The sequence below is a fragment of the Nostoc sp. DSM 114160 genome (assembly GCF_053470305.1).
Genome location: NZ_JBPFGO010000003.1, coordinates 1,326,295 through 1,383,965, shown reverse-complemented (window position 1 = coordinate 1,383,965; position 57,671 = coordinate 1,326,295). Strand labels below are relative to the sequence as shown.

Sequence of the window (57,671 nt, the reverse complement as noted above, 5' to 3'; positions counted from 1 at the left end):
TAGGTGGCGGCTTCGGCTGCTGTTTCTAGTTCATCCAGGGCAATCAAGATATATTTAATCCCAAATTGGCTTAAATAATCGTAAGCGGCTTGACAGAGATTTGTTACTAGAGAAGAGTCTTCATAGAGAATTTCATCTGAGTAGTTTTTTTCGACTTCCAAGGCTGCGGCTAATTTGCTTTCTTCAAAACCTTTAACAATTAGGCGGTCATAGGCTTCTTTGGCAATACTGGCTTGAATAGAAGTATCAAAGGTCTTTTTAGTTAGGGGTAAAAGGGCTTTATACAAACCGTAGCCAAACCAGTTATCGATGTTGTGGTATTCGTTGGCAATTTGGCTGTAACGGATATAAAGACCAAGATATTGTTCGCGGTCTGCGTCATTATCAAATAGTTTGGCATCAGTTAAAGACCCGGCTTGGTCGCGTACTGCCCAACCAGGGGAAGTATCGTTAATTTGGCTGATGAGTTCGTAGGCGAGGCGAGATTTACCTACACCCCATTGGGCGATGATGGCAAAGACATGGGCAAAGCGTTCATCTTCTTGGTCTATAAGGTGGATAAAATGACGAAATTTAAAAAAGAAATCTCCTTGTCCAACAATGGGATGAGTTAACGGATAGGAAGAAACACCAGTAGCAGCCCAGCGATAGGTAGCAATGTTATGGTTATCTTTTGCTAATTTGTGATTATTCATAACTTATTAGTCAGCATAGCTTTTATATATCAAAAAGTTTTATTATTTTAATTTGTGGCAAAAATATGAGCTAGTCACTCTCTAATCTCAGTATTTTCATCCATAATAAAATCAATAGTTTCTCTAATTTCTGGCGCAGCATTAATAATTTTTATTTTTTTATAGGCTGCCATGCCATACTGACGAATTGGTGTAGATAATAAAGCATTCAAGAAGCTATGAGGTGCAGAAATAACTTCATCAAAATCTATACTTAAACACTTTCCTTCCGCAACTTCAGGAAGAAGTTTTTCATCTCTAATACGGATTGCTGTCATTTTATCTTCAGCATATTTCCCAAAGTAATTACGTACACTAATATAAAATTTATTCTGTTTCTCAACATCAGACGCGTTGGAAAGTTCTTGTGTTGCTGCTGCACGGAATTCCGACATCATCTTTTGCAAATTAATATCTTGTGAAATTCCTAACTTAATAGTTACATAAACTAATGTACCTGGCCATTGAGATTCTGTGATTCTTCCTGTAACATCAGTTGGCGAAATATGTACTACTCCATTGCCAGAAACAATATGCATATCAGCATGAAGTTTGCGAATGATATTACTTGAAAGGTATAATCCAACGCCAGCATTGTTCTGGGCTTGGTAGGGATTACTTTTCAGAAAAGTTCCTGAGACTTGTGGTTTTAAAGCGTGTTGGATAGCTGATACATGATCCTCAATTTCTGGATAAACCTGTCTTAAGTGTTGTTTAATGCCAACACCAAGATCGGCTACAATAAAAGAAATTTCACCTTTTTCTCGATACCAAGAAAACTGTATTATTGACGGAATTTTAGAATTATGTCCATGTTCTAAGGTATTATAAAGTAACTCAGACAAAGCATAGCGCAGTGTTTTTTCATACTCAATATCAAATCCTTTTGTATAACTTACAGCTTTTTCTAAAGCTGTTCTAAAATCAAAATTATTTCTAATTGCAAAAAGTGGCTTGGAAGGATGACTAAAAAAGTTATTTTTATCTGATACCAGTACAGAAAATAATCCAGTACCAGCCATCATTCCCCACATTTTTGATGCTCCTTGTCTCAGTAATTTATCATAATAATCGTATTTAAATGTGACATAACAGCCATTATTCTTTAATTGCCAAATATAAAGTACAACCAGTGATAAAGCTTGATAATTAGCTCTGAAGCATTTGCTGAAATCTATTACAACCTCTTGATTGTTTAATGTCCAGTCAAATAGAGTTAGAACTCTGCTAAATTCATACGCACCCTGATAGGTAAATGTTAAAGTTCTAGGTAGAGTAATAATGGATTTATGAAGATTATTCATAGTTAACAGGTTTAAAAGCTGGAAATAAAGCGTCAAATTCTGGGTGAATACTCCAGTTAATTAATTTGCGTTGCCTGTCGCCAAATAGTCCCCTTCCATGTCTGGCTTGTCCTGGTTCGGCGGCGTGTAATTCAATTGCGCCTTTTTTCAAAGCTGCACCCAGTAACTCATCCATCCATTTTTCAAAGCTATTGGCAGTTTCCAAAGTGGACGCGATCGCAGTATATTGGGCAAATGTTCGCATCACAGGTTCAACGGGAGAAAATCCTCTCATATCGGCGTGGGTGCTGGTGGCAATCTGGAGTTGGGCGCTGGGAGAGTCTGGAACTGGAGATAAAATAGCTAAGTCTGGTTGTTGTGCCAAATGTAACGGCAGTATCAGTTGCCCATTTCGCAACCAGTCGAGGCTGTCTAGCAGGTAAAGGCTAGCTTTAAGTGGGGCAAGTGAAATTAATTTATGTTCAGTTCCGATAATTATATTGTGCCCTTTCTGACTCTTTAACGCAGTAGTATTACTTTTATTTTCTGGAAAAAAAAAGGTAGAATTTGAGGTCATCCAAGTACCTAGACAAGCGTTTTCTCTACCTTCTGTCCAAGTTTCGGGGCGGGAATGTACTTTAATAGGTTGTTGCCAATGGCTGATTTGCCAATCACCTCCGGCTAGATGCAGCAGTAACAGCCGCAGCCAAACACTTTTTTTTAACAGATGCACCGCTAAGGCTTCTAAGGTTTTTTGGGAGTCATTTTCGCGCCAGATGGTTAACAGTAGTTGCGCTTCCTCTGATAATTGCCAGCTTTTACCGTCGGGGGTTGATTCTAACAAGCCCACACCAAGGATTTTGGCGGGTTTGGTTGTAGTGTCTAGTCCAAAAAGTCCGGGGGTACTCCGGCGAGAAATTGTTTTAGTTAGATACTGTTCCCAAGTTGACCAGTAGCCGGAGAATGTGGTTTTTTCTGACTTTGCTAAAATCGCTAATGCGCGTAACCACGCTTCCGGGTCGCGGGGTTCTGGCCAGAAAGAGGGAGGCGCAAGCATGATAGATATTTTCTTGTTCATCTGGTTGTCACCTGGGCAACAGAGGTGTTACCAGCAGTGGCGAGTCGTTCTTTTACCCATCTGTCGCAACTGTTGCGAATGGCTGAGGTGATAGAATTGCCCAGGCGGTTAAATGATTTACTACCTAGTACCCGGTAGCAGCTATCAGAAAAATTAGAGTGGATGGTATAGCCAGAACGCCTACCGCTACTACCAGTTTCAAACCGCCACACTTGCTGTTTTAATAAAACGGCGATAACTGGGGCTAGTCTTTCTTGTAGAGAGGCTATATATAAAGTGTCTTGGGGAGAATGGGCGGTGAGTAGAGATACGCCCAACTGACTTAGGACTTGCAGCAGTAGTTCAGCGAGAGTGCCGCAAATTACCTCTTCCCCGGCGGCGGTGGTGATGACCACTAAGACTTGGGTTGGTTGGTCGAATTGGGCAAGTTGGCTATCTTCTAATTCTAGGGACAATTTACCAGAAACACGTTCTGCTGACCACGCTTCTTGAGTAAAGACAACCTGTGCTAAAAGAAACGCCCAAGGGCGATAGAGTACCCAGCGCATTGTTCCTTGAGATGGGGTGTCATCTGGGTTAATTTCCTCTGGGGTTAAATCTCCCCAGTCACCAGATAAAACACTAGATTTTATACTAGATTTTAATTTTATCTCCCCATCTCGCAAACTAGGCAAACGCAGCAACCGCCCTCGCACCCAATTAATCGCCGGGTTGAGAGGGTCGATATCCTGAAGAGAATTTGCAGGTGTACCCTGTTTACCTTCAATTAAGGGGGCAGTTGCACCTAAGACGCGTAGCAATTTGGGAGTGGCTGGGGCTTGTTCGGCGGGTGCGTCAAACAGAGTACGTTCTAATTCTGTGTAATCGCTAGAACTGAGGGCGGCTTGGGGTAAGAGTTGAATTAAAGTTTCAGATGCTTGTCCCAAGGTGTTAATAGCTTCGCTGAGTCCCTGTGCATCCCGGCGAGTTCCCAGTTCTTGCAGACGGGCGGCGATAATTTTACCCCAAGCTTGGCGGATATCAGCTTCGCAACTGAGGAGGGCGGCAACTGTTTCTGAGAGGCTGGGTAAGGTTTGCAGCAGTTGGACGGTTGCAGGGGTGGCGATGATGCGGCTACTATCGGCGGAAGTTGTCCACATTCCGAGGTTTTGCCCGATTTTTAGGGGGCTGATGTCTGCGGTGGGAATTTCGCCAATAGTTAGGAGTTGTTCTAAGTTGCGGATGGTGGAGTGTGAAAGCTTCATTTTTTCGCCTCAGTTGAGGTCAGGATTCCAAAACTCTAAGGCGGGGAAGTTGCCAAAGTCTCGATAATTAATTGTCCAAACGGGACATTTACGCACTCTTGCTGCCCAAATTACTGTCGCATCTTCCAGGCTTCCCTGCCAGTTAGGGATGGTTTGCAGTAGGGCAAAGATTTCAAGAAGGTCAGCTTGGTTGACTGGAATTAGATGTAAGCTTTCTAACATGATGTTTAGACTGCTTTGGGCTGTCCTGGGATTGGTTGTGTATAACAACCATTTGTAAACTTCAAACAAAATGGGGATGGGAGTATAAACTCTGGCTTTAGCTTGACTGAGTTGTTCAAAGCCAATTCTGCATTCTGTATGTTGGGGGTCTTTAGCATATAACAAGGCGATTAAAGGCCCTGCATCAATCACCACTTGCGAGATGGGACTTAGCATGGATTAATAATCTTAGGGAAGTCTTCCGCTTGGTCGCTGGCATTTTTAGGAGATTCGTTGACTATTCCGGCTAAGGTAAGTAGTTTAGATAGATTTTTACCAGCTAGTTTTTCTTCTAGGGCTTCCTGAATGAGACGTTCTAGGTTTTGATCGGGATGATCTTGTAAATATTGTTCTAGTTGTTGGGCTAGGGTATCGGGTAGGTCAATTGTACATTTCATAATTTTCTATAAATTGCTGAGTTTACCTATTTTGACTTTAGTGTTTATTCCTCCTCTGTGTCTTTGGTTATTTGGTCGATGATTTCATAAAGTGCGTCTAAGTCGGGGAAGAGGGGCGGTTCGTCTTTGATATCTATCCCTTTGCGGGTAAGGCGCGAGAGGATGGTTTTGTCTGGTTCTCTGTCGCCTTTTTCTAGTGCTTGTTGGGCGGTTTTGAGTTCGTCTTCGGTGATTTTGCCTTCGATGAGGGCTTCTACTAGGAGTTTGGCGGCGATGGTAAGGTATTCTACTTGTTCCTGCATTTCTAATGCTAAACGAACTTTCTCACCAATATAATTTTGAACTTGTTTAGTCCAGGTGGGAATCAATACCTCTACAGAATCTTCCAGCCGAAGTTGTGCTTGTATGACTCCTGTAGTCATTCGTTGTAGTTGTAAAGCACCTGCACGACAATTTAAAAAAACAGCAACTAAATAAGGATTAATGCCATCAAGTTTTATCTGTGCAGTTCGTCTATAAGTTATTGCCAGAGGTGCTGGATTTGGAGTAAGGATTCAGGTGGCAGAGTATTGACAAAGGGAACAGTTGAGGGAGAGTATCACAGATATGAACCAGAACCTGCCTCAAGAATTAGACCGAGAAAGCTTGAACCAGTTATCGAAAGAACAACTGGTAGAGATGATTATTGAGCAGAACAAGGTGATACGTGAGTTACAGAAAATAATCTACGAACTACACCTTGAAGTAGAACGGTTAAAAGTCAGCAGAGATTTGGATAGCTCTAATTCATCGAAACCACCATCTGGGGACATCCTCAAAAAGAGTGAAAACAAAAAAGTATCCTTGGAAGAAGAACCGAACCACCCTAAAAGAAAACCAGGTGGGCAACCAGGACATCAAGGTAAGACTCGTAAAGGTTTTGGCAGAGTAGATCGTTATGAAATCTTACGACCGACTGATTGTGTCTTTTGTGGTCAAAAAGCATTTGCAACAGTGGCAGTGAAGGTAGAAAAACAGTCTGTAGCGCAATTAGTGGAACGTCCCATTGAAATAGTGGAGTATCAACGCCATACGTGCGTGTGTGAATGCTGTGGAAATATACAAACAGCCTCATGGTCGCCAGATATCGTTCCAGGGCAAGATTTAGGAGTTAAATTACAGGCGTTCTTAGGATGGGTAAACAATTATGCACACATGCCTTATGAAAAACAACAAGAAATGTTGTGGGAATTAGGGCAAGTTGATATTGGGTTAGGAACAATAGTCGCAACCAATGAACGAATAACTCAAGCAATTGAACCGAGCGTCACTGAGTTAAGTAGTTGGGTAAAACAGACACAACCTAACATTCATGTAGATGAAACACCTTGGTCAGTCAAAGGCATCAAAGAATGGTTGTGGGTAGTGGCTAATTCTGAGTTCTGTCTGTTTACTGCGGCTGATACGCGTTCACGATCCGAATTAGAAGCAATCTTAGGAACTCAATATCAAGGTGTAATTATCAGCGACGATTTTAGTGTTTACAACGGCTATCAAGCTTTTGCCCAACAAAAATGTTTAGCGCATCTACGCCGCCACTTCAAAAAGTTAATTCAGCTTCCAGGTCTTCATAATCAAGCTATTGGTGAAGCGTTTGTTGATTTAATTGATGAAGCCTTTAGAAATTATGGACGCTGGTTCCAGACACTTGACTCTACCAGTTATAACGATTGGGTCAATGAATTCAAATCTAAGTTGCACTCCTGGCTCAATCAGTGGATTGATTTAGCCGGAGCTACCGCAGGCCAACTTTTACGCTCTTTACGCGATAGAGCTACACAATGGTGGTATTTCCTTGAGCATCCAGAAGTTCCTCCTGATAATAATCAGGCTGAACGATCGCTGCGTTTGGCTGTGACAAAACGCAAGGTTAGTGGTGGCTCCCGAACGATTGCGCGGTTTCAACACACTGCTAATTTGTTGACGGTAGTGCAGACTTGCCGCCGTCAAGGTAGGTCTGTGATTGATTTTTTTGCACAAGCACTAATGGCTGACTCTATTAACTCTCAATCTCGTCCTTCTTTGCTTCCCCAATATTAGACCTGAATCCTTACGACTTTTGAACTACTTTTAGTTCATCCTCAGTAACTTTTTCTTCTAACAAAGCTTCTATAATAAGATTACTGGAATTAAGAAGCTATCGCGATCGCTCTCTCAACCTCTCCGCCAACCGCACCTTATCACCAATGTAGTATTGAGTTAAAGTGTCAGGAACTCTGATCAGTAAACTTCGGATTCCTTCATAATCAATTGCTGGTCTAGTTGCACCATAAGCCTGTTGCCAAATAATCAATTGCCCATAATAACTACTGAGATACGTAACTAGATAGTGTCCATCTAAATGTTTTAGTCTAAATCTAACTGAATGCTGGCTGATATTTCCTGGCAGATGTCTGCTTAAAACTACCGCAGATTGTCCAAAGTTAACTCCTGTAATAGTTAGTATTAAATCTCCTTCCGCCAATCTACTGCGAGCTAATTCTGCATCTTGTTCTGGCGTCAAAAATACAGTTTCGGTTTCATCAATTAAAAGGTCTTTAATTGCGGATGTTCTATAAAAACGAATATATCCCTGCTCTGGATATTCTGCTCCTAAAGGTGTTGCACCTCCTTTAATCCCTCGCTTACTATCAATAATTTCTGAAAAACTACAGCATTTACCACTCAAATAAACTTTATTAGCTGCACTTAGAAACTCAGGTTTGTAGTACCAAGTATCGAGTCTAGATGGTTTTAAATCAGGAGTCCGAAATATAATAGGCATTTTATTCCCCCCTCACATAAGCACCAACGATCGCTGCCAAATCATTTGACACGCCGACGCTATAATCTTCCACATTATTTTTCACTAAATACCCCAAAGTCTCAGCCATACCCATAAATACATCCGGTTGCGGCTCATCTTGAAACCTTTCCGGCTCATCCTTCCTTGCCTGACGTTTCTGTAAATAAAGGATGCTAGTTTTTGCCCCCGTTCCTGACAGCTTAAACGTATCCGATGGCAAACTAATCACCGCTTTAACTATTGCCTTTCCACCATAGAATTGCCCCGTTGCTTCATCCTTCTTCCCCATAATGTACTCACGCACATATTTGTCACCGGAATTACAAAGCACCCCATCGGGTAAAACTATTAATAACCTTCCTCCCGGTTTCAACAACTGCAAACAACGGTCGATAAATAGTACTGCCGGGTCGATACTCGGCGATACAGGCTTCCAAACCCCTTTACTATCGGGCTTTCCTCCCATTGCCAACCCAGAAACCGATGGTTCATAGGTAAAAGTTCCAGCTTTATTGTTGTTTACCACTAAATCAGACCGAAACCGCGATAATATCAACTCCCGCGCCTGTTCATAAGACTTTTTCGCCTTTTCTTGATTCTTGCTAAACTTCGGCGTACCAAAAGGCGGATTAGTACAAATCAAATCATAGCTACAGGGTTGGAATTGTTCGCTAATTAAAGAGTCATGGGTGCGGAAAATTCGCGCTTTCGGCGCACCTAACAACGCCATATTTACCCGCGCCAACGTCACCATATCCTGGGAATTATCCGCGCCCACAAAACTGTACTGGCACATATCCTGAAATAGCTTGTCCCGGCGCACATCTTTTGAGGTTTCTTTGCCCAAAATATCCAGCAGCGCCCGTTCTAAATACCCCATCGCCACAGAACCAAAACCATAACTCCCACAAGCAGGGTCACAAAAGCGAAAAGCAGGTTTCCCATCTTCTCCCCGCGCTGTCAGTAGTCCCGGCGTTTCTTCTTTAATATCGTGAAAAGCAATAGCCAGCATCGCTTGCTTTACTGGTGCAGGAGTCAAATAAACCCCCATTCCCTCCGGTTTAAACTTCGCCCGCAAGAAAACATCCAAAACCCGCCCCAAGACATCAGCCGCAATATCCGCCAGTGTTCCCTGCTGTTTCACCACCTTATCCTGGTTGTTGGTAACAGGCCCCAAATTTTGAATCAGGTTTAATAGAGTTTCGTAGTTGCGGGGCTGGGCGAGTCTGAGGTGGGTTTGCTCATCAAAAATGGCGTGAGATTCTCCTTGGTCATCCGTCACCACATAATCAGCATGAGACTTAAAGTAATCAAAGGCCGCCTGAATTTGTGATATTGCCTTGTTGCCCTTCTGTTGGATATACTCCAGAGTAAAAATTTGGTCTAAACGTAAAATTTGGTCATCGTACTTAAACTCTAAATTTGCCCCCTCATGGTGTAGGCGGAAGGACTCTAGAAACAGAATTTTCGTAACTTCGCGGATAATGTCATTAGAACTAGAGATGTTATCCCGCACATTCTGATAAACTTGTTCGTGGAATTCATCAAATCCCCGCATTAAGCGATCGTACATCTTCATCGACCAGCGATAAGTCGGGTCAGCCTTAATGCGTTTGTACTCGTTAATTTCCTTTAGCGTTGGCAGACGGTCAATTTCATAAGCGGGATAACCCAAGTCAAAAACTGCTTGATGTTCCCCATCCGTCACCACCCCAAACTGAGGATATTGGTCTTCTAGAGTATCTGCTGCTGGTAAAGTATAAGACAACTCCTGTACGTAATTAGCATTTGCCTTTTCCCACTGTCCCGGCGGTAATGCCAACAAAAAAATACGCGGTGTTTCTACACCTTGAAATTGCCCCCAAACAATAGCAGCAACTTCTTTATCTAGGCTTTTTTGTAGATAAATTACACGGTCAAAACCTGCTGATTTTTGTTGCTGACAAAGGTTAGTTAATACCTCCTGTACACCAGAAGATTCTTCTTGTGCTTGCTTGACTTCCGTTTTAGTTTTTGCCATCTTTGATTAACCCTTGTAGCGGATACGCCCTGGCCCGAATACTTCCAAAACAGGTATCTCTTTTGCCAAAGCTTTGATTTTTTCCTCAGTGGTAACAAACCTCTTCGGTAGCTGGCGGCGAATTTCTGCTGCTAACATAGGTTTCCCAGTATTTGACTGTACGACTTGAATAATCGCTTCTACCAGTTCTTCTTTTTCTGTCCGTTGTCCCCCAACCTCACCAACGGCGTTTTTTCTGGCGTTGCTTCAACTTCCACCCCATCCATACAGGCTAGAAAAAGGTGAATCTGTGCTTGGTGCCAATTGCTACCCCCATCCTTAGCTAGTGTATATACTTTGTCTAAGGGTAAAGGTTCGCGTTTTAATACCGTTGTGATGGCTTCATAAATAGCTGGTGTCATATTGATATTGAACTTTCTAGGCTAGGACGAAATTTGGTGAACTTTATTAAATAAAGTTTGTGCCGAATTCCAAATATTTTGCCACTGTTCATCTAACTCTCGCTGTCTTTGGTGATGTAGCAGTAACAATTTTTCCCAATGCTGGCGCAGTGCTAACGGTACATCAGGGACTTTTAATTTGGGAATATTACCAGGATGGGTAAATTGTTGAACAGTTCCCATTGCCATCCCTTGTAACTGGGTGCGAATAGCAGTAGTATTTAGTACCAAAGCCCAAGCTCCTGATGTTTCCCGAAACCGTAACCTTTCTAAATGGTCGGTGATATATATTTTGTCCGTGGGTGCTTGATCAATAAAAGCTACCCGTGGGCTAGTGACTAAAATTGAAAGCAATACCTCCCCAGAAGTGAGAGGTTGGCGAAAAATCCGCCAAGGCGCAGGTGCTGTTTCTATTTCTTCTGGTTGTGAGAAACTTAAATCTATGCCAATATCGCTTAACCGCAAATAACGCCCCTGTTCTGGCACATCACCATACAGACGACTTCTAGAAATTTCATTTTCTGAAAGCAAATTTTCTAAACAAAGCCATCCTAGTTGATCCTTTAACAGTCGCATTTGGTGAGATAGTTTGACATGAGTTGGCACTAAAGAATCATTTATAGACTCAGCCGGAAAAAACTGCCCAGTTGATAGTGACTGATTAAAACCCGCCTCCGACTCATCTAATTGTTGCTGTTCATTCGCCACATAAGCTTCAACGTCAGCAATCAAGCGCCTTAAAGATTCGTTATTTTCCAGAATATTGTCGTTCCATTCCCACACCTGCCCATGAAGTAAACTTGCTTCTGCTACTGATGGTAAGGGGATATGCAGATTAGACAACACCTTTAAACTGACACGAGGCAGAATAGCTGCACTTTGGCGATGGAGGAGGTAAGCCTCATAAGGCTTTTGATTGAGACAAAATGCTACCCAAACACCGAAGGGGGGTTTTACAGCTTTAATAAGAATGCAATTTGCATCTACTGGATGACGAGGCAGCCTAGAAGTTGCCACAGCAGCACGTAGCGGTGGAATTTTATTCAGGACGACATCCCCTGGTTGAACACACCACTCCTCTTCAATTGTTGGTTTTTCCCAGTCTTCCACATCAAGGCGAAATTTCATACAGTCCAAATTTGCTTGACGATAGATACGGGTTTTTTCAATTCTGCGATCGTAAGCATCTGTTCCAGATTGAGTACTCACCCGCCAACCTTCAAGACAGTTACCAATCTCGCCAATTGCCACACGAGAAAAAGTTCCGCGAAAAATTTGGGCTGCCGCTTTGCAGTACAAGTCAGCACTCCAACAATCCTCTTGATACAAAATTTTGGGTGGAATTCGACTATGGAGTGACGCGTTCAATTTCTTTACCTCTGCCCACGGCAAACCCGTTCTTGAATCTTTATCTCTGCCAATTCAACAAGATTATCCTCTAACTAGCAAGGTGGAGGCAGAAAATATTAGCCAGTTGTTTGCCTCAAGCCACAATTACTTTTTGTTTATCATATCTTAGTACTCCCGTGACGATCAGAAAACTAATTATGTGAGTTCACATGGATATTGTAAAAAGATGTGGTATGCTCAGAAAACTATTCCTCAGTAACCTGATGGTGAAATTAAGTTACACATCCTAGATAACCAAGTATTTGCTACTCAGCAGTGGTGATCTACTGAAGGTTGAATCTTGTCAACGTTAAGTAATCCCCTCAAGCAGAATATTTACAGGGCAAGATTCCTAGCAGATTGATTAAACCTAACGTAGAGGAAAAACCAATGTTGTCAGACCACTTGCTTGATTTTTGAGCGACTGACATTTGCGAATATATCCACTTTAATTGGAGGTAACTGAATGGCTAAACGTAAGAGAACAACCAATCAGGCAGTTATTGATAGGTTTATCAGCGAGGGGTCGTGGGCAGGGTGTAGGTTCTAAGTACAAACCCTGGCTATTGATTCAAGATGTGGCATCCCAAGGTCTTGCTAACAGGATAAAGGGTTGGAAAACCAATCGAGTTCACCACCTACACAGCAACCTTGAACTTAATTATTTCTACGTACTAGAATGGTCGCCTATTATCTGTGACATCCGAGAGCAATATCCCCTGCTACCTCTGGAAGAAACATTAGCGATCGCTGAACAGATTGGTATATCCCATCCTAAAGACCCCAAAACTCAAGAGCCAATCGTGATGACCACAGACTTTGTTATTACTGTGCGTCAGAAAATAGGAGTTACTGAACATGTACGCACAATTAAATCCGCTAAAGATTTGCAATCAGAGCGCACAGTACAAAAGTTAGAAATTGAGCGTCAATACTGGCAGTCCAGAGACATCAATTGGGGAATTGTAACGGAACATGAAATTCCTGAAAGATTGGCTAGAAACATTGATTGGGTACACCCTTTCCTCAATGTTGAAGACCTTTCCACCATATCGGAATCTGAGATTCGTCGAATTACAACTGCCTTAACTTTGAGAGTAGTCGAAGAGCATGAGTCTCTAGCAAGTATAGCTGCTGATTGTGATGACAAACTTGGTCTAGAACCCGGTATAGGACTCTCTGTTGTTCGTCATCTGATTGCCAACCGATCGTGGTTGGTTGACATAAATAAATCAATTAATCCTAGTGAGCCATTAGTTCTCCTAGCAAATCCATTGGCACTAAACCAAAAATTAGGCGGTGTAGGATGAGCCTCCTGGTGAATATGCTGCTAGAGTGGCAAGATACTAAGACAGACATTGAGATTGAGCGTGTACTGTGGATTGATCCATCCGGTACAGACGTAGTGACAATAGAGATTAACAACTCCAAGGCTCTCCCAAAATGGCAAAAATGCAAAGATTTGGAAGTAGCGATCGCATCCCAAGAAATTTATATCCTCAAAATTGATCCATACGCAGGGTTGCTTCGTCCTGAAAATGCAATTTCAGAGAATCACTGCAAGCGTAGAGACCGAGCATGGGAAGTCATTGGCCCATTAGTTGAGGGTGACATTGAGCTAATTTTTAATCCTCGCGATCGCGGACAAATTATAGAGGCAACAGTCAAACGCACAGGCTGCATAAAAAAGACGATTTATAATTATCTACGGCGTTATTGGCAAGGTGGACAAACAAAAAATGCCCTTCTTCCTCTGTTTGATAGATGTGGCGCAAAGGGTAAGGAAAGAAAGCCTTCTAATTGTAAGCGTGGTCGTCCAAGTAAGCTCTCAAAAGTAACCGAGATACCCATTGGGGTTAATGTTGATGATAAGATTAGGAAAAAATTTTACCGTGGCATCGCATCATTTTACAAAAACCGACAAGAAAGAACTTTAAAAGATGCTTTTCAAAAGACATTGGACAAGCACTTTCATGTCGGTTATGAAATGAAAAATGGGGCATTGGTTCCTATACTACCTCCTGCTAGAGAACTTCCCACATTTGCTCAGTTCCGATACTGGTATGAAAAAGAACGGAATATTACTCAGGAAAAAATTTCCCGTGAAGGTAAGCGCAGATTTAATTTACGTCATAGAGCATTACTTGGAAATTCAACGCAGATGGCCTTTGGCCCAGGCTCAATTTATCAAATTGACGCTACCATTGGCGATATTTATCTAGTAAGTTCCCTAGACCGAAACCGTATTATTGGTCGCCCTGTAATTTACTTTATTATTGATACTTTTAGCCGACTCATCACAGGATTTAGTGTCAGTCTAGAGGGGCCAAGCTGGCTAGGCGCTATGTTAGCTCTTGAAAATGCAACGAGTAATAAAGTTGCATTTTGCTATGAATATGGCATTGAAATTGATGAAGCTGATTGGCCCACCCATCACCTACCTGAAGCTATCCTAGCAGACCGAGGTGAACTAGAAGGTTACAATGCCGATAATTTAGTAAATGCTCTAAATATCAGAGTATCCAACACACCTCCCTACAGAGCAGATTGGAAAGGAATCGTGGAACGGAATTTTCGTTTAAGTAACGACAAGATGATTCACTGGATGCCAGGGGCAGTTAATAGAGTACGAGAAAGAGGCGATCAAGACTATAGGCTTGATGCAATTCTTGACCTCAAACAATTTAGAAAACTTATTATTTTGTGCATACTTGACCATAACCAACACCACCGGATGGATTGGTATCGAATGGACGAGTTTATGATTCAGCAATACGTTGAACCATACCCTATCGAACTTTGGAATTGGGGAGTCCAAAATCGAGGTGGCCACTTACGCCAAATTGTACCTGAAATTGTCCGTTTAAATTTGCTACCCTTTGCTGAAGCTTCAGTTACCCCTCAAGGTATTTACTATCAAGGTTTGAATTACACTTGTGAACTAGCCTTACGAGAACAGTGGTTTGTTAAAGCGAGAGCAAATGGTAGATGGAAGATTTTCATTGCCTACGACCCACGCAGGCTTGACATTATTTATTTGCGTCTTGATGACAGTAGAAGATTAGAACCTTGTCAATTAATTGACACTCAAAAAACCTTTCAAGAACGGGACTGGCATGAAGCCATTGACTACTTTGAACTGCAAAAACAATCCAAAGAAGCAGCTTCCACTCGCCAACAACAGCAAAAAGCAACATTCCACGCTCAGGTAGATAAAATTGTTGCCGAAGCTAAAGAAGAAACAGAAAAAGTGCTTACTGGCCAGAGTAAGCGATCGCGCATCCAAGGTATTCGGGAAAATCGCAAGTTAGAAAGAGAACACGAAAGAGATGTTGGGGCTTGGGAATTAGGAGCAAAGGAGATTTTCCAAGAGCAAGCACAGATTATTCCTATGCCATCAGCCAATCAACCGGAACAAGATGATGAAGGTTACGTGGCACCACCTAGTCCCTATAGATAAACTACGCAAATTGCGTGAGAGGAACTGGAAAAATGAACAGTAATAATTCTGTACCATCACTCCTAGTTAGCAAGGGAGAAATTGTATCAGCTTCCTATAATGACCCAATAATTGCCAGCTATCGCGACAATCCCCTGATCGAAGCGTTACCGCCAATATTATCGGAAGAAGAAGCAATGATACATCTATCCACCTATCCAAGGTATAACGAGGAAGAGCGATCGCTACCAAATCATCTTCGCCTACACTTGGTGCAGAACGCGTTGCAATTTATTGAACCATTACCAATTCATTTGGATTTGGAACAGCGGTTTTCTCGGATGATTAGAGCAGGATATCAAGCTCGAAATCCATTAACAGCAGATTTTTGGAGAAATTTTCAAGAGCGAATAGATGTTTTACGTCCTGAAGGTGTTGCTAAAATTCATCTGCGCTCAACAGCAACTGGCTTCACAATAATTGGTATTAGTGGTATTGGTAAAACCACCGCTATTGAAGCTATTCTAAGACTTTATCCCCAAGTAATTATTCACAGCCATTATCGCGATCGCAATTTCACTTTAAAGCAAATTGTTTGGCTGAAACTTGATTGCCCATTTGATGGTTCAATCAAAGGTTTATGCCTAAACTTTTTTCAAGCTGTTGATGATCTGTTGGAAACAGAATACTACACAAAATATACAAGAGGTAAGCAAACGGTAGATGAGTTGATACCGTATATGGCTCGTGTAGCCTCACTACACTGTATAGGAGTTTTAGTAATTGATGAAATTCAACACCTGAATGAAGCTAAAAGTGGTGGCTATAGGAAAATGCTCAATTTCTTTGTCCAACTTGTAAATACTATTGGCATTCCTGTTGTTCTTGTTGGAACTTACAAAGCCATGTCAATTTTAAGTGGGGAATTCCGTCAAACTCGTCGGGGTACTGGTCAAGGAGATTTGGTTTGGGACAGAATGGCTGAGGATGAAGTATGGGAGTTATTTATAGAATCACTTTGGCGATACCAATACGTTAAAAAACCTTGTGTTCCTAACTCGGATCTTAGTCATGCCTTATATGAAGTAACGCAAGGAATTACGGATTTTGCAGTTAAAGTTTATATGCTCGCGCAAATTAGAGCAATTGCTACAGGAAAAGAAATCATAACTGCAAGTATTATTCGGTCGGTAGCCAAGGACAGTCTCCGTATGGCTCAACCAATTTTAATTGCTTTAAAAACAGGTGATCTACGACTTCTCCAAGGGATTGAAGATATACATCCTATAGATATCAATACTTTCTTAGAAGAAGCTAAAACAAGTACAAAAGTTGTAGGTAAAATCAATTCCTCACTGACAAGTAGTAAAAATTCAGTAAATCATGATATAGATTTTGATGCTGAAGTTCAAAATGTAGATTCTAATAGCTCTGTCAGAGATTTAGTAAAAAAAAATCAAAGCATTCCTAATGTGAGTAAAATTGATACCAAAGAAAAATCAAAGCAAAATTTAAAAAAAATAGACAATAATACTTCTTTGAGGGAAGTTGTTTTTTTAGGACAAAAACAAGGTATTGCTGCTTATGAATCTCTCAAGTTAAATGGCTATATTCTACATTCTGATGAATACTTTTTATAGGAAACAGTAATATGATAGGTTTTTTCCCTGACCCTTATCCAGATGAATTATTTTACAGTATTTGTGCTAGATTTCAAAAAATAGTACAGTATCCAGGTTGTAAAAGTGCTATTGAAGAACTGTTTGGGACGGGTATTCAAACAGTTGGAGTTTTCATACCAAACCATCTTGATAGGCTGATTTCATGCTTACCTAATGGGCATAAATATACAGTTGAACAATTAATTTCAGAACATACACTGCTACCTTTTTTCAGTCCATTTATGGAGCAAGAACGTGTCTTTCTTATTAAAGAAAATATGCGTGGTGACACTGGAAATTTAGCTCAAATGCGTTTGGGAATGTTGAGTACAAAAATTCGCTTCACAGAATGGCTAAATTTTTGCCCCATGTGTGCAGAAGAGGATATAAAACAATTTGGCGAATGCTACTGGCATCGTCTTCACCAATTACCTGGTGTAAAAGTTTGCCACATCCATAAAGTTTTTTTAGAAAATAGCACAGTCAGAACACACAGTAAAAAATTAAGGTATGAGCTTATCCCTGCTGAACAAGTAGTGACGCTAAAACCACCACAATTAATAGATTCATCAAATCCCTCTCACAAAGTTCTTCTTAAAATATCTTATGATGCTGCTTGGTTACTAAATAATTCAGACTTAGTTGGAGGAAAGACATTTATTCAGAATCGTTATCTATATCTTCTCAAAAAAATGAACCTTGCTACTAACAAAATGGTAAGTCATATATATAAACTATTAAATTTTTTTAAAAATTATTATAATTGTGATGTTTTAAAGCTATTAGATTGCGAAATTGCTGAGGTTCAGCAGAATAATTGGCTATTTTGTTTGGTTCGACCAGCAATTAAATGGTCGCAGCCTCCTTTGTATCACCTACTTATGATTCAATTTTTAGGATACACGGCAGAAGAATTTTTTAATCTTACAGAAGAAAAATATAGACCTTTTGGAGAAGGCCCTTGGCCATGCTTAAATTCAGTTAGTCATCATTTTCAAAAACTACAGATTTTAGAAGTTACGTGCAAAGAGAGAAGTAATAAGGTTACTGGCACATTTAGATGTAAAGATTGTGGCTTCATCTATACCAGAATAGGGGCTGATCAATCATTAGAAGACCAATTTAGATTTAATCAAGTAAAATCTTATGGAATAGTATGGGAAGAGGCTCTGAAACAGCTATGGAGTGACCCTACCATAACTTTCAGTGAAATATCACGTAGGCTTGGTGGTGTCAATAGGGAAGTAATTAAACGTAAGGCTGTGTCTTTGGGTCTTTCATTTCCTCGACTAGGCCCACATTCCCAAGTGACGCAGGGAAATAAGCCCACCGTATATGACTCCAAAAATAAACACAAGCTTCTAACAAACAAGCTAGATGTTTCTCCAAGCAAACAGTCATCTTCTCAAATAAAGTATCCAACATCTAATCTGTTTGGAAAAAGCCCTTGGCCATGCCTAAATCCAGTATGTGAACATTTTCAGCAACCGCAGATACAAGATATTACCTTGACTAATAAAAAAGATAAGATTACTGGGATATTCCACTGTATATGTGGTTTTGTTTATACCAAAACTGGATCTGAGCAATCACTAGAAGACAGATTTCGTTTTAACAGAGTGAAATCTTATGGGCCAAAGTGGGAAAATACTTTGAGGCAACTATGGAATGACTCTAGCCTTACTCTATCTGAGATAGCCCGTCAATTAGGAATAGAACACAGCGAAACAGTTAGACGACAGGCTCTTTATTTAGGGCTTTCGTTTCCTAGAAGAGGCCCAGTTTCCAAGGTAATACAGCCAAAAAGAGCTTTGTTATCTAACTTTGAAGATAGTCAAATGTCTACGCTAAATAAGTTGGAAATTTATAGAAATGAATGGTTATCTGCTAGGAGAGATTATCCAGAAGAGGGAAGGAGCTTTCTAAGCAAAAAATTTGGACGAATTTATTCTTGGCTATATAAAAATGACCGACTATGGTTGGTAGACAACTTCCCACCATTGAAAAAAGTTGATAAGTCTATTGCAGCATCTCGGATTGACTGGGAAAGTCGTGATTATCAACTTTTAGAGGCAGTTAAGTTATCAGCATTAAACCTGAAAAATGCTTCTGAACGACCTGTGAGAATAACAAAAACAGCAGTTGCTAATAATCTTGGTGATATGAATTTAAAACAGTGGCTAATTTGTAGTAAAAAAATGCTACTTTCTAAGCTACCACTCACAGCAAAAGCTTTAGACGAAGTAGTTGAAACGAAGGAAAGTTTTTCTATTCGTAAAAATTTTTGGGATGCCAACCGTTTACTATAAAGTGAATGTTACAAAAGTACATTTTTTACGTTAAAAATCCCTTTCAACAGATTTGAAATAACAAGATAAGTAATTAATGCTTGCTTACTTTCCTGATCCATATCCAAATGAGTTATTCTACAGTATCTGCGCTCGATTTCAAGACAGAGTGAGATATCCCAGTCAAAGATCAACAGTTGAGGATTTATTCCAAACGAAAAATGCGATCGCTATCTTCGACTTCCCTAGCAGGCTAAACAGGATTGTTGCAGCCTTACCTCTAAAATCGGGTTATACAGTTGATTATTTCATTAACAATCATACTCTATTACCTTTTTACAGTCCTTTCCTACCACCAGAGCGGAATCAATTAATTCGGGAGGATATGGCTGGTGATAATGGCGCAAAAATCCACACTCGTTTGGGAATTGTCGCGGGATACGTGGAAATGCCTTCTCATCTGCGCTTCTGTCCTTTGTGTGTAGAGGATGATAAAAAGCTTTTTGGTGAATGTTATTGGCATCGCCTTTATCAAGTTCCGGGTGTCGAAGTTTGCCCCACCCACGCAGTGTTTCTGGAGAAAAGTGATGTATTAACCCATAATCGAAGGCGTACCTACGAATTCCTGGCAGCAGAACAGGCAATCAAAATGGTACTTCCTCGTCCAATAGACCCTTTAGAGCCTGTCCACAAAATTTTGTTCAACATTGCCAGAGATATAAAATGGCTTCTCAATGATTGCTATTTTGTGCCAGGATTAGAAGATTTGTATCAAAAATACCTGTCTTTGGTTAAGAAGAGTCCAGAATTAGTGACTTATACGGGTAGAATTCGGGTTCAAGAATTATTGAGACTCTTGAAAAACCACTACCCGGCTAAAGTGTTAGAACTATTTCAATGCCCACTTGATGAGCAGATTCGTGATAATTGGCTTGCTCAGTTAGTCCGCTTTCCTCGAAGAGTTCACCATCCCCTACGCCATTTGCTACTAATTCAGTTTTTAGGATATTCTGCACAAGAATTTTTTGAGTTACAAGAAGCCAATAAGTCCTTTGGTGATGCACCCTGGCCATGTCTGAACCCTGTTTGCCAATATTTTCAACAGTTCAGAATTAAGGAATGTCAAATCACATATAACCAGGATAATCACAAACTCACTGGCATATTTTCTTGTACCTGTGGTTTTGTTTATTGTCGAACTACCCCAGAGCAATCACTAGAGGATCGCTTTCAACTTTCTAGGATTAAAGCTTATGGTTCTGTTTGGGAAGAATCATTAAAACTTTTTTGGTATAACCCATCACTTACTCTTAAAGAGATAGGAAATCGTTTAGGAGTGAGTGTGAAGACAGTTCTTCGTCAAGCAGATAGATTGAAGCTAACTTTTCCCAGACCCTAACACTACGGCAAGAGCAAAAGATATATGCCCATCTCTAAAGTTACGTGCAACAGCTTATGAAGTTGCAACAAATGTGATTGAATCATGCCGTCAAGAATGGCTGGCATTAATAGCAATAAATATAGATTTGGGAAGAACACAATTAAGAAATAAAGTACCAGCAGTTTATGGTCAGTTGTATAAATATGATAGGGATTGGCTGAATGAACATCTACCACCACCGCAAACGAACAACGGTACTCCAGATGTGGATTGGGAGAGTAGAGACATTGAGACAATGGCAGCAGTAAAACTTTCTGCACAGCAATTGAAGGATGATTCTACTCGTCCTATTTGGATTAGTAGAACTGCGATCGCTAATTCCTTAGAACATCCCAATAGTGCCTGGGTGAAAAGACACCTCCAGAGATTGCCTTTAACAGCAAAGTTTTTAGCTGAAGTGACTGAAAATAAGGAAGAGTTTGCGGTAAGAAGGGTGAATTGGGCAGCAGATAGATTTCGTCAAGAACACTTGTGTCCTCAAGAGTGGGAGCTGGTACGTCGTGCTGGGTTACGTCCAGAGATACGAGAGTTACCTTTAGTTCAGGAAGCGATCGCAACTGCTTTGGACTCTTTCAACCTGTAGGGTACAGTTGAGGATGCAGAAGGCAAAATTAAGGTCACGCTTTGAACATAGATCAATACCTCATATACTACATAATCCCATTATTTGCCTTTCCCTTGATCTGAAAGGATTTGTCCTTCATTTTGCGCTTTTTTAATCGCTCTTTTCAGAATTAACACTGCCATTTGAGACAAAGAACGCTCCTCTGCATCTGCTAGTTGTTGCAGAGCTTCTTTGTCTTCTTCTTCCATGTAAAGAGTTACTGTTACTTTTCCCATGTGATTATCATAAGCGCTATTGTGTGTTTTTAAATTAAACGCACATAAACACATAAATTAACACAACACTACATTATATATGCGTATAATTACTTATAAGTCAAAAGCCAGCGATCAACTTTCTCAGAGACGACGCTGGCTTTCGGCCCCCATATCACAGGAGACATTTTCTATGTTAAAGCCTGTTAGCTACAAAACAGATCAAGACAGGGCTTATCAACAAGCTTTAGATGATTTCGGCATCACAGAATTACTGGCAAAACTCAGCAAATACTCCGATGCTGACTTTGATAGCGCTTGGATGCAACTCAAGCAGCAAGAAATAGAAATGTTAGCAGCCATTCTAATTTCTCAGTTAACTAGCAGTATCGATGGTAAATTGATTGCCGATTATCTCAATGTCACCCGGCACAGTAAGCAAGATATAGTCCCTGGATTGATAAATCTCAAATTCCCAGACACATCTATTGAGCTTCCAGCCAATTTTCCTGATGCAGCGAATACACCTAGGTTTTTATATGGCGATCGCTTGCGTTGGCTCACTGCTGAAAGTGATACTGACTGGGGTATTGTCATTGGTAGATTCTATAGCTATGCGCCCCATCATTGCTGTTGGACATGGTGCTACCTAATTTGGTTGAGCAAAGACAGTCCCAGTGCATCTTGGGACATCTGCTGACATTGCCTGGGAAGAGGATTTGGAACCAATCAGCGAGGAAACAAACTTATGAATCCTCATCCATTGAAGCAGCGAGAGCAAGATTTAATTCAACTCTACAGTTACTGTGAGTTGGGAATGACTCCCAAGGAGTTTTACTCCAAGTGGCAGGTAAATTACGAAGAAATTGCTCAAATTTGTTCTCGCTCACTTTCCACTGTTCGGCGCTGGTTTTCTAGGGGACGCAACTACCGCCGCCCGATGCCTACCGATTTACGCCACCTTGCCCTAATGAGCTTTTTGCTTGAACACTTCGAGGAGATTCCCGAAGAACTCTTGAAAAAGCTTTGTTTCCCAGACAAGAGTGAGTAGAACTTAAAACCAATTTCAATATCATTCAGGACTTACGCAACTGGCACAGAGCGATCGCCGCTAGCTAGTACATGAGTATTATTTGAATTTAATTCCGAAAGCCTTGTATTCGTAATAGAGGCAGGTGTATTGGAGGCAAAGCATGAAAGATTCATGAGAAAATAGGTAGAGGTTGTATTAGATAAATGTTGCTTACGGTAATGAAATTTACTAAGCTTGATTACTGCCAATACTTATTAAGTAGTCAGATTAATTATACAATGACTAATTTGGCAGAGCATTTAGAAAGTATTAGCCATGATGCAATTAACTATTATTTAAACAGAGAAAAATTAACACCTCGGTTATTATGGGATAACGTGAAAGAGGTAATTGAACCTGATGCTAATGGTTACATAATATTTGATGATAGCGTTTTAGATAAAAGGTATTCTAAAGAAATAGAAACAGTCAGAAAACAATATAGTGGTAATGAACATGGTGTCCTCAAAGGTATTGGTGTAGTTAGCTGTGTGTATGTCAACCCTACTCTTCAAAAATTTTGGGTAATCGATTACCGCATTTTTAATCCTGATGTCGATGGTAAAACCAAGATAGACCATGTGAAAGACATGCTGCAAAACCTTGTATATCATAAGCTTTTACCATTCGATACTGTTTTGATGGACACATGGTATGCCGTACATAGTTTAATGCTTTATATTGATGCAATCGAGAAAATATATTATTGCCCTTTAAAAAATAATCGGTTAGTTGATGATACATTTGGACAAGACAAATATAAACGTATTGAATTATTAGAATGGAGTCCTGAAGAACTAGACTGTGGTAAGATAATTAAAATTAAAGGGTTCCCAGCTAAGAAAAAAGTGAAACTATTCCGGGTTACTGTTTCTACCAACAGAACGGATTATATCGCCACTAACGATTTATCTCAAAGCTCCACGGATGTTGTACAAGAGGTGTGTAAAATTCGTTGGAAAATCGAGGAGTTTCACCGAGAGATTAAACAACTAACAGGCATTTAATCTTGTCAATGTCGTAAAGCTAGGCTTCAAAGAAATCATATTGCTTGTGCAATGTTGGTTTGGATTAGATTAAAGAATTTAGCCTATCAAACTGGTCAAACTATTTATCAAATCAAGCATAATTTGCTTTCTAATTATTTAATTCAGCAACTAAAACGCCCAAGTATTCTTATGTGCTTGGTTTGAGTTGAATTGTCGCTGGCTAGGGCTGCACCTTACCCCCTTTTTGTGCCAGTTGCGTAAGTCCTGATCATTCTGATATTTTTTGCCAGCCACCATCACAGTAGGCTGGCTTTTGTCTTGGAAAGTACAGATACGACCTGGAGAATTTTATGACTTACTCCGAAAAGCTCAGTCCTTGGTGTGTTATCAGGCTTTTACCCAATATGCAGCACCGGATTTTAGCCCGTTTTCGTCGCCGCAGTGATGCGGAAGCTCATCTACAAGTTTTACACCGACTGATTCCAGGAATGAGTTTTACACTAATTTTCAATGTAGCGTCGGAGAAACAAGACCAAACTACTTTAAATTAGCTATCAGGTATAAAATACTCGTTGCAAAACCCTTCTTCATTTTGTAGATAGGAAGGGTTTTGTGTATGAATAAGCTCTTGGATAGCAAGTTAAGTTAGTAGCGATCGCACTTATACAGCCCCACATACCAGCATCGCAACTGCTTTAGAATCTTTAAAACTGGGTGATTCCTATTAGCAGTTTACCCTACCATCCATTGCCAATGAGGATGAACGGTGCCCAGTAGTAGGGGTGGCTAAGATTACGGGAAATAGATTGTTCACTTTGGCCCAATTTATAATTAACGCTGCTGCGGTTGCTGTCGCTGCCCTGGCTGTTGCTTTTGAGTATAGCGAGTTGCGCTTGACGCAGAGCTTCTGTTTTGGTCATCTGACCTGTAGAAAGATTTTGGTAAAATTCCTGCATTAGTTGGCTAGTACTGCCATCGTTGACGAGCCAGAGTGAGGCAATCACAGCCTTTGCGCCATTGGTGAGAAAGTAAAAACTCATACCAGACATTTCTAAGCCATCAGCATCTACTCCACCCAAAGCGGTTTCGCAAGCAGAAAGTACTACTAAATGGGTGTCTGCCATGTAGTTGCCTAGTGTTTGAATTTTTTCAACGGTTAATTTATCACCGCTACCAGAAAGGAGGTAAGAGTTTTCTGGACGACCAGATTCAAATTTACCGTGGGTAGCTAGATGCAATACTTTATTACCTGTGAGATTGTCTCGTAAAGAGCTAAAAGTAAATTTTTCATTGAGAAACTCTGAGCCAGGGAAAATGCCTTGTTGTGCTTTTCCCGACTGCTGAATGATTGTGGCTAATTCATTGGGGACATTTGATAAAGCATTAAATCCCGGAAAAGCTTTAGAGACTCCCATTGCCAGGACGCGAATTTCTTGCTTGTTGTGGGGTAAGCGATCTTTGACATCTGTTAAGCCTGCATTCAAAATTGTGGAAACTGAATAACGCTCTATTAAATATTGTTGCCCATCGAATAGGGCTGACATTGGAATGTAGCGGGTGGAACGGTCAAGGGAAAAGACTAAATGGCGGACATTTTTATCTTTAATTTCTTTCTCTAAAGGTTGGATTAGCCAGTTATATAATTGTTTACTTGTGGCTTTAACGGCTGTCTCATCTTCAGGGCTAGACAGTTGGGTTCTGAATTGGTTTACCGTTTTCCAGAGTTGCTGTTGGTTGACAGATGTTTCAAAGCTGCGGAAAACCACGCCCTTTTCTCCGCCTCTACTAGCTAGGAGAATCCGAATTTTGTCTTTCAAGACTAGGGGATAAATTAGGACTGTACCTGGTTCAGTCGTGACAATTTTGGCAGCAGTACTGCGGAGTTGTTCGGGTTCGAGGAGTGCGGGGTCTTTGGCAAGTCGGTCTTGGAGGGTTTTACGAAAAGCATTGGTGTCTTGCTGAAATTTTTGGGTTAAGCCATCAAGTTGATCTCGTAGTTTGCTGAGGGTGCTACATTTTTTTTGCTCGCATTCGTAAACCTGTTGCCCAAAGATGATGAGCGTGCCATATTTCTTGAGGATTTCTTCTTCGATACGAGCTAAGGTAATTCCAGAAGTTTCGCCACCTGCTCTAGCATTGCGGGTAAAATCGCGCAATTCTTGGATTTTCAGAAGTTCAAGAACCTGTTGAGCTTCTAGCAGTCGTCCTTGAGAAAGCAACAGGTCAGCTAGACTACGATAGGTATCTGCTACGGTTTGGGTATAGGACTCTTGTTGCTCGCGGGGTAATGTGTGAATGTCGTTGCGGATACTCTCTCGCACATTGACTGATTGCTTGTAGAAGACAATAGCTAATTCTGGTTGCTGCTGGTTTTCTAGTGACGAGCCAATATTACTGAGAGCTATACCCTCGCTTTGGCGGTCTTTAATTTCTCGGGCGATCGCTAAGTGTTGCTCTTCATAGTTAATGGCTTTGGCATAGTTGCCCAAATTGGAGTAAGCAAGTCCCAGATTGCCCAGAGCGGCTCCCTCGCTTTGGCGGTCTTTGATTTCTCGGGCGATCGCTAAACATTGCTCTTCATAGTTAATGGCTTTAGCATAGTTGCCCAAACTGTAGTAAGCATTTCCCAGACTGCCCAGAGCTATACCCTCGCTTTGGCGGTCTTTGATTTCTCGGGCGATCGCTAAGTGTTGCTCTCCATACTCAATGGCTTTAGCATAGTTGCCCAAATTGGAGTAAGCAATTCCCAGATTGCCCAGAGCCTTACCCTCGCTTTGGCGGTCTTTGATTTCTCGGGCGATCGCTAAACATTGCTGTTCATACTCAATGGCTTTAGCATAGTTGCCCAAATTGGAGTAAGCAAGTCCCAGATTGCCCAGAGCGGCTCCCTCGCTTTGGCGGTCTTTAATTTCTCGGGCGATCGCTAAGTATTGCTCTTCATAGTCAATGGCTTTGGCATAGTTGCCCAAATTGGAGTAAGCATTTCCGAGATTGCCCAGAGCGGCTCCCTCGCTTTGGCGGTCTTTGATTTCTCGGGCGAGCGCTAAGTGTTGCTCTCCATACTCAATGGCTTTAGCATAGTTGCCCAAACTGTAGTGAGCATTTCCCAGACTGCCCAGAGCGGCTCCCTCGCTTTGGCGGTCTTTGATTTCTCGGGCGAGCGCTAAGTGTTGCTCTCCATACTCAATGGCTTTAGCATAGTTGCCCAAATTGGAGTAAGCAATTCCCAGATTGCCCAGAGCCTTACCCTCGCTTTGGCGGTCTTTGATTCCTCGGGCGATCGCTAAACATTGCTGTTCATACTCAATGGCTTTAGCATAGTTGCCCAAATGGGAGTAAGCATTTCCGAGATTGCCCAGAGCCTTACCCTCACTTTGGCGGTCTTTGATTTCTCGGGCGATCGCTAAGTGTTGCTGATGATACTCAATGGCTTTAGCATAGTTGCCCAAATGGGAGTAAACAATTCCCAGATTGCCCAGAGCGGCTCCCTCACTTTGGCGGTCTTTGATTTCTCGGGCGATCGCGAAGTGTTGCTGATGATACTCAACGGCTTTAGCATAGTTGCCCAAATAGAAGTAAGCAACTCCCAGACTGCCCAGAGCCTTACCCTCACCTTGGCGGTTTTTGATTTGTTGATAGAGTTTCAGCGCTTGTTGCCAAGACTGGAGTGCTGCCTCGAATTGACTTGTATCAAGCTGCTGAATTCCTTGTTGAAAAAGTTTGTCTGCTTCTGCTTTGCGGTTTTCGCTCGTCTGTGCTTGTGCTGACGTAGAGACTATGTAACTGGTAATTGGTAGCAGGTAGGGAAAAAACACCAGCAGCAAAGGTGGTACGATCCAGATAACCAGTCTTAGGTGCAAAAGCATTACAGTTAAAGTTAGTGATCTTACTCAAGATTTTATCTGCATCGTCTGGTTAGGAGACTGGAGAGCATAGCAATCTTTATGTTCAGATACCGTTTAATTAGTTGCTTGGGATTCGAGAGAGTGAAGTATGTCTTTCATTAAGCGTCGTCAGTTTCTACAATCGCTATGTGCATCCCTGACAATTGTGGGTATCAATCAACTGGATATGCAGCAAGCGGCTTGGAATTACGGCAAGGTTCTCGCGCAGGATACACGCCGTAAAAGGGCGCTGTTGGTGGGCATTAATGACTACCCTGGAACTAGCGCCCAAGACTTAAAAACACAAGGATTGTGGTATCAGTTAAAGGGGGCTGTAACTGATGTGGAACTTCAGCGAGAATTGTTGATTCATCGCTTTGGGTTTCATCCAGATGATATTCTCGTGTTGAGCGATCGCCAAGCAACTCGTCAAAATATTCTAGATAAATTTGAGCAGCACCTAATTCAATGGGTCAAGTCGCCAGATGATGTAGTTGTCTTTCACTACTCAGGACATGGCTCGAATGTTATTGATCCCAATCAGGTGTTCCCAGATAAACTGAACGGAACCATTGTCCCGTTTGACGCAGATTTACCTGATGGCTATCCCCAGAAAGGTGGTGAAGTTAATGATATTAGTGCTGGTACAATCTTTCTGCTACGGGAAGCACTTGGTCGCAAAACTAAAAACGCTACGTTCATTCTCGATAGTTGCTACTCAGGCGGTGGAGTGCGCGGGAATTTAATTATCAGGTCGCGTCCTGGTCATGTAGAATTGCGAGGCGATACCCAAACCACGCAATTAGAATCAAGTCCACAGGAACTAGATTATCAGCAACGCTGGCTCAAAGACCTGGATATCTCCAAAGAAAAATGGATTGAGGGACGTAGAAAAAATCTTGTCAACGGTGCAGCCATCTTTGCCGCACAGCGTAATCAAGAAGCGGCTGATACAGCCTTTGCTCCCGATGTTCATGCAGGTGTGTTTACTTATGCGCTGACTCGACAGCTTTGGCAGCTAACCAGCAATCAGGCGATGGGTAAAGTAGTTATTGCTGCTGCTGCAAAAACTGAGCAATTTCTCAAGACTATGCAAAATTCTCGCGTGCAAAAGCCGGGTATTGAGGTAAAATCTGGCAGCAGTGACGATCAGCAGCCGATGTATTTTGCCCCAATGCAGAAACCAGCAGCAGAGGCTGTGATTACTGAAGTCAAGGGAAATGCTGTGAAGCTGCTGCTAACTGGTGCAGAACCTCAAGTTTTGGAAGCTTTGGGTAAAGGAGCAATCTTTACTGTTGTAGACGATCGCGGAGAAGCACAAGGTACTGTAAAAATTGAGTCACGCGATCGCCTGAATGCAACTGGTTTACTTCAAACTAAGTCGGCGGTCAAAATCACACCGGGAACTGCCTTGCAAGAACAAATACGGGCAATTCCTAGTAATCTCAAACTACGCATTGGGTTAGATAAATCACTCGATAGTGAAGAAACAAAACAGGCATTGCGATCGCTTCCACGGATTGAAGTAGTACCTTTGCTAGAGCAGGAAGTACATTACATCTTGGGTAGAATGCTACCAGTTTACCGTCAGCAGTTGGAGAAAAGAGCGATCGCCTATGGCGGGCGTTTCGCGAACGCAGATTTACCACCTGTAAATAGTGTTGGTTTGTTCTCAGTGGGATTTGAGCCGATTCCTGGTTCATTTGGGGCAACAGATGAAAATATTAATGAAGCAGTCAATCGGCTACAGACGAAATTTAAGTTATTGTTAGCAGCCCGACTGATAAAACTAACACTCAATACCAGTTCATCTCGGTTAAACGTTGTTGCTAGTCTTGCGGGTGCCAACACTCAGTCTTTGCTGGCACAGTCGTTTACAGTACGTGGGAGTAAAAGCGCATCTCCAACAATTCCGCTAAAGGTAAAATCTCAAACTCAGTCGATTGCTCAGATTGAGGTTGAGAAACCTGTACAAATCTCCGTTGAAAATAGAGAAAATCGTGATTTGCATATTGGAGTATTAATCTTTAGTCCTGATGGGGATATTGATATTTTGTTTCCCTTGAGTGATGGCAATAATGCTGCACTTGTTTCAGCAGAGGAGACACTTCAAATCCCAAGTGAAGCAGAAATGAAAACAGGAAGAATGTTGTCTTTTCGTAAACCTTTGGGGATTGTAGAGGTGTTGATTGTGGCGAGTACAGCACCAATTGACAAAGCATTGAAACCTCTACAGGCATTGATAATGGAACAAAGGAGCGAAAAAAGAAGTAGTAATCTGGTGGCTGAAAAAGCAGAAGATGCAGTAGCTAGTTTACTAGATGACCTTGCTAGCGGGACTCGCGGTGAAACAAAAACAAATATTCGTCAGTTTGATGTTCAACAGATGGCGGCGTTATCAGTTACCTTTGAAATCATTGACAAACCAAGGAATTAAATAATAATCCAAGAGGAATGTAGACGCAAAGAGGCTTCCCGTACAATACGCTTGGCTTTGTGGAAATTTATCTGTTAAGGCAGGCAGGGGGAGCAGGGCTACCGTGTATACACAAGTCCACCCAGAGCGAGTTTCCAGCCAAGAAAGATGGATTCAAATTGTCTTAAACCATGAATAAGGGTAGGCATTCCAGGAGGTCTTTGACAGGTATAACCAGACCAACCACCAAGTCGAGCAATTATCCAAGTAGCCCAAGGCAAACAACACTTTGGATAAGGATTTTGCAGTTTTTTGGTATCGCCTTCCACAGAAGTTTGAATTTGAGATAAGCATTGCTGCTGCTGTTCACAAAAGGTCAGCTCGGCAGAAAGTTGAGTATTATCGCGTCCTTCAACCATTTGTAAGGTTCGCACAGCTACGGACAAAGCCAGGATTGTCAGGCGTTGAATAGCGATCGCAGACTCTAGTTGAGTTGCTTCTAAATTCAATCCCGCTTTTTTGAGAGTGGCGAAAAGTTGTTCAATCTTCCATCGCCATCCATACCACTGAATCATTCGCAGCGCTTGTTCCAAGCAAACAACTTCGTGTGTGGTCAGTAACCGCCAATGAATCGGTTCTTGTCCTGTGGGTGGTTGAACTTCCAGTGCTTCCACAGCAAAAAGGTTAACGCTAGGAGGATAGCCAAAAACGCTTAATTTATCGGGTCGTTGAATCTCAACTCGTCCACAACGAACAATAAGCATTGCAACTCTTGCTAACCGCTTTCGTCATGGGTCTGCGGGTACGTTAATGATATAAGTACCTTCACATGGCTGCTGACTCAAATACTCGAATAGTGATTGAGACTGTCCTAACAATCGACGGTCTTGACAAGCTCGGATTAGCAAATGATTGTTTTTGTTAGGTACGGTTGCAAATTCCTCAAATAGATCGGATTCGCGTAGGCGTAGCCCGCCGTAGGCATCGCCAATATGAGTTACCATTTTTGCTCCACCTACTTCAAAGCATCGCTGACTACCCTGTGCCGATGCTAACCATTTGTAAGATTCTTTCTCTTCTATTGGTAAACTTTGATAGTCTCGCTGATGTTTATCTGCATGGTTTGTGGCTCGGTTCCACAGTTTTACAGTGCTTAACCCCAGTGGAAATCCACTTTCACCATCTAATACCAATGTTGGATGGATATAAAATCCTACATCTGTGTTATTCCCTACTACTCCTAATCCTGACGGTGACAGCCTAAGAGCATGAGACTGCAAGTTGATTTCGCTACTATCGCTGATTGCCAATACGTGCCGTTGTGCCACCCGCGTCTGGCAATCATCCGAAAGGCTACGTATTAGTTCTGATAGTGTGACGTTTTCATTCTCCAAAAACCGATAATAGCCCATCTGTTCTGCCCAATTTCGACTTATTTGCCGGATATTTATCGATTGATGCTGACGATCGCCTCATATAATGCTGCCCCCTTTTTATCAACCTGGGGTCTCCAAATGCCGTTCCTGGTATCGTCGCAGCGTGAATTAAGATGGGATTATCCATTGTTTTTGCTTCTCAAAAATCCTCTGCACCTACTTTACTCCCACTTGTGTATACACGGTAGCCTTTTTAAGGGGGGTTAGGGGGGAGCTAAAAGTGCCTAAAATTACAGCCAATCACTTTTAAAACATCCTCTAAGGAGTCTTTGATACTCGCGAACGAGCCTTTGATATTCGTGAATGAGCCTTTGATATTCATGAACGAGCCTTTGATATTCATGAACGAGCCTTTGATATTCGTGAACGAGCCTTTGATATTCATGAACGAGCCTTTGATATTCGTGAACGAGCCTTTGATATTCGTGAACGAGTCTTTGATACTCGTGAATGAGTCTTTGATACTCATTAATCAGCGCTCAAAACGGATTGAAAGGGCTAATATCACAAGGCAGAAGCCAAAAGCCAAAAGATTTGTACAGAAATTACGCAAAAACTGTCAAAAAATCTACAGTATCCAGCCCTGTTACTTCCATCGTCAAGAATTAAGCAGTATCTCAACTTTATGATTGCTAATTGCGATATGCTAAAAGCAAAATATTCTAGTAATTCCCCCAATTTAAATTGTAATGTCCTTGCGAGTCAGACTAGTAAGGTTGCTCATACCACCGTTGTTAGTGCTGATTCCCTCACTGCTGCCGATTCCCGGTGAGTTTCTCTCTATTACAACACAAGCACAGACCAGTCAAGACCCCAAAGCAGAAGCAGACGGGCTTTTGGAGCAAGGAAATCAGCAATTTCAACGTAGCCAGTACAAAGCTGCGATCCATTCTTGGCAACAGGCATTAGCAATTTATCAAGAACTTAGAGATCGCAATGGCGAAGCTAGCTCGCTGGGTAGTCTGGGCAATGCTTACAGATCCCTAGGGCAATATGCCAAAGCCATCGAGTTCTACCAGCAGTCTCTGGTGATTTCTCGCGATATCGGCGATCGCAATGGCGAAGCTAGCTCGCTGGGTAGTCTGGGCAATGCTTACAGATCCCTAGGGCAATATGCCAAAGCCATCGAGTTCTACCAGCAGTCTCTGGTGATTTCTCGCGATATCGGCGATCGCAATGGCGAAGCTAGCTCGCTGGGTAGTCTGGGCAATGCTTACAGATCCCTAGGGCAATATGCCAAAGCCATCGAGTTCTACCAGCAGTCTCTGGTGATTTCTCGCGATATCGGCGATCGCAATGGCGAAGCTAGCTCGCTGGGTAGTCTGGGCAATGCTTACAGATCCCTAGGGCAATATGCCAAAGCCATCGAGTTCTACCAGCAGTCTCTGGTGATTTCTCGCGATATCGGCGATCGCAATGGCGAAGCTAGCTCGCTGGGTAGTCTGGGCAATGCTTACAGTTCCCTAGGGCAATATGCCAAAGCCATCGAGTTCTACCAGCAGTCTCTGGTGATTAAACGCGATATCGGCGATCGCAATGGCGAAGCTAACTCGCTGAATAATCTAGGCAATGCTTACAGTTCCCTAGGGCAATATGCCAAAGCCATCGAGTTCTACCAGCAGTCTCTGGTGATTTCTCGCGATATCGGCGATCGCAATGGCGAAGCTAACTCGCTGAATAATCTAGGCAATGCTTACAGTTCCCTAGGGCAATATGCCAAAGCCATCGAGTTCTACCAGCAGTCTCTGGTGATTTCTCGCGATATCGGCGATCGCAATGGCGAAGCTAACTCGCTGAATAATCTAGGCATTGCTTACAGATCCCTAGGGCAATATGCCAAAGCCATCGAGTTCTACCAGCAGTCTCTGGTGATTTCTCGCGATATCGGCGATCGCAATGGCGAAGCTAACTCGCTGAATAATCTAGGCAATGCTTACAGTTCCCTAGGGCAATATGCCAAAGCCATCGAGTTCTACCAGCAGTCTCTGGTGATTAAACGCGATATCGGCGATCGCAATGGCGAAGCTAGCTCGCTGGGTAGTCTGGGCAATGCTTACAGTTCCCTAGGGCAATATGCCAAAGCCATCGAGTTCTACCAGCAGTCTCTGGTGATTTCTCGCGATATCGGCGATCGTGAAGGAGAAGGTGGTTCCCTAGCTAACATTGCCTTAACACTAGAAAAACAGAAGCAATCAGAATTAGCCATTATCTTCTACAAACAATCGGTGAATGTGCGTGAAAGTATCCGGCAAGATATCCGCACATTACCCCGGGAGCAGCAAGAGTCATATACTCAAACTGTGGCAGATACTTATCGCAGTCTCGCTGACTTGTTGCTTTCCCAAGGACGAGTTCTCGAAGCCCAACAAGTCTTAGAACTATTAAAAATCCAGGAACTGCGGGACTATACCAGAGATACTAGAGCAGGCGGTGAAACTCAGGGAAGTCCCTTAACTCCAGTGGAATCCCGTGTAGTTCCGCCCTTCAATAATCTGGTGAATCTGGGGCTAAAACTAACTGAATGCGAACGCAAACCCCCCTATTGCCCAGAACGCGACCGACTGCGAGCTTTACGAGATCAAGCCAATGCAGAATTTAATAAAGAAGCTGACAAACTCAGAGCTTTAGCCAAGCAACAACGCCAAAGAGATCCGGCTCAGATTCAGCAAGAGGAACTCACAGTTGCAGCCCAAAAAATAGTTCAATCCCAACCGAAGACGGTGTTAATTTATCCCTTGGTGCTGGAAGATAAACTCTGGCTGGTTTGGGGTACTCAAGCCGGGAAACAGGGGGTTGTTTTTAATAGCAAACTTGTACCTGTAGGACGCAAAGAACTGGCTACAACAGTCGTAGAGTTTCGGCAATTGCTGGAACAGCCAGGGGATGTCAAAGAATTACAAAAAGTCAGCCAAAAACTTTACCAATGGCTAATTGCACCATTACGAGACGAGTTAGACACTAATAATATTCAGAATTTGGTGTTTTCCCTTGACCGTTCCACCCGCTACATCCCAATGGCTGCTCTGTTTGACGGGAAAAAATATTTAATTGAATCCTTCAATACTTCTACTATTTTGACTGCGGGGTTAACTGACACAAGCGATCGACTTTCACCTCAAATTGATAACGATCCTGTACTGGCTTTAGGGTTATCTGAGCAGGTTGGCAACTTCAATTCACTCCCCAATGTTAAAGATGAAATTAATGGCATCATCCGCACTCAGAGCAATCCCAATGGGATTTATCCAGGTTTGTCCCTAATCAACAAAGATTTTACTAAAGATGCTTTTAAGTATTTGATCGATCATCGGATTTTGCATATTGCTACCCATGCTCAATTTATCTCTCAAAACCCAGAAGATTCTTTTCTACTTTTGGGAGATGGTAATTCCTTTAAGATTCCCGAAGTGAAAAACTTAACTGATTTAGGGGGAATTCATTTAGTCGTGCTATCTGCTTGTGAAACGGCGCGGGGTGGAGAAGATAAAGAAGGCATTGAGGTATCTGGACTGAGCTACTACTTTCTTACCAGTGGCGCTAAATCTGTGATTGCTTCTCTGTGGCTAGTTAATGATACCAGTACCAGCGAATTAATGCGATATTTTTATCAAAATCTCGCCACTGGCAAGATAACCAAAACAGAAGCTCTACGGGAAGCACAACTCACCATGATTGCAGGTAAGAACCAAAATAGCGACACCAAAGACCGAAGCAGTGTGAGATTGACACCAGGTAATAGCGGACAAGCTGCAACCATTTCCCGTAATCTCAGCCATCCCTACTACTGGGCACCGTTTATTCTCATTGGCAATGGATTGTGAAAAAATTTATTCTCTCAAACAAGCTCTATTAAACATATTAAAAAATGTAATTTTTTGTTTACTGATTTTGTGTAAGTAATACCAAATTATTGTAAAGCTGCATAAATCTATTAAAGGCTGCAAGGTTTGTGAGGCAAGAGTTTTAGCTTTCTCATTCTATGTAACTTCAGACAGAATTGGTATAAAGCCAATAAGTAATTAATGGTATGATCACCTGTATGCTATGTAAATTTAGAGAAAAATTGAGTTAAAAATGCCACCAGAAGATTCTTTGCTAGAAAGCAAAACTAGAGCCGATCAGCTATTTTCAGAGGGCACTACCAGTTTTCATAATAAGGATTATGAAGCTGCAATATCTTCCTATCAAGAAGCACTAACTATTTTTAAGAAACTTGAACTTCAGCGAGACATAGGACTTGTACTTAATGCAATAGGTTTGTCATTTTATAAGTTAAAGTTATATTCTAATGCTCAAAAAGCTTTTGAAGACGCGTTAATTATTTTTAGGTCTAAAGAAACTAGAGATATTGATCAAGAGGGAAGAGAGCTAAATAATCTAGGAATCAATTACGATGCAATCGGTAATTTTGCCAAAGCCCAGGAAAACTATAAATTAGCTCTAAAAATCTTTGAAGAAACTAAGAATAAAGTTGAAAAAGCAAGAGTTATTAATAATCATAGCTACAGTAGATACCTTGAGGAAGATTATGATTCCGCTTATAAAATGCTTCCTAATGCTTTTGACTTATTTTGTAAGGCCAAAGAAATTAGAGGGATGGAGATTGCTAGTAGTAATTTAATCAATACAGTTAGCCGGCTAGCTAATAAAAAACCTGAGCGGGCCGATGGTAATCATGATACATCACCTCCACCTTCAAACAATTATTAAATAATCAATATAACAAATAATTATATAAAATTTGCTGCAATTTAAGCAGTATATTGCCGAACTTTTTAGGCTATATGTATGGCTTTTTATAGTAAATGTCATCATTTATATCGATTTAGTATAACTATTGTAATAATCTTATTGAGTGCCTTTCGGAATGAAGCAGTATATTCTCTGCCTATCCTTGCAAGAAATCAAAGTTTGCAAGAATGGGTTATTAAAACCAGAGCCGAACAATTAGTTAATCAAGGAGACCAGCAATATAAGAATGGCAAATATGAAGCAGCCATTAATATTTATAAACAAGTTTTGATAATATTTTATCAAATTAATGATCGTAAAGGGATAGGCTTAACCTATAGTAGGTTAGGTCGTACTTATTACAAGTTAAATAAAAAATATAGAGATGGAAGAGATGCAATTATTGCCTACAAAGAAGCTATAAAAATTTTCCAAGAACTAGGAGAAAAGACGCTAGAAGCCAATCAATTGAATAATTTAGGTATTACCTACGATTCTTTAGGACGCTACCCCGCAGCTTTATCAGCATATAACAAAGCGCTAATTATATTTAAGCAATTAAACAACTTAGTTGAATTAGGTAAAATACTCGATAATATGAGTTATACCTATTACAACTTAGGAAAGTATGCTGATGCTTTAAAGAAATATGAGGCTGTTTTAGAAATTCGTCGGACTTTAAAGGATAAAAGAGGGGAGGGTATCACCTTACAAGGCATTGGCAATATTTATTTAGAATTAGGACGATATTCTGATTCTCTGGAATATTATCAACAATCCGTGGTTGCTTTAAAAAATATTAATGAACCTGAACTCCAAGGATTTTCTGTAAGTGGAATTGGGTATGTTTATGCCCAACAAGGTTTACATACTAAAGCTTTAGAATTTTATCAACAGGCTTTAACTTTATATCGCCAAGCTGTTAGTAGCCAAGAAGAAGGACATACCCTAAATGCTATGGGTGATGCTTATCTAGCTTTGCAAAACTGTGAAAAAAGTTTTGATTTATTAAATCAAGCCTTACAAATTTCCCGTGTAATTGGTGACCGTCAATATGAAGGTAGAAATTTAAATAGTTTAGGTAATTTTTATAAAGTCAAAAACAATTTTAGCAAGTCTTTAGAATTATATCAGCAAGCTTTGGCTATTAGTCAGGAAATTGGCGATCGCACAAGTGAGCGAATTACTTTAAGCGCGATTGGTGATTTGCTCACCCAACGTAAACCAGAACTTGCTATTATTTTTTACAAACAAGCTGTGAACGTCACAGAAAGTATTCGTCGAGACATACAAACTCTGCCCCGTGAGCATCAAGAATCCTATACACAAACCGTTGCTAATACCTATCGCCAACTAGCTGATTTACTCTTAAAACAAGGCCGGGTACTAGAAGCACAAAAAGTTTTAGACCTACTCAAAATACAAGAACTACAAGACTACTTGCACAATGTAAGAGGTAGTCAAGAGAGCATTAGAGGCATAGAAAACTTACCATTAGAACAGCAGATTTTAGAAAAATATGGAGAAATTCAAAAACGAGCTATTGAGATTGGTAAAGAATTAACCCAACTGCATCAGATTCCCGACGAGAAACGTACACCAGCACAGCAGCAAAGAATTGAAAAATTATCTTATATTGAACAAGACATTAATAAACAGTTTAATCAGTTTATCGAAAGTAGAGAAGTTAATACATTGCTTGGCAAGCTAAACCAGGCTACTCGTAGGCAAAATTTAGATTTGGCAGACTTGACAGATACCCGCAATGAACTGGCACAAATTCCCAACGCAGTGTTACTGTATCCGTTTATTGCCGAAGATCGATTAGAGCTAATTTTGACAACACCCGATACACCTCCTTTGCGACGAACAGTGAAAGTGACTCGCAGCGAACTCAATCAAGCGATCGCAGAGTTCCGCAACAAAGTTGAAAATAAAGATATTGATGTCAAATCAATTGCTCACAAGCTTTATAATTGGTTAATTAAGCCATTAGAGTCAGATTTAGAAGCAGCAGACGCTAAAACTATTATTTACGCCCCAGATGCTCAACTGCGCTATCTTCCCTTAGCAGCATTGTATGACGGCAAGCAATGGCTAGTAGAAAGATTTGCCGTTAACTCCATTAGAGCTAATTTGTAAACTCAAGTAAAGTACTTGTCTTGCAAGGATTTCAGGAATTTGAGTCAAAAAAATACTTATTCGCTGAAACTCAGACCTAGTAACGAGTTGAGTATCCTTCAGATTTTCTTTACGAATCAGCTCTTACAGCGCGATCGCTCGATGATTTGACTCCTAAACCTCAACCGCATCCCCGTGTTTTAGCAGCTGCTTTTACTAAGGGATACTACAAAGTTCAGATTGATAATCAAATTCTAGAATTTTCTGGACTGCCCTTTGCAGGTAGAGAAGTTGAGAGTTTGGCAAAACTCATGCCAGGTACAACTAAGTTACTTGATCGCGACTTTAGTAAGCGTGCAACCCTACCACGAATGAATGATTACAACATTCTTCACTTTGCCACCCATGCAGCTTTTTTGATAGGAAAACCAGAAGATTCGTTTATTCTGTTTGGTGATGGAGAATGGGCGACACTGCGAGATATTGAAAATTGGTCTTTGCCAAAAGTCGATCTGGTAGTGCTGAGTGCTTGTGAAACAGGCTTAGGCGGATTAGGCGATGGAGTTGAAATTCTCGGTTTAGGCTATCAGTTTCAGCGTACAGGAGCTAGAGCAGCGATCGCTTCTCTTTGGGCAGTCAATGATAGTAGCACTGAGTTCTTAATGAATGCATTTTATGATTTACTACAGCAGGGGAAAACTAAAGCAGAAGCTATGCGTCAAGCACAATTAAAAATGCTGCATATTCAAAGCCAGACAATAGCAAGCGATCGTAGCAGTGTGAACTTTACAGTTCCTCAGAATGCTTCAACAAACCTCATTAATCATGATCTCAGCCATCCTTACTATTGGGCACCGTTCATTCTTATTGGCAATGGATTGTAGACTATGGCCCAATCAAACATCTCTACAACCCTAGAACAGGCAATTGAACAGTATGCTACTGTTTTACAAAGATTGGTGCAAGCCACAAACCCAGCAACGCCATCTGCTGTCACTCCCCCTAAATCTGAGAATACCGAACAGCCTGCTGCTACTAAGTTGCATTCAACTGTAGGAACTAAGACACCAGACACAGGTAATTCTCTATATCTGTTATCGCCAATAACACCTGTAAAGGAAACTGCGGCTGAGAATCAATCTCTACCTGCTCTTATCTTAGAAGTGCTGACCCACACGCGATCGCCTACAAGCTTTACTAGAAATCATCAAAACCTCACCAGAATTAGCTCCTCCCTCTGGCGCAAGTTTGGAGAAACTGAGCCAACTTGATGAAACCTTAAGAAAACAAGCAGGAGCGATCGCACCTTTTACTCAATCTGCTGATTGGCGAGCCAGCTTTAGCCCTAAAGAAGCCTATTGGTGGTGGTTTCTCAAAGCTTCTACAAATCCGTGGAGCGATCGCTTCGATTGGCTATGGAGTGGTGTTTCTGTTACCTTCCTCACTGTTTCCCTGGGTTTAATGGGTGATATTGCCCCCCGCTTTCTCACAGGTGGCCCCGATTCCTTTGGAGCTTTTACAGTCAGTGCCCAAAGCGTCCTCACCCTTTTAGTAGCAGGTGGCGCACTGACAAAAGCGGGACAAGAAGCCCTCAAAAGCTTTCTCAAAGCGATTAATATCCCAGAAAAGTATTGGCATGAGCTAGGTGCATTAGGTTCTCTGATAGTAGTATGTATCTTCTTTATTCTTCGCCAATCTTTACCACAAATTGGCACAAACTTTTATACAAATCCCGGAATTGAAAGCCGGAGAAATGGTGATTGGAGCAGTGCTGAAGAACAATTTAAACGAGCAATTCAACTTAATGCCGATGATGCTCAAGCACATTTCCAATTGGGCTTACTTTACGAAGACTTACAACTGATAGATCAAGCTCGCCCCCAATATCAACTAGCGATTCAAGGCGGTATTCCTGTGGCTACCAATAATTTGGCACGACTCAACATTATGAAAAAAGAATATGCTGCTGCGGTTTCTTTATTATTAAAAGCATTAGATACAGATAAAAAACAACCTTTGGATGCGAAAACTAAATATGCAGTTCTCAAAAATCTTGGTTGGGCAAGATTCAAGCAAGGAAACTACCCAGATGCAGAAGCCAAGTTATTAGAAGCAATCAACTTAAAATCTACTGTAAAGCTAGAAAATTATGAAATTGCTGCTCCTCATTGCCTTTTAGCACAAGTAATGGAAGCTCAGAAAGATAAAAAAGCAGCACTGACAGAGTGGAAAACTTGCAACCAGTATGCCAACATTACCATTCCCGAACAAGATGAATGGGCTGCGATCGCTCAAAAGCGCTTAACGCCCCAGGAGACAGGTAAATGATTCATCACGGGAAAACACCGAAATTCACAGTCTTTGTACTAGCATTGGCAATCATTACCCTGCCATTATCTGCCATTGCCCAAACTGCCCGCATCCAATCTATTGCTGGCAAAGGTAAGGTGAGAGTTCAACGCGAAAAGCGAACAGATTGGCTCCCTGTTCGCCCTGCAACGGAGTTATATCAGGGCGATCAAATTTTTCCAGACATTGGAGTTAGAGTCTATATCCAATGTCCAGGAGTAAATAACCCTGTGCTGGTGAGAGCAGGGGTAGTATCAGGTATGGGTTCACTTTGTATTAACTGGGCAAATGCAGAGTCCAGAGGTTCTCAAGCTACGGAAACATTGGGTGGGGTTGATGCTTCTATTCCCTATGTAATTACTCCCCGTCATGCTTTGTTACTGAGTGCTACTCCCCTACTCCGCTGGCACCCAGTATCTGGAGTGACAGAATACAGCGTTGAGGTAACAGGGCCAAAAGGCGTAATGTGGAGAACCAAAACCAAGGAAAATCAAATAATTTATACTGGTAAGCCTTTAGAGACTGGACTCCCTTATTCTCTGAATATACGCACTAATACGGGAAAATCTTCTCAGGAAGATATTGCCCCCAATCGTGAGCAAAAGGCTTCTAACCTAGAATTTGTTATCTTACGTCAATCTGAAGCCACTCTGGTAAAAGTTAAAGCTGCCAAAATTTCTCCCACACCTTTGAGTAACGAAGCATCTGCTTTAAGTTTGGCGAGTTTTTACGGTAACTATGTTTTGCCTGAATCTGTTATTTCAGCCTATAAATTGCCTGCCAAGACTTTCGAGACATATAGTTTAACTGGTGAAGCGATCGCACTTTTAGAATCTTTGATTCAACAAGGGAAGCAATCGCCCCTAATTTCCCGTACTTTAGGCGATCTCTACTGGCAAACTGGGCTTGTCCATCTAGCAGAAGCCAATTATTTCAAAGCGATCGACTCAGTTCAAGGATTAGAAGATATGGAAGATTGGACATTAGCTCAGTATAGTTTAGGTCAGGTATATGCTGCGATTAATGAGCCTAAGCAAGCGTTGGAGCATTATAGCCAAGCAAGAGTAGGCTATATTTTCCTTGGAGATTCAGGACGTGTAAAGGTTCTCCAACGCCGGATAGAAAAACTCAAAAAAACCGCAGTTAATCCAGTGAATATAAAAAATTAGGTTGGTTTTCAATTGTATAGACTTCGCAAGTTTGATGAAATGCCAGGATTAGCACCAGAAAACTTAAACGAGGTTTCCAAGGTATTAAATTGTCAACCTGGTGAGGTTTTGGAATTTGAACCAGATGATAATAAGGGCAGGGAATTTTCTATCGTGGATATAGGGTGAGTGCGATCGCACTTTATCTTCTCAGCCAAAAGCTCAATTGCCTGGTATTAAGTAGTATTTATACTTATGTAACAGTTTCCGACTTTATTATTTGCAGCGAAGGCTAGATGTAAGACAAATTAGGTTAGAGTTTCCAACTTTATTTTTTCAAGCCTGTTCGATATCAAACGGAAAATTAGGATTTTTAGCCCCTCTGAGTATCCAACTTTATTCTTGTTGTACATAGGTTTTCATCAAAGATTTGGGGTTGGGGAGATAATGCTTTCTCTAAAAGCCCACGAACCATCACCAAGACTGGACTCTTTAATGAAAACGCTTAAGGGCGAGTTATGATGATGTTGCTCAATGCGATCGCCTACAGTGAGCGGTTACGCGATCGCCAAAAGTCTTGCTAAATAATTGTAATAATATTTAATATGAGTCTAGGTTGTGTAATTTAGATTAACTATTGCAGAGAAATTCTCTCAGACTGAGTAAAATGACAAATACAACGAGGCAACTATTTTATAGATTAGTTACCCTAGAACTGGAGACTATGTTTTCAGTCCTGAGTTACTTCTGTATTTTGCCTCTGAGGCATAGCAATTTAGACCACACTAAATCCTTCATTTAAGAGCTCCTACAAATCATAATGGCTGTGATTGAGAAGAAAAGAACTCGCGATCTGCCCCAAATTAACGAACGAATTCGCTTCCCGAAAATTCGGGTCATTGACACTGACGGTGCCCAACTGGGAATTATGCTCCCACAGGAAGCACTACAACTAGCAGAAGAAAAAGAGCTAGATTTGGTGCTAATCAGCGATAAAGCTGACCCGCCGGTTTGTCGGATTATGGACTACGGGAAATACAAGTTTGAACAGGAGAAAAAGGCGCGGGAAGCCCGGAAAAAACAGCACACGGCTGATGTCAAAGAAGTTAAGATGCGCTACAAAATAGAAGAACACGACTACAATGTGCGTGTTAAGCAAGCAGAGCGCTTTTTGAAAGATGGCGATAAAGTCAAAGCAACTGTGATGTTCCGGGGTCGAGAAATTCAACACAGCGACCTAGCAGAAGATTTGCTCAAGCGAATGGCAACGGATTTAGAGCCTTTTGGTGAGCTTCAACAAGCGCCTAAAAAAGAAGGACGAAACATGATGATGCTCATCTCGCCTAAAAAATAATTCTCTAACTGTTTAATAGACTAAGTTTGAAAATCCCCTGACTTCTGGCCAGGGGATTTTTTGATGTTTCTTTCCGATGCAATATGCGCCCAAAGTTTTGAGGTTATTTAAATTTATCTAAAATCGATAGTCCTGAAGACTGAATGGGAAACATAATACTCAGTTGCTCAGGACTGTTGCTATTTCCAGGAAATGAGAGACAAGGAAGACAAGGAAGACAAAAAGTATTTTTCTCCCCCTGTCCCCCTGCTCCCTGCTCCCTGCCCCCTGCCCCCTGCCCCCTGTCCCCTGCCCCCTGCTCCCTGCCCCCTGCCCCGCTTCCCAATGCGCGGTGATACTACCAGAAAATAAAACTGCATGGAACTGAAAAATCACTGGTTGGCTGCAAATAAAGTTGCTTTACCACGACTACTACAGTGGGTGAATCTCCGACCAGAGGAGAGCGAACGCACCCAAATAATGTTTCTTTTTTACACAATTGTCTGTGTAGGATTGCGGTGGGCAGAAGACAGTACGGTGGCGCTGTTTTTGGATGAATATGGGACTCATCTACTGCCGTGGATGTACATTGCTAGTGCGGCAATGAGTGCCGGACTGGTTTTTTTATACTCTTGGCTGCAAAAGATTTTTCCCTTACGTCGGGTAATTGTGGCGATCGCACCTTGCATGTTGATGCCATTAGTTTTATTAGTTGTATTACGTTGGGGATATCATTTTTCCTACCTGGCAGTGATTTCGGCATTTCTGCTGCGGCTATGGGTAGATGCACTTTATGTGGTCAATGACCTCAACACCTCGATCGTCGCCAATCAAATATTTAATATTCGGGAGATTAAACGAACTTACCCACTGGTGAGTAGTGGGCTTTTAGTAGCAGATGTAATCAGTGGCTTTAGTTTACCTTGGCTATTGCAATATACCACGCTGAATAAGATCGTCCTCATCGCCTGTATGGTGATTTTATTAGGATCGGGAATTCTATTCTATTTAACTCATCATTATCGAGCAGCTTTTCCTGAAACCCCACAAAGACTAGCTCCTGAACAACAAGCTTCACAAGAGCGTTTCATTAAAAGTCCACTGAAGCGCTACGTCTGGCAGTTGTTTGCTTTTGTGGGACTATTGCAAGTTATTGGGTTGTTAATAGATTTTCAGTATCTGCGCGAACTCCAATCCAATTTGAGCGACCGAGAACTTGCGAGCTTTTTGGGTCTTTTTGGTGGGATGTTGGGACTGTGTGAGTTGTTGTTGCAGTGGTTTTTTTCCAGCCGACTCATCGAACGGATGGGGGTATTTTTCACTGCAACGCTTTTACCAATCACCGTCGGCTTTTCACTCCCAGGAGTGCTGGTATTGCTGCATTTAATTCCAGCCATCCAATCGCAAAGCTTTTTCTGGGGTTTGATAATTGTCAAATTCTGCGATGAACTTCTGCGCTACACCTTTGTCATGAGTAGCGGCCCCATCCTGTACCAACCGATTCCAGAGGGAATTCGCAGCCGGATGCAGACTTTATCTGGCGGAACTGCTGAAGCGATCGCCACAGGTTTGACAGGAGCGCTAATTTTTGTAACTATCTTGGTTTGTGGGCGGTTTGTACCCGTATCACTACAAAAATGGGTGTTAGTAGCAGAAACCATGCTGATAACTGGCACTTGTTTAACAGTAGTTTGGGAATTGCGATCGCGCTATGTGGAACTGTTAGTCTTGAGTGTGGCGCGGGGGTCACTTGAGTGCAAGCAATGTCGGCTTGCGATTTTTCAAACAGGGTGTAGTCAAAGCTTTAGCAGAAAAAGGCTCTGAGGCTGATAAACGCTCTTGTATTGAACTTTTAGCCCAAATTGACTCCCAAGGCGCGGCGGAAGTTTTAGCCCCGCTACTAGTGAAGTTAACTCCAGATTTGCAGCGCCAAAGTTTGGAAGTGATGCTGATGGGAGGCGTAAACCCGGTTTATTTAGCTACCATCCGTCCTTTGTTAGAAGAATCCCAAGAAACTAACCCCGAAGTTTTTGCTTTAGCGCTGCGCTACGTTTGGCTGGCTGAACCAAATCCTAATTTAAGCCTCTTAGAAGGATATTTACACCCCCGACAAAACTCACTCATCCGCGCCACCGCCGCCGCTTTAGTCTTACGCCAGGGAACGCCGATGCAAAAGGTAGCAGCTACTCAAACCATGCGCCGGATGCTGACTCATAAGCAAGAACGGGAACGGGTGAATGGAGTCAGAGCGCTCAGAGAAGCAGTTTATTTGCAGGCGTTGCGGATTCATATCCCGAATTTATTACAAGATGAGTCGTTACGGGTGCGCTGTGCCGTATTAGAAATGATTTCAGCCACTCATTTAGAAGAGTATTATTCGGCACTGATTGCAGCACTTTATTACAAATCAACCCGCAGTACAGCCATGTCAGCCCTAGTGCGACTGGAAAATGAAGCTTTAGAAATGCTGTTGCGGTTGGCAACCAATATTTACAAACCAGAAGTAGTGCGGATGTATGCTTGGCGTACCATTGCTCAAGTCGGTACCCAGCAAGCATTGGAGACTTTATGGGAAAACTTGGAAATCTCCTGGGGTACTACTAGGGATCATATTCTTCGCAGCTTACTAAAAATCCACAAACAACCAGGAATTAAAGGTTTAGTAGATCGATTTTATGAAAGTCGGGTAGAAAATTTAATTAAGCAGGAATTAAAATTTTTAGGTGAAATTTACGCCGCATACATTGACTTCCAAACACTAGACCAAAAAGAAAATTATCAATCCAATCAAAGGATTGTGATTGTCTCGGAATTATTGCAACGCGCCCTTCTAGAATTGGAATTAGATGTGAAAGAGCGGCTTTTACTATTACTAAAACTGCTTTACTCGCCAGAAAAGATGCAGGCAGCATCCTTCAATCTGCGATCGCTCTCAGTGGTAAACTTAGCGCGGGGGTTAGAAATCTTAGAGCATACCATAACTTTGCCTTCAAAATCTTTATTGCTGAATATTTTAGACAACCGACCACAAACAGAAAAATTGCAATATCTTGTCGAAGCCAAGATCGTAGAATATGAGAACATGGTAGTTAGCGATCGCCTCCACAGATTGCTGATGTTAGGTAATTTTCTTTCTGATTGGTGTCTAGCTTGTTGTTTTCATTATGCTCAAGTGACACGCATCCGACTGACCAGTTCTGAGATACTAATGAGTTTGCGTCATCCCACCGGCTTTGTCAGAGAAGCTGCGATCGCATATTTAAATATGGTTTCATATCGCGTTCTCCTGCAAATCCTCCCCCAGTTACAAAAAGATCCACATCCTTTAGTGTCCGCTCAAGTTAAAGAGTTACTCGAAAAATACCAATTCAAAAATTACAATTGAAAATACCTTCTTTGGAATTTGTGAATTTGACATTTTAATGCGACTTAGATAAAAAGTAGTCAGAAAAAACGCTCAACTGAAACCCTCATTACACCGTTGCTTGATTTTGGGATATATTAACGTGCTTGTGTTGTTTTAGCTAGTTAGAGGTGAATAAACCTGACTTTTCCCGAACTGAGGTTATGGGAATAATAATTTTGAATTTTGAATTTTGAATTCAGAGCAAAGCGACGTGACTTTTGCAATAGGTCTAGTGTAAGAATAATGTGGCAGAACGGATGTGGGAGCGAAGATGATTTATGTTATTTTTGTTTTTTCTGTTTATGCTTCAGCAATAGACCTGTACCACATACACTAGAAGCTAATAGACTTAAAACAGAAGAGGGTTCAGGGACAGAAGCTGGGGGTTCAGTTTCAAGCTGGGCACGGAAAATCCCGAAGCTCCCATCAGCCAAACCAGCTGCAAACGCGAGTTGGTTAGAATTATTCAGCCCCTTAGTACTAAAAGCAAGATATGTCACCGTGGAACCGAAGAGAGAATCGCCAGTAGCGATAACTTTATCTGCCACTGGGGTCTGAACCGATGAAAATGCCTTCGCCCCCGGTTGTTAGAGTAGCCTGAAAGGCTACTGTATTCCTGTCATTGATTGAAGGAGAAGTAACGCCTGTAAAGGCTCCATTGGAATTAACGATGGTAGAAATTGTATCACCGTTACTAGTAAAGATGCCATCACCAGTAAATACGGGACTAGCCACCGCATCTAGCGAAGCATTGAAGGCTACTGTGCCTTTGTTGTTTAAAGAAAGCTCCACTAAAAAGCTAAAGGGACCACTAGAGTCACCAATAGTAGTAATCGTCCCGTTATTGCTGAGGAAAATACCTTCAGCACCGTCCACAGGGACACCCCGAAAGGCAACTGCGCCGTTGTTGTTGATGTCACTAATCCCAACGTCAGAAAAGCCGCTACTGTCAGCGATAGTAGTGATTGCCCCACCATCGCTAGCGAAGATACCAGCTCCTCCTGCATCTAAAGAAGCAGTAAATGTCACTATGCCTGAGTTGTTAATAGACGGAAACCAACCACCACCCCTACTGAGTCCATAGGGACCATTGGAATCAGCAATAGTAGTAATCGCTCCACCGTTACCGACAAATACACCATTAATGTCGTCTGTATTTAATAAAGCAGAAAAGGCGACTGTACCTGCATTGTTAATGGAGGGACGACGTTGGAATTCTTTAACTGGTAGATTGCGCGAGTCAGCAATGGTAGTAATCGTTGTGCCGTTACCAGTGAATATGCCACTGCCCCCCGCTTTCAGATTAGCCCGAAAGACCACTGTGCCTACATCGTTGATAGAGGGTTCTAACCCTTGATCGCCCTCCAGTAAGGAAAACGGGCCTTTAGTATCAGCAATTTTTGTAAAGGTGAAGGAGGCGGACAAGGCTTGGCCCGTGGTAAGCAAACTCAGGGAAAAACCAACTACTGTTGCCACTGCTAAGTGTTTGATTGCAGTCATAGATTTTTATGGCTCTTAAAGAGTTTTATTAAAAAATATACCGATACCGAATTGCACAGGCGATCGCAAAAATTAGCAATCACTGGAACGCAATGGTAATGATATTTAAGGATAATGCCATTACCAATGTCATTTGGTTGTCCTGATGCTCCTGCCACTCGGTGATAGGCTGTAGATGCGTGGATGCAGTGGGACTGTAAGGTTATAATCTGCATTTGTAAATCCCTGTTATAAAAAAGATTTACTGGGATTTTGTTCAGAGCAATTGGGAACAAAGCTACATCTTCATTTGCTTGTTAATCTATAAAGTGAAACAAGAAGTTACAGAGTATCAAGAACAGCTATGTACGTACTGATTGGTGGAGCGGGCTTAGTGGGCTTAAGTTTAGCGCAAAAACTGGTAGAACTAGGGCATACTGTTGCTGTAATTGACATTGACCCTATTGCTTGCCGCTACGCCCGCGAACAAGTAGGAGCAATGGCTTTTGAAGGCAGTGCTGTGAGTACAGAAGTATTGTTAGAAGCTGGGATTCGCAAAGCCGGTTCCTTGGCAGCAGTTCTGAGAAGTGATGCCTTAAACTTGGCAATGGTAACTCTTGCGAAACACTACGGTGTCACCCATATTTTGAGTCGGATGCGCCACCCCGATTTTGTCGAACCATTGCGGATAGCTGGAGCTAACCATATTGTCAGTACTGTTGAACTATCAGTTTCAACAATGGTGAACGCCATTGAGTATCCACAAGTAGAATCAATGATGCATTTTGAGCAGGGACAGATTGAGGTTCTGAAACTTTCCATCCCCAACAATTGCTATGTTGCTGGTCGTAGCGTTGCCGAAATTGCTCAAGATTCCCAATTCCCTACTGGTTCGCTAATTATTGGCTATCAATCTCATCCCCACGAAGATTTGATCATTCCTAACGGCAGTACAATACTAGAACCTCATTCAACTGTGCTGATTGTGACTAAACCAAGATGCTTACATCAAGTCATTGATTTTATTGAACAAAAATGTTGAGCGCAATTCCTACCTAAACTGTTTATTAGGTAGGGTCAGCTACACATATAAAAAAATTGGTGAGTTTTGATGAAGCTGTATAGATATATTTTTTTAGCGATCGCTGTTATTTTTCTTGTATCTTGTCAATCAACACCCAAGTCACAACCCAATGCCATTCCAGCAACCCCATTGCAAAAAACAGTGACCCTGGATAAGAATTTTAAGATAGCAAGCGGTCAAACTCTTTATGTTCCAGTCTACTCTCATATCTATCATCACAATCGCCAAGAGATTTTTGAGTTAGCAGTTACGCTTAGTATTCGGAATACAGATTTGACCAATCCGATTATTATTACTTCTGTGCGCTACTACAACTCAGAAGGGAAACTAGTTAAACAGTATTTAGAGCGCCCTATTCAACTTGATGCGCTAGCTTCGACAGATTTTTTTATCAATAGAAATGACACTAGTGGAGGTTTAGGCGCAAACTTCATTGTCGAGTGGGTAGCGCAAACAGAACTATCCGAACCGATAGTAGAAGCAGTCATGATTGGCACTGACTTTCAGCAAGGAATTTCTTTTATCAGTCCTAGTAGGGTAATTAAAAGTCAAAATAACGATAAGCGATCGCTTTTAAAATAATTCGTAATCACGCTCTCTACCAGACGCTAAAAGTGTAGCTTGCAACTCTTACAGAGTACGCGGACTCGCTTTACGGGACGTTAACGTAATTCCTAATCAAGTTAATTCCTCGTTCCTATGCTCCGCATGGGAATATATTCCTCTTGACATTGCTCGTTTACAGCAATTAAAGTAAGAAACTTTGTCCTGAATTTTCTTAATTTGAGCATTCAATATTAATTATTTACATATCTTCTAGGCGACACAGAATTGATAGCTTTCTCAGTCAATATATTTAGTTCTGATAGTACCGTCTGGCATGATGGTATCTTTGAAAAGAGTATCTTTGAAAACAACTCTTTCACAGAGTACAAGACTTTCGATATTATCGATGATTTCCAACTGAGTTCCTCTGAAGTTAACTCTAGTCAAATTAGCTTCGGAGAAGTCGGTCTGATAAAACCTGGCAAAACTGAAGTTAACTTCAGTCAAATCAGCACAAAGGAAACAAGTTTGGCTCAAGCTAGCACCGCTCAAATTAGCTTCCCTCAAATTAGCTTTGAAGAAAATAACCTCATCCAAGGTGCCGCCACTCAAATCGGCTCTACTCAAATTGGCGTTGTCAAAACAAGCTCGCCACAAGTTGGTGTAACTCAAATCAGCCCCGCTCAAGTTGGCTCGTTCAAAATGAGCGTATTCCAAGTTGACACCTCTCAAGTCAGAGCCACTCAAATTGATTCCTTGGCTACAGGTAATAAGTCTTTGCAAGTTGGCATATCTGAAGTTAGCTCCACTCAGATTGATGCCATACATTCCTTCCTCCCTCAATTCCAGAAAAATGTCAACTCCAGTAAAATCTCTTTCCCCAGCAGCATACTGCTCCAACAACTCCTCAACAGTTATTCTCATCTATACACCTCCGCAATCACCAACATCCTCTAAGCTCGACTTTATCCAAAATTAAGAACTCGGTTTTCTTTATCCGACAAAAACCTTAGCTTTTCGGCAAATACTTTTTCAACGTCACAGATTATCGATGAAGTTAAAAAAGCAAAACTACTGTCCTACAAAGGTTTCAGCTTAAGCGATCGCGTTGTGAAAAAAATGGATAAAGTCGAGCTAAGAGGATGTCTGAAAACTTTTTGGTACTGTTAAAGGTATTTATATTTCATGTGGTTAGAACACTTGAGAAGTTGCTTTCATATAAGTAAAAGTAATTACTCCTCACCTCCGATTTCAGATAGTTCAGCAAAAAATGTATCTCAATTTACAAAATCTTGACGTTCACTCTCTTGGAAAAAACTTTGCGATTTACTGATATTTAATCGTCTTCCAATTTCAACAATTGTTCATCAAGAATTTGTATCCGTCCACGCACAATTTCTTCTGATAGAATTCGCTTCCGCATTGCCTCATTGAGCGCTCCTTTTTCTGCCAGCAGTAAACGGCGGCGAATGGCTTCAAGTTTACTGCTCTTGCCACTTCTACCTTCCACCTCATCAGGGCGACGATTATATAATTCCCGCAGTGTTTTTTCTGCACCGGCAATTCGTACCTGATAAGCTGAACGCATCTCTTCATAAACGGCTTTTGGTAATACCCCTGATTTCAACAGACTATCTAATTCATCTTGTGCTGCTTTACCCGTCATCAATTGGGCTTGCAGCTCTTCAACTTGTTGTTGAATTTCGGAAAATTTAGATAATTTTAAACGTTTTACCACCCAAGGCAAACTTAAACCCTGTCCCACTAACGACACCAGCACACAGCCGAAGACTATAGCTATCAGGACTTCTCGCCCTGGCAGTGTTATAGGTAAACTCAATGCCAGAGCCATTGAGAGTGAACCTTTGATGTTGCCTAAAAACAGTAAATGTTGCCAGCGCAGCGGAATTGGGCGGTCAATCCAACGAACCACTGCTAGTAGCGGATAAACTGTAAGAACTCGCCCGACTTGAAAAGCCAAAACTGCAAGTAGAATTGCAGGTAAAGTTTTCCAAAGCGTTACCAAATTTATTTCTACACCAATCAACAGAAAAATAAAGGTGTTGACAGTGAAACTGGCATATTCCCAGAAACTCAACAAGGTGATGCGGCTAGAAGCAGAAATATTGCGAGAAAGCCCAAAATTCCCGAAAATCAATCCAGCAACAACTACAGCCACAGGGCCTGATACACCGAGAAATTGCCCAGCCTGAAAAGTTCCTAATGCAACTGCGACTGTCAGTAAAAGACTGCCAAGGGCATCATCTAAACGGGCGAATACAGGTATACTCAAGTAGCCCAAGACTAACCCGACAACGCAGCCTCCTAAAGAGATAAATAGCAGCTGTTGGATTCCCTCGATAAATGTGAGTGAGCCTGTTGAATATACTTGCACGATCAAGTTGAAGGAAACAAGGGCAGCAGCGTCATTGAATAAAGTTTCTCCTTCAACAATGGTGGAAAGGCGCGAGGGTACTGGTATCTCCTTAAATACAGCAATCATGGAAACAGTATCAGTGTTTGCCAGAATTACTCCGACAAATAACGCAGGTATCCAACTCAGTCCCAGCCCAAATTTCAATAGGACGGCAATAATCACACTGGAAATCACAGCCCCTGGGCCAGCTAGTAAGGCAATTGGTTTAAAGGTACTGCGTAAGCGGCTGACATCTGTATTAATACCAGCTTCAAAGATCAGAATTGGTAAGAAAAGATCCAAAACAAGGGTTGGATTTAAACCAATCCGACGAGACAATAACTCAGTGATGGGCAAACCTGCTAATACTAAACCAGTAACATAAGGGATTCCCAACCTTCGAGACAGCAAAGCTACTCCTGTAGCCACAACCAAGAGAATAATTGAAACTTTGACTAATTCGGTAACATCCACTATTGCGTTTTAGAGAGTTAGTTTGACTTGACTGATAGATTCTCTCTTCATTCATGCCAAATTAGCAAGTTCAGGGTGTGGGTTCAGAATTTCTAATTTCCTCCACTTGACCAACTTCAAAAATTAGAGTGAATGGTTGCCTCATCTCTCGTTTGATAAATTCTTCTAATAACTCCACTTGCCGAGGTGTGACAGGTTCTCTTGCTCGGACACTCAAACGCAGTTCCCGCTAAACTACCAGAGATTTTTGTCTCAATTTTCGCGTAGCCACTAATACCACCAGCCGCTATCGCAATTCCCAAATCTAACAGCGTTGGTCTCGATCGCGCTAACACTTCACTACCATAGCTGGGCAATCCCACCAGCAAACCCAGAATCAAGGCGATCGCCACCGCTAACATCGTGCCTACTGCTACAGCAATTATCCCCTTGCAAAGCACCAAAAGCTAACCCGCGAATTGGCAACATCAGAGGGGTAACGATCGTCGCACCGATAATAACGGCTGCACTGTTGGAATAAACCTAAAGTAGCGATTGCGCAGGAGCTAATAATCAAAATTATGTAATGAGTCTAGGGTAGATTCTGCCAGCAAGTCTGTTTGTAGCTCAGGTGCCAACCGAAAAATAAATGATGATGCGATCGCTCCCTTAACGGGAAAACATTTTCAACATGAATATCCAAAACTTAATGGAGAATATTTTCAACAGTTTTTGGACTGGTTATCTCAGCAATTAAGTAAGTCGATGCAATAAAACCAAACTATGTAAAGAAAAGTAAATAAGGCTCAAACTCTTTCTCCCCCTGCTTATTTCACGAGGATCTCACTTTTTCGCGTTGCTCCCGTTGTTCTCTTTCACTAGGAAGACGCGATCGCACTATTGCTTCCGTAGGATGGTAAGAGTTAAAAGCTTGTAATTTGAAGATTATGAATCAGACGTTGACCCCCGTCCCTTGGCCGTTGTAACAGGTGCACTGATTGTTGCCAAAGGAAATAGACAATGGCGTTGAATATCAAGGATTTACAGATTTCCAGCCCTGCATTTACTTCTGGTGAGCGTATCCCGAAACAGTATACCAGCGACGGTGAAAACATCTCACCTCCCTTGGAATGGAGTGGACTGCCAGCCGGAACCCAGCAATTAGCACTCATCTGCCACGATCCAGATGCGCCCCTGCCACAGGGGTTTACTCACTGGCTAATCTATGGGATTGGGCCAACGGTTAACCAGATTGCCGAGGCGGGTGGTAGTAAATTTACTGAAGGTATGAACAGTACTAATCAGCCAGGGTATACCGGGCCGGCTCCACCAAAGGGACATGGGCCTCACCATTACTATTTCTGGTTGTATGCCCTAGATGCAGAACTTGACCTGAAGCCAAATATCAACCGCGAGCAACTGCTTAATGCGATCGCTGACCATGTGATTGAGCAAGCACGGCTGATTGGAGTCTATGAGTCCTGACATCATAATTCTAAAAATCCAAGGAGGGTGTAAGCATGGGGAAGATGATAAACAACTATACACCGCAAGAGCAGAAAAACATTGAGCTATTCAGGGTAGAGAACGGGAAATTAGCCGAGTTCATCAAGGAATGGAACAAACTTTCTATGTGGGAGCAGTTCGGATGGCCGATTGAGGAGTGTTTAACCCAGAAGGAATAAGGATGATGACATCAACAAATTTCTCTCTACCAACCGATCGCCTGCAAAGAGAAACAGTCTCAGTTACCCTCCAAATTAACGATCGCCTTTACACGGTCGAAATTGAACCGCGTGTGACATTACTCGATTTATTGCGAGAACGGTTAGAACTTACAGGAAGTAAAAAAGGCTGCGATCGTGGTCAGTGCGGTGCTTGTACGGTGCTGATTGATGGACGACGGGTGAATTCCTGTTTAACGCTAGCAGTGATGCAGGTGGGAAAAACCATTACCACGATCGAAGGATTGGCACAAGGAGACGAACTCCATCCGATGCAGGCAGCATTTATCCAAAACGATGCTTTTCAGTGTGGCTATTGTACGTCTGGGCAGATTTGTTCGGCAATCGGGTTGTTAAGTGAAGGCAAAGCAGACTCGGATGCAGACATTCGAGAACTGATGAGTGGCAATCTTTGTCGCTGCGGAGCGTATCCAAATATTGTCGCAGCAATTCAGTCTGTAGCAGCAAGCGTGAGGGCGGGGGATGCAACCATTTAACTATCTACGTGCATCAGACGCAGCGATCGCGGTGAGAACTGCGATCCAAGACCATCAGGCAAAATTTATTGCAGGTGGCACGAATCTGCTGGATCTGATGAAGGAAGGTGTGGAAACTCCACAGCAGTTGATCGACATCAATGATTTGCCGCGATCGCAAATTGAACGCTTACCCAACGGCGGAATTCGCATCGGCGCACTGGCGCGAAATAGTGATGTTGCATACGACGAGAATATTCAGCGACAGTATCCGGTGTTGTCTGAAGCACTTTTATCTGGAGCATCTCCCCAACTGCGAAACATGGCAACCGTCGGGGGAAACTTATTACAACGAACTCGCTGTTATTACTTCACCGATGCTGGATTTTCATCTTGTAACAAACGTATCCCCGGTTCAGGCTGTGCTGCCATTGGGGGTTACAATCGCATTCACGCCATTTTCGGCACCAGCGACTGCTGTATTGCCACCCATCCTTCTGATATGGCGGTGGCATTAGTTGCCCTGGATGCCATTATTCACACGCAAAACGCGGATGGAACTCGGCAGATTGCGATCGCCGACTTTTACCTATTGCCAGCAGACACTCCCGATCGCGAAACCGTCTTGGAACCCGGAGAACTGATTACCGCCGTTGAATTACCGCCGTTACCCTTTGCGGCTAGGTCACATTACCTGAAAGTGCGCGATCGCGCCTCCTATGATTTCGCTCTGGTTTCAGTAGCTGCGGCTTTGGACGTTCAAGATGGTCAAATTACCGATGCACGGATTGCCTTGGGTGGAGTTGGTACAAAACCCTGGAAAGCAACTGAGGCAGAACGAGTTCTCATCGGTTCACCTGCGAATGCATCCACTTTTGAAGCAGCCGCTTTTGCAACAATCCACGATGCTAAACCACAGCAATACAACCACTTTAAAGTAGAACTGCTGCGGCGCACGCTAGTACAGGCATTCTTTAAGGTTACAAGAGGTGAGCAATGAATCCGGTAATTGGAAAAGCAGTCGATCGCGTAGACGGACGGCTAAAAGTGACCGGAGGCGCACATTACTGTGCCGAAATGCCGATTCCTAACTTAGTTCACGCAGTCTTAATTAACAGCACGATCGCCAACGGACGCATTGTGTCGATAGATACAAAAGCAGCCGAAATTGCTCCCGGTGTACTGGCAATACTCACACATCTGAATGCGCCGCCAATTGCACCTGCAAGAGTTACATTAGATAGTGCCAGTCAAGGAGGAGGTGCGGGAGAGCAGTATATTCCGCTTCAAGATGACCGAATTTATTATAGTGGGCAACACATTGGGGTTGTGGTTGCAGAAACTTTGGAGCAGGCCGATCGTGCCGCATCACTAGTAAAGGTTCGTTATGAAGAAGAACCACCTACGGTAACGATGCAAGAAGCGATGGAACGTGCCTTTCCACCCGATAACGTTTGGGGAAAACCACCAGATATCGTCCAAGGTGATTCAGTAAAGGGACTGGCAGATGCCTTTGTTCGGATCGACCAGATTTACACTACCGCTATGCAGCACCACAACGCCATCGAACCTCATGGCACGATCGCAGTTTGGTCGGGTGATTTCCTGACGTTATACGAACCGACTACCTGGGTTTACGGCATTCGGAATACAGTCGCACAGTGGCTGCAAATGCCGCGTGAAAAAATCCGCGTGATTCAGCAGTTTGTGGGCGGTTCCTTTGGCTACAAAGGCCCTGCTTGGACGCACGTAGTACTAGCAGCGATCGCTGCTCGTCAGGTCAATCGCCCGGTCAAGCTGGTTCTGACTCGCCGACAGGAATTTGCAGGTGTCGGCTACCGTCCGCTCATTCAACACCACATTCAGTTAGGTGCAACCTCAACTGGGCAACTGACAGCGCTGACACATCACGCGATCGCTCGCACTTCAACCTTTGATAATCGGGTCGTTGCACCAGTCGAGCGCACTAGCCGCAAAATATACGCTTGCCCGAACGTTACCACTACTTACCGTCTCGCTCCCAGCAATCTTAGCGGCCCCTATACTATGCGTGGGCCTGGAGAAACACCAGGGTTGTTTGCCATCGAGTCGGCAATGGATGAACTGGCATACGCCTTACAAATCGATCCAATCGAACTACGCTTACGTAATCACGCCGACGTTGACCCAGAAACGGGAGATCCTTGGTCTAGTAAGTCGCTCAAGGAGTGCTATCAGCAAGGCGCAGAGCGATTCGGCTGGCATCGGCGCAACCCACAACCCGGTTCTATGCGAAATGGCGATCGCCTTGTAGGTTGGGGAATGGCAACGATGGCCTATGATGCCCGCTTTTCTGGGACGACTGCCTCGGCTCAACTGTTTGCTGATGGCAATGTCCTCGTGCAGAGTAGTACCTGCGACCCAGGCACAGGTGCTTACACGGTCATGCAGCAAATTGCAGCAGATACCTTAGGGCTATCGGTGGCATCGATTCGGTTTGAACTAGGCGATACTCAGATGCCCGAAGCTCCTGTTGCAGCTGGGTCTAAGACAACTGCTAGCGTTGGGTCTGCGGTATATGCTGCTACCACATCCCTACAGCGTAAACTGCTCAATTTAGCATTCAACAATCCCAACTCTCCTCTTTACGGGCATACCGAAGCTGAGGTGACGGTGGATAATGGACGTTGCTACCTCAAGGATAATCCTACTCAAGGACAGACCTATGTAGAAATTTTGCAGCAGCACCAAATGGAATCGATTTCAGCACAGGAACAGGTTCAGCCTGATGAAGAAACCAAGAAATTTACTCACTACTCCTTCGGCGCACATTTTGCCGAAGTACAATTTCATCCAGGATTAGGCGAACTACGAGTCACCCGTTATGTCGGCGCATTTGCTGCCGGACGGATCGTTAACCCCAAAACTGCCCACAGCCAGTTGATTGGCGGAATTATTTGGGGCATCGGTATGGCATTGATGGAGCAGAGCATCGTCGATCCGCATTCGGGACGAATTGTGAACTCGAATCTCGCTGAGTACCTGATTCCGGTGAATGCTGATATTCCCCCCATTGATGCCTTTTTTGTCGAGGAAGAAGCTTTGCATCTCAACCCGATTGGCACCAAAGGAATTGGCGAGATCGGCACGGTTGGAGCCGCAGCCGCGATCGCCAACGCGGTCTATCACGCTACAGGCAAACGGATTCGCGATCTGCCTATTACATTAGACAAGCTAATATAACAAGGGTGCTTTCAAGATGACTTGGAGTTTTGATAGAAAAAACCAGCAAATAAGCACGCACAACCAA

46 protein-coding genes and 5 pseudogenes (2 of these 51 only partly in view) are annotated in these 57,671 nt (G+C 42.3%); 29 read left to right on the top strand and 22 right to left on the bottom strand.

Features of this window, described 5'->3' with window-relative positions:
* From NSTCB13_RS31445 to NSTCB13_RS31415, 7 genes are all read right to left on the bottom strand, one after another.
* Positions 1-695 carry the 5' portion of a hypothetical protein gene (locus tag NSTCB13_RS31445; protein WP_448274963.1) on the bottom strand. It extends 1,312 nt beyond the left edge of the window, so the window shows 695 of its 2,007 coding nt (coding positions 1-695); its start codon is at positions 693-695; its stop codon lies beyond the left edge, outside the window.
* Positions 696-769: 74 nt separating this feature from the next.
* Entirely contained in the window at positions 770-2,038 is a 1,269-nt protein-coding gene (locus tag NSTCB13_RS31440) for an STAS-like domain-containing protein (RefSeq protein WP_448274962.1), read from the bottom strand.
* Entirely contained in the window at positions 2,031-3,095 is a 1,065-nt protein-coding gene (locus NSTCB13_RS31435) for a hypothetical protein (protein ID WP_448274960.1), read from the bottom strand. Before NSTCB13_RS31435 ends, NSTCB13_RS31440 begins: the two co-directional genes overlap by 8 nt.
* Entirely contained in the window at positions 3,092-4,339 is a 1,248-nt protein-coding gene (locus tag NSTCB13_RS31430) for a hypothetical protein (protein WP_448274958.1), read from the bottom strand. Before NSTCB13_RS31430 ends, NSTCB13_RS31435 begins: the two co-directional genes overlap by 4 nt.
* 9 nt (positions 4,340-4,348) lie before the next feature.
* Complete coding sequence (locus tag NSTCB13_RS31425) at positions 4,349-4,777, bottom strand: type II toxin-antitoxin system VapC family toxin (protein WP_448274957.1); 429 nt, start codon at positions 4,775-4,777, stop codon at positions 4,349-4,351.
* On the bottom strand, positions 4,771-4,998 hold the full coding sequence (locus tag NSTCB13_RS31420) for a hypothetical protein (protein ID WP_448274955.1): 228 nt from the start codon (positions 4,996-4,998) through the stop codon (positions 4,771-4,773). The genes NSTCB13_RS31425 and NSTCB13_RS31420 overlap by 7 nt, the downstream gene beginning before the upstream one ends.
* 44 nt (positions 4,999-5,042) lie before the next feature.
* Complete coding sequence (locus NSTCB13_RS31415; RefSeq protein WP_448274954.1) at positions 5,043-5,420, bottom strand: hypothetical protein; 378 nt, start codon at positions 5,418-5,420, stop codon at positions 5,043-5,045.
* A gap of 184 nt (positions 5,421-5,604) precedes the next feature.
* Here NSTCB13_RS31415 and tnpC point away from each other — a divergent pair, with 184 nt between their 5' ends.
* The gene (gene tnpC, locus NSTCB13_RS31410) at positions 5,605-7,077 is read left to right on the top strand and encodes an IS66 family transposase (RefSeq protein WP_448274952.1); all 1,473 of its coding nucleotides are present in this window, start codon (positions 5,605-5,607) and stop codon (positions 7,075-7,077) included.
* A 97-nt stretch (positions 7,078-7,174) separates the two neighbouring features.
* Here tnpC and NSTCB13_RS31405 read toward each other — a convergent pair whose 3' ends face one another.
* The 5 genes from NSTCB13_RS31405 to NSTCB13_RS31385 are packed head-to-tail and all read right to left on the bottom strand — an operon-like array spanning position 7,175 to position 11,650.
* Positions 7,175-7,801, bottom strand: a complete 627-nt coding sequence (locus NSTCB13_RS31405; protein ID WP_448274951.1) for a hypothetical protein — start codon at positions 7,799-7,801, stop codon at positions 7,175-7,177.
* A gap of 1 nt (position 7,802) precedes the next feature.
* Positions 7,803-9,842 (bottom strand): HsdM family class I SAM-dependent methyltransferase, encoded by a 2,040-nt coding sequence (locus tag NSTCB13_RS31400; protein WP_448274950.1) that lies wholly within the window; start codon positions 9,840-9,842, stop codon positions 7,803-7,805.
* A 6-nt stretch (positions 9,843-9,848) separates the two neighbouring features.
* Positions 9,849-9,980 carry a hypothetical protein gene (locus NSTCB13_RS31395; protein WP_448274948.1) on the bottom strand — a complete coding sequence of 44 codons (132 nt, stop codon included), beginning with the start codon at positions 9,978-9,980 and terminating at the stop codon, positions 9,849-9,851.
* 41 nt (positions 9,981-10,021) lie between these two features.
* Positions 10,022-10,243 carry a hypothetical protein gene (locus NSTCB13_RS31390; protein WP_448274946.1) on the bottom strand — a complete coding sequence of 74 codons (222 nt, stop codon included), beginning with the start codon at positions 10,241-10,243 and terminating at the stop codon, positions 10,022-10,024.
* Positions 10,244-10,264: 21 nt separating this feature from the next.
* The gene (locus tag NSTCB13_RS31385; protein ID WP_448274945.1) at positions 10,265-11,650 is read right to left on the bottom strand and encodes a hypothetical protein; all 1,386 of its coding nucleotides are present in this window, start codon (positions 11,648-11,650) and stop codon (positions 10,265-10,267) included.
* A 524-nt stretch (positions 11,651-12,174) separates the two neighbouring features.
* Between NSTCB13_RS31385 and NSTCB13_RS31380 the strand changes: the two genes are divergently transcribed.
* From NSTCB13_RS31380 to NSTCB13_RS31355, 6 genes are all read left to right on the top strand, one after another.
* The gene (locus NSTCB13_RS31380; protein ID WP_448274943.1) at positions 12,175-12,981 is read left to right on the top strand and encodes a TnsA endonuclease N-terminal domain-containing protein; all 807 of its coding nucleotides are present in this window, start codon (positions 12,175-12,177) and stop codon (positions 12,979-12,981) included.
* A complete protein-coding gene (locus NSTCB13_RS31375) occupies positions 12,978-15,131 on the top strand; it encodes a Mu transposase C-terminal domain-containing protein (RefSeq protein ID WP_448274941.1) in 2,154 nt (717 codons plus the stop codon). Before NSTCB13_RS31380 ends, NSTCB13_RS31375 begins: the two co-directional genes overlap by 4 nt.
* A gap of 32 nt (positions 15,132-15,163) precedes the next feature.
* On the top strand, positions 15,164-16,750 hold the full coding sequence (locus NSTCB13_RS31370) for an ATP-binding protein (RefSeq protein ID WP_448274939.1): 1,587 nt from the start codon (positions 15,164-15,166) through the stop codon (positions 16,748-16,750).
* An 11-nt stretch (positions 16,751-16,761) separates the two neighbouring features.
* Entirely contained in the window at positions 16,762-19,080 is a 2,319-nt protein-coding gene (locus tag NSTCB13_RS31365; protein WP_448274937.1) for a TnsD family Tn7-like transposition protein, read from the top strand.
* A gap of 76 nt (positions 19,081-19,156) precedes the next feature.
* Positions 19,157-20,458 (top strand): TnsD family Tn7-like transposition protein, encoded by a 1,302-nt coding sequence (locus NSTCB13_RS31360; protein WP_448274935.1) that lies wholly within the window; start codon positions 19,157-19,159, stop codon positions 20,456-20,458.
* 73 nt (positions 20,459-20,531) lie between these two features.
* Positions 20,532-21,083: a TnsD family Tn7-like transposition protein gene (locus NSTCB13_RS31355; protein ID WP_448274933.1), complete on the top strand. Its 552-nt coding sequence runs from the start codon at positions 20,532-20,534 to the stop codon at positions 21,081-21,083.
* A gap of 80 nt (positions 21,084-21,163) precedes the next feature.
* Here NSTCB13_RS31355 and NSTCB13_RS31350 read toward each other — a convergent pair whose 3' ends face one another.
* Positions 21,164-21,340 carry a ribbon-helix-helix domain-containing protein gene (locus NSTCB13_RS31350; protein WP_322711771.1) on the bottom strand — a complete coding sequence of 59 codons (177 nt, stop codon included), beginning with the start codon at positions 21,338-21,340 and terminating at the stop codon, positions 21,164-21,166.
* A 79-nt stretch (positions 21,341-21,419) separates the two neighbouring features.
* On the opposite strand from NSTCB13_RS31350, the gene NSTCB13_RS31345 reads away from it, so the two are divergent.
* Both NSTCB13_RS31345 and NSTCB13_RS31340 read left to right on the top strand, forming a co-directional pair.
* Positions 21,420-22,019 carry a hypothetical protein gene (locus NSTCB13_RS31345; protein ID WP_448274932.1) on the top strand — a complete coding sequence of 200 codons (600 nt, stop codon included), beginning with the start codon at positions 21,420-21,422 and terminating at the stop codon, positions 22,017-22,019.
* Between the two features lie 48 nt (positions 22,020-22,067).
* Positions 22,068-22,370, top strand: a complete 303-nt coding sequence (locus NSTCB13_RS31340) for a helix-turn-helix domain-containing protein (RefSeq protein ID WP_448274930.1) — start codon at positions 22,068-22,070, stop codon at positions 22,368-22,370.
* A gap of 32 nt (positions 22,371-22,402) precedes the next feature.
* On the opposite strand, the gene NSTCB13_RS31335 is transcribed toward NSTCB13_RS31340, so the two are convergent.
* Positions 22,403-22,600: a hypothetical protein gene (locus NSTCB13_RS31335; RefSeq protein ID WP_448273232.1), complete on the bottom strand. Its 198-nt coding sequence runs from the start codon at positions 22,598-22,600 to the stop codon at positions 22,403-22,405.
* Between NSTCB13_RS31335 and NSTCB13_RS31330 the strand changes: the two are divergent.
* Both NSTCB13_RS31330 and NSTCB13_RS31325 read left to right on the top strand, forming a co-directional pair.
* Positions 22,571-23,584 (top strand): annotated as a pseudogene (locus NSTCB13_RS31330) (IS701 family transposase). The gene NSTCB13_RS31335 and the pseudogene NSTCB13_RS31330 overlap by 30 nt on opposite strands.
* Positions 23,585-23,730: 146 nt before the next feature.
* Positions 23,731-23,931 (top strand): hypothetical protein, encoded by a 201-nt coding sequence (locus tag NSTCB13_RS31325; protein WP_448274929.1) that lies wholly within the window; start codon positions 23,731-23,733, stop codon positions 23,929-23,931.
* A 186-nt stretch (positions 23,932-24,117) separates the two neighbouring features.
* Here NSTCB13_RS31325 and NSTCB13_RS31320 read toward each other — a convergent pair whose 3' ends face one another.
* Positions 24,118-27,246, bottom strand: a complete 3,129-nt coding sequence (locus NSTCB13_RS31320) for a CHAT domain-containing protein (RefSeq protein ID WP_448274928.1) — start codon at positions 27,244-27,246, stop codon at positions 24,118-24,120.
* A gap of 127 nt (positions 27,247-27,373) precedes the next feature.
* On the opposite strand from NSTCB13_RS31320, the gene NSTCB13_RS31315 reads away from it, so the two are divergent.
* Positions 27,374-29,701 (top strand): caspase family protein, encoded by a 2,328-nt coding sequence (locus NSTCB13_RS31315; protein WP_448274926.1) that lies wholly within the window; start codon positions 27,374-27,376, stop codon positions 29,699-29,701.
* 98 nt (positions 29,702-29,799) lie between these two features.
* Here the strand turns inward: NSTCB13_RS31315 and NSTCB13_RS31310 are convergent.
* A pseudogene (locus NSTCB13_RS31310) lies at positions 29,800-31,092 on the bottom strand (IS4 family transposase).
* A 713-nt stretch (positions 31,093-31,805) separates the two neighbouring features.
* Here NSTCB13_RS31310 and NSTCB13_RS31305 point away from each other — a divergent pair.
* From NSTCB13_RS31305 to NSTCB13_RS31260, 10 genes and pseudogenes are all read left to right on the top strand, one after another.
* Positions 31,806-34,937 (top strand): CHAT domain-containing protein, encoded by a 3,132-nt coding sequence (locus tag NSTCB13_RS31305; protein WP_448274924.1) that lies wholly within the window; start codon positions 31,806-31,808, stop codon positions 34,935-34,937.
* A gap of 253 nt (positions 34,938-35,190) precedes the next feature.
* Complete coding sequence (locus NSTCB13_RS31300) at positions 35,191-35,826, top strand: tetratricopeptide repeat protein (protein WP_448274922.1); 636 nt, start codon at positions 35,191-35,193, stop codon at positions 35,824-35,826.
* 141 nt (positions 35,827-35,967) lie between these two features.
* Positions 35,968-37,989: a tetratricopeptide repeat protein gene (locus tag NSTCB13_RS31295; protein WP_448274920.1), complete on the top strand. Its 2,022-nt coding sequence runs from the start codon at positions 35,968-35,970 to the stop codon at positions 37,987-37,989.
* Between the two features lie 125 nt (positions 37,990-38,114).
* Positions 38,115-38,852: pseudogene (locus tag NSTCB13_RS31290) on the top strand (CHAT domain-containing protein); the annotation flags it as partial.
* A gap of 3 nt (positions 38,853-38,855) precedes the next feature.
* Positions 38,856-39,239 carry a hypothetical protein gene (locus tag NSTCB13_RS31285; protein ID WP_448274918.1) on the top strand — a complete coding sequence of 128 codons (384 nt, stop codon included), beginning with the start codon at positions 38,856-38,858 and terminating at the stop codon, positions 39,237-39,239.
* Positions 39,217-40,296: a tetratricopeptide repeat protein gene (locus NSTCB13_RS31280; RefSeq protein ID WP_448274917.1), complete on the top strand. Its 1,080-nt coding sequence runs from the start codon at positions 39,217-39,219 to the stop codon at positions 40,294-40,296. Before NSTCB13_RS31285 ends, NSTCB13_RS31280 begins: the two co-directional genes overlap by 23 nt.
* Positions 40,293-41,486 (top strand): hypothetical protein, encoded by a 1,194-nt coding sequence (locus NSTCB13_RS31275; RefSeq protein ID WP_448274916.1) that lies wholly within the window; start codon positions 40,293-40,295, stop codon positions 41,484-41,486. The genes NSTCB13_RS31280 and NSTCB13_RS31275 overlap by 4 nt, the downstream gene beginning before the upstream one ends.
* Before the next feature lie 12 nt (positions 41,487-41,498).
* The gene (locus NSTCB13_RS31270; protein ID WP_448274914.1) at positions 41,499-41,654 is read left to right on the top strand and encodes a helix-turn-helix domain-containing protein; all 156 of its coding nucleotides are present in this window, start codon (positions 41,499-41,501) and stop codon (positions 41,652-41,654) included.
* A 631-nt stretch (positions 41,655-42,285) separates the two neighbouring features.
* Positions 42,286-42,819, top strand: a complete 534-nt coding sequence (infC, locus tag NSTCB13_RS31265; RefSeq protein ID WP_322673183.1) for a translation initiation factor IF-3 — start codon at positions 42,286-42,288, stop codon at positions 42,817-42,819.
* 357 nt (positions 42,820-43,176) lie between these two features.
* Positions 43,177-46,183, top strand: a pseudogene (locus NSTCB13_RS31260) (MFS transporter).
* Positions 46,184-46,485: 302 nt separating this feature from the next.
* On the opposite strand, the gene NSTCB13_RS31255 reads toward NSTCB13_RS31260, so the two are convergent.
* From NSTCB13_RS31255 to NSTCB13_RS31245, 3 genes are read right to left on the bottom strand one after another with little or no spacing between them, the layout of a single operon-like run.
* Complete coding sequence (locus NSTCB13_RS31255; protein ID WP_448274913.1) at positions 46,486-46,752, bottom strand: PEP-CTERM sorting domain-containing protein; 267 nt, start codon at positions 46,750-46,752, stop codon at positions 46,486-46,488.
* Positions 46,742-47,704, bottom strand: coding sequence for a DUF7453 family protein (locus tag NSTCB13_RS31250; protein ID WP_448274912.1), 963 nt, complete (start codon positions 47,702-47,704; stop codon positions 46,742-46,744). The genes NSTCB13_RS31255 and NSTCB13_RS31250 overlap by 11 nt, the downstream gene beginning before the upstream one ends.
* Positions 47,701-47,919 (bottom strand): hypothetical protein, encoded by a 219-nt coding sequence (locus NSTCB13_RS31245; protein ID WP_448274910.1) that lies wholly within the window; start codon positions 47,917-47,919, stop codon positions 47,701-47,703. The genes NSTCB13_RS31250 and NSTCB13_RS31245 overlap by 4 nt, the downstream gene beginning before the upstream one ends.
* A gap of 128 nt (positions 47,920-48,047) precedes the next feature.
* Here NSTCB13_RS31245 and NSTCB13_RS31240 point away from each other — a divergent pair, with 128 nt between their 5' ends.
* Both NSTCB13_RS31240 and NSTCB13_RS31235 read left to right on the top strand, forming a co-directional pair.
* Positions 48,048-48,725 carry a potassium channel family protein gene (locus tag NSTCB13_RS31240; protein WP_448266471.1) on the top strand — a complete coding sequence of 226 codons (678 nt, stop codon included), beginning with the start codon at positions 48,048-48,050 and terminating at the stop codon, positions 48,723-48,725.
* Between the two features lie 69 nt (positions 48,726-48,794).
* Positions 48,795-49,349 carry a DUF3124 domain-containing protein gene (locus NSTCB13_RS31235; protein ID WP_448274908.1) on the top strand — a complete coding sequence of 185 codons (555 nt, stop codon included), beginning with the start codon at positions 48,795-48,797 and terminating at the stop codon, positions 49,347-49,349.
* A 261-nt stretch (positions 49,350-49,610) separates the two neighbouring features.
* Here the strand turns inward: NSTCB13_RS31235 and NSTCB13_RS31230 are convergent, their stop codons facing one another.
* The 3 genes and pseudogenes from NSTCB13_RS31230 to NSTCB13_RS31220 form a co-directional block, all read right to left on the bottom strand.
* The gene (locus NSTCB13_RS31230; RefSeq protein ID WP_445626612.1) at positions 49,611-50,237 is read right to left on the bottom strand and encodes a pentapeptide repeat-containing protein; all 627 of its coding nucleotides are present in this window, start codon (positions 50,235-50,237) and stop codon (positions 49,611-49,613) included.
* A gap of 412 nt (positions 50,238-50,649) precedes the next feature.
* Positions 50,650-52,203: a cation:proton antiporter gene (locus NSTCB13_RS31225; protein WP_448274906.1), complete on the bottom strand. Its 1,554-nt coding sequence runs from the start codon at positions 52,201-52,203 to the stop codon at positions 50,650-50,652.
* 218 nt (positions 52,204-52,421) lie between these two features.
* Positions 52,422-52,844: pseudogene (locus NSTCB13_RS31220) on the bottom strand (DUF389 domain-containing protein); the annotation flags it as partial.
* 358 nt (positions 52,845-53,202) lie between these two features.
* On the opposite strand from NSTCB13_RS31220, the gene NSTCB13_RS31215 reads away from it, so the two are divergent.
* The 5 genes from NSTCB13_RS31215 to NSTCB13_RS31195 all read left to right on the top strand — a co-directional run.
* A complete protein-coding gene (locus tag NSTCB13_RS31215) occupies positions 53,203-53,667 on the top strand; it encodes a YbhB/YbcL family Raf kinase inhibitor-like protein (protein ID WP_445626645.1) in 465 nt (154 codons plus the stop codon).
* 202 nt (positions 53,668-53,869) lie between these two features.
* Positions 53,870-54,403 (top strand): (2Fe-2S)-binding protein, encoded by a 534-nt coding sequence (locus NSTCB13_RS31210; protein ID WP_448266464.1) that lies wholly within the window; start codon positions 53,870-53,872, stop codon positions 54,401-54,403.
* Positions 54,390-55,382: an FAD binding domain-containing protein gene (locus tag NSTCB13_RS31205; RefSeq protein WP_448274903.1), complete on the top strand. Its 993-nt coding sequence runs from the start codon at positions 54,390-54,392 to the stop codon at positions 55,380-55,382. Before NSTCB13_RS31210 ends, NSTCB13_RS31205 begins: the two co-directional genes overlap by 14 nt.
* A complete protein-coding gene (locus NSTCB13_RS31200) occupies positions 55,379-57,604 on the top strand; it encodes a xanthine dehydrogenase family protein molybdopterin-binding subunit (protein ID WP_448274902.1) in 2,226 nt (741 codons plus the stop codon). Before NSTCB13_RS31205 ends, NSTCB13_RS31200 begins: the two co-directional genes overlap by 4 nt.
* Positions 57,605-57,670: 66 nt before the next feature.
* On the top strand, position 57,671 holds a 1-nt sliver of the coding sequence (locus NSTCB13_RS31195) for a hypothetical protein (RefSeq protein WP_445626649.1). The gene runs 239 nt beyond the window's last position; only 1 of the gene's 240 nt is visible here; the start codon is cut by the window's right edge — 1 of its three bases falls inside, at position 57,671; its stop codon lies beyond the right edge, outside the window.

Coding starts and splice junctions, on each gene's coding strand:
- NSTCB13_RS31350 (WP_322711771.1), bottom strand. CDS start 21,340: ATGGGAAAAGTAACAGTAACTCTTTACATGGAAGAAGAAGACAAAGAA.
- NSTCB13_RS31435 (WP_448274960.1), bottom strand. CDS start 3,095: ATGAACAAGAAAATATCTATCATGCTTGCGCCTCCCTCTTTCTGGCCA.
- NSTCB13_RS31250 (WP_448274912.1), bottom strand. CDS start 47,704: ATGACTGCAATCAAACACTTAGCAGTGGCAACAGTAGTTGGTTTTTCC.
- NSTCB13_RS31205 (WP_448274903.1), top strand. CDS start 54,390: ATGCAACCATTTAACTATCTACGTGCATCAGACGCAGCGATCGCGGTG.
- infC (WP_322673183.1), top strand. CDS start 42,286: ATGGCTGTGATTGAGAAGAAAAGAACTCGCGATCTGCCCCAAATTAAC.
- NSTCB13_RS31230 (WP_445626612.1), bottom strand. CDS start 50,237: ATGAGAATAACTGTTGAGGAGTTGTTGGAGCAGTATGCTGCTGGGGAA.
- NSTCB13_RS31275 (WP_448274916.1), top strand. CDS start 40,293: ATGATTCATCACGGGAAAACACCGAAATTCACAGTCTTTGTACTAGCA.
- NSTCB13_RS31210 (WP_448266464.1), top strand. CDS start 53,870: ATGATGACATCAACAAATTTCTCTCTACCAACCGATCGCCTGCAAAGA.
- NSTCB13_RS31320 (WP_448274928.1), bottom strand. CDS start 27,246: ATGCTTTTGCACCTAAGACTGGTTATCTGGATCGTACCACCTTTGCTG.
- NSTCB13_RS31405 (WP_448274951.1), bottom strand. CDS start 7,801: ATGCCTATTATATTTCGGACTCCTGATTTAAAACCATCTAGACTCGAT.
- NSTCB13_RS31305 (WP_448274924.1), top strand. CDS start 31,806: ATGTCCTTGCGAGTCAGACTAGTAAGGTTGCTCATACCACCGTTGTTA.
- NSTCB13_RS31375 (WP_448274941.1), top strand. CDS start 12,978: ATGAGCCTCCTGGTGAATATGCTGCTAGAGTGGCAAGATACTAAGACA.
- NSTCB13_RS31370 (WP_448274939.1), top strand. CDS start 15,164: ATGAACAGTAATAATTCTGTACCATCACTCCTAGTTAGCAAGGGAGAA.
- NSTCB13_RS31300 (WP_448274922.1), top strand. CDS start 35,191: ATGCCACCAGAAGATTCTTTGCTAGAAAGCAAAACTAGAGCCGATCAG.
- NSTCB13_RS31235 (WP_448274908.1), top strand. CDS start 48,795: ATGAAGCTGTATAGATATATTTTTTTAGCGATCGCTGTTATTTTTCTT.
- NSTCB13_RS31395 (WP_448274948.1), bottom strand. CDS start 9,980: ATGTTAGCAGCAGAAATTCGCCGCCAGCTACCGAAGAGGTTTGTTACC.
- NSTCB13_RS31365 (WP_448274937.1), top strand. CDS start 16,762: ATGATAGGTTTTTTCCCTGACCCTTATCCAGATGAATTATTTTACAGT.
- NSTCB13_RS31340 (WP_448274930.1), top strand. CDS start 22,068: ATGAATCCTCATCCATTGAAGCAGCGAGAGCAAGATTTAATTCAACTC.
- NSTCB13_RS31325 (WP_448274929.1), top strand. CDS start 23,731: ATGACTTACTCCGAAAAGCTCAGTCCTTGGTGTGTTATCAGGCTTTTA.
- NSTCB13_RS31215 (WP_445626645.1), top strand. CDS start 53,203: ATGGCGTTGAATATCAAGGATTTACAGATTTCCAGCCCTGCATTTACT.
- NSTCB13_RS31425 (WP_448274957.1), bottom strand. CDS start 4,777: ATGCTAAGTCCCATCTCGCAAGTGGTGATTGATGCAGGGCCTTTAATC.
- tnpC (WP_448274952.1), top strand. CDS start 5,605: ATGAACCAGAACCTGCCTCAAGAATTAGACCGAGAAAGCTTGAACCAG.
- NSTCB13_RS31360 (WP_448274935.1), top strand. CDS start 19,157: ATGCTTGCTTACTTTCCTGATCCATATCCAAATGAGTTATTCTACAGT.
- NSTCB13_RS31440 (WP_448274962.1), bottom strand. CDS start 2,038: ATGAATAATCTTCATAAATCCATTATTACTCTACCTAGAACTTTAACA.
- NSTCB13_RS31245 (WP_448274910.1), bottom strand. CDS start 47,919: ATGCAGATTATAACCTTACAGTCCCACTGCATCCACGCATCTACAGCC.
- NSTCB13_RS31430 (WP_448274958.1), bottom strand. CDS start 4,339: ATGAAGCTTTCACACTCCACCATCCGCAACTTAGAACAACTCCTAACT.
- NSTCB13_RS31345 (WP_448274932.1), top strand. CDS start 21,420: ATGCGTATAATTACTTATAAGTCAAAAGCCAGCGATCAACTTTCTCAG.
- NSTCB13_RS31415 (WP_448274954.1), bottom strand. CDS start 5,420: ATGACTACAGGAGTCATACAAGCACAACTTCGGCTGGAAGATTCTGTA.
- NSTCB13_RS31400 (WP_448274950.1), bottom strand. CDS start 9,842: ATGGCAAAAACTAAAACGGAAGTCAAGCAAGCACAAGAAGAATCTTCT.
- NSTCB13_RS31240 (WP_448266471.1), top strand. CDS start 48,048: ATGTACGTACTGATTGGTGGAGCGGGCTTAGTGGGCTTAAGTTTAGCG.
- NSTCB13_RS31200 (WP_448274902.1), top strand. CDS start 55,379: ATGAATCCGGTAATTGGAAAAGCAGTCGATCGCGTAGACGGACGGCTA.
- NSTCB13_RS31420 (WP_448274955.1), bottom strand. CDS start 4,998: ATGAAATGTACAATTGACCTACCCGATACCCTAGCCCAACAACTAGAA.
- NSTCB13_RS31390 (WP_448274946.1), bottom strand. CDS start 10,243: ATGACACCAGCTATTTATGAAGCCATCACAACGGTATTAAAACGCGAA.
- NSTCB13_RS31285 (WP_448274918.1), top strand. CDS start 38,856: ATGGCCCAATCAAACATCTCTACAACCCTAGAACAGGCAATTGAACAG.
- NSTCB13_RS31315 (WP_448274926.1), top strand. CDS start 27,374: ATGTCTTTCATTAAGCGTCGTCAGTTTCTACAATCGCTATGTGCATCC.